This is a genomic window from Paenibacillus xylanexedens, from assembly GCF_017874615.1.
Taxonomy (GTDB): Bacteria; Bacillota; Bacilli; order Paenibacillales; family Paenibacillaceae; genus Paenibacillus; species Paenibacillus xylanexedens.
The window spans coordinates 1-57671 of the sequence record NZ_JAGIKV010000032.1 but is presented as its reverse complement, the minus strand read 5'-3'; the positions used below and the strand labels follow the sequence as shown (position 1 = coordinate 57671).

The 57671-nt window shown below is 47.6% G+C and carries 56 protein-coding genes and 1 riboswitch (1 of these 57 running past the window's edge); of the genes, 2 read left to right on the top strand and 54 right to left on the bottom strand.

The annotated features are described in order from the left end of the window. The 30 genes from folP to pth form a co-directional block, all read right to left on the bottom strand. A protein-coding gene (folP, locus tag J2Z28_RS28070; RefSeq protein WP_211085381.1) for a dihydropteroate synthase crosses the window boundary here: on the bottom strand, positions 1-348 show its beginning. Its footprint begins 516 nt before the window's first position; 348 of the gene's 864 nt are visible here — the first part of the coding sequence; its start codon is at positions 346-348; its stop codon lies off the left edge, out of view. Continuing rightward, a complete protein-coding gene (locus tag J2Z28_RS28065) occupies positions 345-1229 on the bottom strand; it encodes an aminotransferase class IV (protein WP_211085380.1) in 885 nt (294 codons plus the stop codon). Before J2Z28_RS28065 ends, folP begins: the two co-directional genes overlap by 4 nt. A gap of 1 nt (position 1230) precedes the next feature. Further along, on the bottom strand, positions 1231-1806 hold the full coding sequence (pabA, locus tag J2Z28_RS28060; protein WP_211085379.1) for an aminodeoxychorismate/anthranilate synthase component II: 576 nt from the start codon (positions 1804-1806) through the stop codon (positions 1231-1233). Between the two features lie 60 nt (positions 1807-1866). Then, positions 1867-3480, bottom strand: a complete 1614-nt coding sequence (locus tag J2Z28_RS28055; RefSeq protein ID WP_211085378.1) for an anthranilate synthase component I family protein — start codon at positions 3478-3480, stop codon at positions 1867-1869. 140 nt (positions 3481-3620) lie between these two features. After that, complete coding sequence (gene cysK, locus J2Z28_RS28050) at positions 3621-4559, bottom strand: cysteine synthase A (RefSeq protein WP_211085377.1); 939 nt, start codon at positions 4557-4559, stop codon at positions 3621-3623. A 344-nt stretch (positions 4560-4903) separates the two neighbouring features. After that, the gene (locus tag J2Z28_RS28045; RefSeq protein ID WP_211085376.1) at positions 4904-5854 is read right to left on the bottom strand and encodes a peptidyl-prolyl cis-trans isomerase; all 951 of its coding nucleotides are present in this window, start codon (positions 5852-5854) and stop codon (positions 4904-4906) included. A 23-nt stretch (positions 5855-5877) separates the two neighbouring features. Next, a complete protein-coding gene (hslO, locus tag J2Z28_RS28040) occupies positions 5878-6798 on the bottom strand; it encodes an Hsp33 family molecular chaperone HslO (protein ID WP_211085375.1) in 921 nt (306 codons plus the stop codon). Positions 6799-6871: 73 nt separating this feature from the next. Beyond that, complete coding sequence (locus J2Z28_RS28035; protein ID WP_026081372.1) at positions 6872-7642, bottom strand: type III pantothenate kinase; 771 nt, start codon at positions 7640-7642, stop codon at positions 6872-6874. A gap of 6 nt (positions 7643-7648) precedes the next feature. After that, positions 7649-8515, bottom strand: a complete 867-nt coding sequence (gene nadC, locus J2Z28_RS28030; RefSeq protein ID WP_211085374.1) for a carboxylating nicotinate-nucleotide diphosphorylase — start codon at positions 8513-8515, stop codon at positions 7649-7651. Continuing rightward, entirely contained in the window at positions 8512-10143 is a 1632-nt protein-coding gene (gene nadB, locus J2Z28_RS28025) for an L-aspartate oxidase (RefSeq protein WP_211085373.1), read from the bottom strand. Before nadB ends, nadC begins: the two co-directional genes overlap by 4 nt. A 35-nt stretch (positions 10144-10178) precedes the next feature. Next, entirely contained in the window at positions 10179-11117 is a 939-nt protein-coding gene (nadA, locus tag J2Z28_RS28020) for a quinolinate synthase NadA (RefSeq protein WP_017691350.1), read from the bottom strand. A gap of 299 nt (positions 11118-11416) precedes the next feature. After that, positions 11417-13462, bottom strand: coding sequence for an ATP-dependent zinc metalloprotease FtsH (gene ftsH / locus J2Z28_RS28015; protein ID WP_100528131.1), 2046 nt, complete (start codon positions 13460-13462; stop codon positions 11417-11419). Between the two features lie 100 nt (positions 13463-13562). Next, the gene (gene hpt, locus J2Z28_RS28010; protein ID WP_017691352.1) at positions 13563-14102 is read right to left on the bottom strand and encodes a hypoxanthine phosphoribosyltransferase; all 540 of its coding nucleotides are present in this window, start codon (positions 14100-14102) and stop codon (positions 13563-13565) included. Positions 14103-14154: 52 nt separating this feature from the next. Next, a complete protein-coding gene (tilS, locus tag J2Z28_RS28005; RefSeq protein ID WP_211085372.1) occupies positions 14155-15594 on the bottom strand; it encodes a tRNA lysidine(34) synthetase TilS in 1440 nt (479 codons plus the stop codon). Between the two features lie 44 nt (positions 15595-15638). Next, entirely contained in the window at positions 15639-16586 is a 948-nt protein-coding gene (locus J2Z28_RS28000) for a serine/threonine protein kinase (protein WP_211085371.1), read from the bottom strand. After that, positions 16570-17322, bottom strand: coding sequence for a VWA domain-containing protein (locus tag J2Z28_RS27995; RefSeq protein ID WP_091018321.1), 753 nt, complete (start codon positions 17320-17322; stop codon positions 16570-16572). The genes J2Z28_RS28000 and J2Z28_RS27995 overlap by 17 nt, the downstream gene beginning before the upstream one ends. A gap of 85 nt (positions 17323-17407) precedes the next feature. Further along, positions 17408-19915, bottom strand: coding sequence for a stage II sporulation protein E (gene spoIIE, locus J2Z28_RS27990; protein ID WP_211085370.1), 2508 nt, complete (start codon positions 19913-19915; stop codon positions 17408-17410). Between the two features lie 474 nt (positions 19916-20389). Continuing rightward, positions 20390-20920, bottom strand: coding sequence for a S1 domain-containing RNA-binding protein (locus J2Z28_RS27985; protein WP_017691357.1), 531 nt, complete (start codon positions 20918-20920; stop codon positions 20390-20392). Positions 20921-21118: 198 nt separating this feature from the next. Further along, positions 21119-21454, bottom strand: coding sequence for an FtsB family cell division protein (locus tag J2Z28_RS27980; RefSeq protein WP_017691358.1), 336 nt, complete (start codon positions 21452-21454; stop codon positions 21119-21121). A gap of 11 nt (positions 21455-21465) precedes the next feature. Continuing rightward, the gene (gene yabQ, locus J2Z28_RS27975) at positions 21466-22035 is read right to left on the bottom strand and encodes a spore cortex biosynthesis protein YabQ (RefSeq protein WP_017691359.1); all 570 of its coding nucleotides are present in this window, start codon (positions 22033-22035) and stop codon (positions 21466-21468) included. After that, positions 22032-22316 (bottom strand): sporulation protein YabP, encoded by a 285-nt coding sequence (gene yabP / locus J2Z28_RS27970; RefSeq protein ID WP_036606119.1) that lies wholly within the window; start codon positions 22314-22316, stop codon positions 22032-22034. Before yabP ends, yabQ begins: the two co-directional genes overlap by 4 nt. 172 nt (positions 22317-22488) lie before the next feature. Further along, positions 22489-22767, bottom strand: a complete 279-nt coding sequence (locus J2Z28_RS27965) for an RNA-binding S4 domain-containing protein (RefSeq protein WP_017691361.1) — start codon at positions 22765-22767, stop codon at positions 22489-22491. Further along, complete coding sequence (locus J2Z28_RS27960; protein ID WP_017691362.1) at positions 22767-23039, bottom strand: HU family DNA-binding protein; 273 nt, start codon at positions 23037-23039, stop codon at positions 22767-22769. The genes J2Z28_RS27965 and J2Z28_RS27960 overlap by 1 nt, the downstream gene beginning before the upstream one ends. A gap of 307 nt (positions 23040-23346) precedes the next feature. Continuing rightward, a complete protein-coding gene (gene yabN, locus J2Z28_RS27955; protein ID WP_211085369.1) occupies positions 23347-24840 on the bottom strand; it encodes a bifunctional methyltransferase/pyrophosphohydrolase YabN in 1494 nt (497 codons plus the stop codon). Positions 24841-24989: 149 nt separating this feature from the next. After that, entirely contained in the window at positions 24990-26738 is a 1749-nt protein-coding gene (locus J2Z28_RS27950; RefSeq protein ID WP_211085368.1) for a putative polysaccharide biosynthesis protein, read from the bottom strand. A gap of 167 nt (positions 26739-26905) precedes the next feature. After that, complete coding sequence (spoVT, locus tag J2Z28_RS27945) at positions 26906-27448, bottom strand: stage V sporulation protein T (RefSeq protein WP_017691365.1); 543 nt, start codon at positions 27446-27448, stop codon at positions 26906-26908. 330 nt (positions 27449-27778) lie between these two features. Continuing rightward, positions 27779-28927: a peptidylprolyl isomerase gene (locus J2Z28_RS27940; RefSeq protein ID WP_211085367.1), complete on the bottom strand. Its 1149-nt coding sequence runs from the start codon at positions 28925-28927 to the stop codon at positions 27779-27781. Continuing rightward, entirely contained in the window at positions 28911-32438 is a 3528-nt protein-coding gene (mfd, locus tag J2Z28_RS27935) for a transcription-repair coupling factor (RefSeq protein WP_211085366.1), read from the bottom strand. Before mfd ends, J2Z28_RS27940 begins: the two co-directional genes overlap by 17 nt. A gap of 272 nt (positions 32439-32710) precedes the next feature. Then, positions 32711-32941, bottom strand: a complete 231-nt coding sequence (gene fin / locus J2Z28_RS27930; protein ID WP_017691368.1) for an anti-sigma-F factor Fin — start codon at positions 32939-32941, stop codon at positions 32711-32713. Positions 32942-33039: 98 nt separating this feature from the next. Then, entirely contained in the window at positions 33040-33600 is a 561-nt protein-coding gene (gene pth, locus J2Z28_RS27925; RefSeq protein WP_036606126.1) for an aminoacyl-tRNA hydrolase, read from the bottom strand. 139 nt (positions 33601-33739) lie between these two features. Here pth and J2Z28_RS27920 point away from each other — a divergent pair, with 139 nt between their 5' ends. Beyond that, entirely contained in the window at positions 33740-33940 is a 201-nt protein-coding gene (locus tag J2Z28_RS27920) for a hypothetical protein (RefSeq protein WP_024633712.1), read from the top strand. 105 nt (positions 33941-34045) lie between these two features. Here the strand turns inward: J2Z28_RS27920 and J2Z28_RS27915 are convergent, their stop codons facing one another. The 13 genes from J2Z28_RS27915 to J2Z28_RS27855 form a co-directional block, all read right to left on the bottom strand. After that, entirely contained in the window at positions 34046-34999 is a 954-nt protein-coding gene (locus J2Z28_RS27915; protein WP_017691370.1) for a ribose-phosphate diphosphokinase, read from the bottom strand. 101 nt (positions 35000-35100) lie between these two features. Beyond that, entirely contained in the window at positions 35101-36492 is a 1392-nt protein-coding gene (glmU, locus tag J2Z28_RS27910; RefSeq protein WP_244988576.1) for a bifunctional UDP-N-acetylglucosamine diphosphorylase/glucosamine-1-phosphate N-acetyltransferase GlmU, read from the bottom strand. Positions 36493-36846: 354 nt separating this feature from the next. Beyond that, complete coding sequence (gene spoVG, locus J2Z28_RS27905; protein WP_017691372.1) at positions 36847-37131, bottom strand: septation regulator SpoVG; 285 nt, start codon at positions 37129-37131, stop codon at positions 36847-36849. Positions 37132-37319: 188 nt separating this feature from the next. Continuing rightward, entirely contained in the window at positions 37320-38147 is an 828-nt protein-coding gene (purR, locus tag J2Z28_RS27900) for a pur operon repressor (protein ID WP_017691373.1), read from the bottom strand. A 97-nt stretch (positions 38148-38244) separates the two neighbouring features. Beyond that, positions 38245-39099, bottom strand: a complete 855-nt coding sequence (gene ispE / locus J2Z28_RS27895; RefSeq protein ID WP_036606140.1) for a 4-(cytidine 5'-diphospho)-2-C-methyl-D-erythritol kinase — start codon at positions 39097-39099, stop codon at positions 38245-38247. A 149-nt stretch (positions 39100-39248) separates the two neighbouring features. Then, a complete protein-coding gene (locus J2Z28_RS27890) occupies positions 39249-39425 on the bottom strand; it encodes a small, acid-soluble spore protein, alpha/beta type (protein ID WP_017691375.1) in 177 nt (58 codons plus the stop codon). 250 nt (positions 39426-39675) lie between these two features. Further along, a complete protein-coding gene (gene veg / locus J2Z28_RS27885) occupies positions 39676-39951 on the bottom strand; it encodes a biofilm formation stimulator Veg (protein WP_017691376.1) in 276 nt (91 codons plus the stop codon). A 153-nt stretch (positions 39952-40104) separates the two neighbouring features. Next, positions 40105-41001, bottom strand: a complete 897-nt coding sequence (gene yabG / locus J2Z28_RS27880; RefSeq protein WP_017691377.1) for a sporulation peptidase YabG — start codon at positions 40999-41001, stop codon at positions 40105-40107. Between the two features lie 59 nt (positions 41002-41060). After that, entirely contained in the window at positions 41061-41963 is a 903-nt protein-coding gene (gene rsmA / locus J2Z28_RS27875; protein ID WP_272907837.1) for a 16S rRNA (adenine(1518)-N(6)/adenine(1519)-N(6))-dimethyltransferase RsmA, read from the bottom strand. Between the two features lie 4 nt (positions 41964-41967). After that, positions 41968-42513 (bottom strand): ribonuclease M5, encoded by a 546-nt coding sequence (gene rnmV / locus J2Z28_RS27870; protein WP_017691379.1) that lies wholly within the window; start codon positions 42511-42513, stop codon positions 41968-41970. Between the two features lie 155 nt (positions 42514-42668). Then, positions 42669-43853: a resuscitation-promoting factor gene (locus J2Z28_RS27865; RefSeq protein WP_076254648.1), complete on the bottom strand. Its 1185-nt coding sequence runs from the start codon at positions 43851-43853 to the stop codon at positions 42669-42671. A 273-nt stretch (positions 43854-44126) separates the two neighbouring features. Beyond that, positions 44127-44380: riboswitch (cyclic di-AMP (ydaO/yuaA leader) on the bottom strand. Between the two features lie 241 nt (positions 44381-44621). Continuing rightward, positions 44622-45392, bottom strand: a complete 771-nt coding sequence (locus J2Z28_RS27860) for a TatD family hydrolase (protein ID WP_211085365.1) — start codon at positions 45390-45392, stop codon at positions 44622-44624. Between the two features lie 333 nt (positions 45393-45725). After that, complete coding sequence (locus J2Z28_RS27855) at positions 45726-47003, bottom strand: HD domain-containing protein (protein WP_036606129.1); 1278 nt, start codon at positions 47001-47003, stop codon at positions 45726-45728. A gap of 317 nt (positions 47004-47320) precedes the next feature. Between J2Z28_RS27855 and J2Z28_RS27850 the strand changes: the two genes are divergently transcribed. Next, on the top strand, positions 47321-47575 hold the full coding sequence (locus J2Z28_RS27850) for an AbrB/MazE/SpoVT family DNA-binding domain-containing protein (RefSeq protein ID WP_017691383.1): 255 nt from the start codon (positions 47321-47323) through the stop codon (positions 47573-47575). Between the two features lie 283 nt (positions 47576-47858). On the opposite strand, the gene rsmI is transcribed toward J2Z28_RS27850, so the two are convergent. The 11 genes from rsmI to J2Z28_RS27795 form a co-directional block, all read right to left on the bottom strand. After that, positions 47859-48743, bottom strand: a complete 885-nt coding sequence (gene rsmI / locus J2Z28_RS27845) for a 16S rRNA (cytidine(1402)-2'-O)-methyltransferase (protein ID WP_036606130.1) — start codon at positions 48741-48743, stop codon at positions 47859-47861. After that, positions 48744-49523 (bottom strand): tRNA1(Val) (adenine(37)-N6)-methyltransferase, encoded by a 780-nt coding sequence (locus J2Z28_RS27840; protein ID WP_211085364.1) that lies wholly within the window; start codon positions 49521-49523, stop codon positions 48744-48746. A 95-nt stretch (positions 49524-49618) separates the two neighbouring features. After that, positions 49619-49987, bottom strand: a complete 369-nt coding sequence (yabA, locus tag J2Z28_RS27835) for a DNA replication initiation control protein YabA (RefSeq protein WP_017691386.1) — start codon at positions 49985-49987, stop codon at positions 49619-49621. Positions 49988-50015: 28 nt separating this feature from the next. Next, entirely contained in the window at positions 50016-50816 is an 801-nt protein-coding gene (locus J2Z28_RS27830) for a PSP1 domain-containing protein (protein WP_017691387.1), read from the bottom strand. A gap of 117 nt (positions 50817-50933) precedes the next feature. After that, positions 50934-51905, bottom strand: coding sequence for a DNA polymerase III subunit delta' (gene holB / locus J2Z28_RS27825; protein WP_036606132.1), 972 nt, complete (start codon positions 51903-51905; stop codon positions 50934-50936). A 9-nt stretch (positions 51906-51914) separates the two neighbouring features. Beyond that, positions 51915-52358 carry a YaaR family protein gene (locus tag J2Z28_RS27820; protein WP_017691389.1) on the bottom strand — a complete coding sequence of 148 codons (444 nt, stop codon included), beginning with the start codon at positions 52356-52358 and terminating at the stop codon, positions 51915-51917. 344 nt (positions 52359-52702) lie between these two features. Next, positions 52703-53032 (bottom strand): cyclic-di-AMP receptor, encoded by a 330-nt coding sequence (locus tag J2Z28_RS27815; RefSeq protein ID WP_017691391.1) that lies wholly within the window; start codon positions 53030-53032, stop codon positions 52703-52705. A 60-nt stretch (positions 53033-53092) separates the two neighbouring features. Continuing rightward, entirely contained in the window at positions 53093-53740 is a 648-nt protein-coding gene (tmk, locus tag J2Z28_RS27810) for a dTMP kinase (protein ID WP_211085363.1), read from the bottom strand. A 217-nt stretch (positions 53741-53957) separates the two neighbouring features. After that, on the bottom strand, positions 53958-54650 hold the full coding sequence (locus J2Z28_RS27805; RefSeq protein WP_083685168.1) for an LrgB family protein: 693 nt from the start codon (positions 54648-54650) through the stop codon (positions 53958-53960). Then, the gene (locus J2Z28_RS27800) at positions 54620-55048 is read right to left on the bottom strand and encodes a CidA/LrgA family protein (protein ID WP_083677614.1); all 429 of its coding nucleotides are present in this window, start codon (positions 55046-55048) and stop codon (positions 54620-54622) included. Before J2Z28_RS27800 ends, J2Z28_RS27805 begins: the two co-directional genes overlap by 31 nt. A 531-nt stretch (positions 55049-55579) precedes the next feature. Continuing rightward, on the bottom strand, positions 55580-57406 hold the full coding sequence (locus J2Z28_RS27795; RefSeq protein ID WP_211085362.1) for an aminotransferase class I/II-fold pyridoxal phosphate-dependent enzyme: 1827 nt from the start codon (positions 57404-57406) through the stop codon (positions 55580-55582). Between the last annotated feature and the right edge of the window lie 265 nt (positions 57407-57671).

Here is a 57671-nt window from a genome sequence, read left to right as displayed (position 1 = left end):
CTGACGTGCAACCTCGGCCTTGTACGTGTCCACCGATATCGGAATGTGCGGGGCTTGCTGATGCAATGCTTCAATAACCGGAATAATCCGGCTAAGCTCTTCATCGGCGCCCACGACATCTGAACCTGGACGGGTGGACTCCCCGCCGATATCAATCAGGTCCGCCCCATCCTCCATCATCTGCTTGGCATGCGCAACCGCCCGCTCCACGTTGGTATAACGTCCACCATCTGAAAATGAGTCAGGCGTGACGTTAAGAATGCCCATAATCTGTGTTCTTGTACCCAGCTTCAACTCAGCTGGCCCCCATGTATAGTTCCGTTCATAGATGACAGGTGTAAGTGTCATGAAGTATACCCCGCTTTCTGCCGGTACATACCCAGAAGGACTGCTGTAACCGGGCCTATATGTCCGTTGCTGATTATCGTTTCGGCTCCGTCCTGATCCCGCAGAGTTGTAACCGGAACCAGTTCGGCCACCGAGCCTGTTAGAAATATTTCATCTGCTTGCAGGAGATCCTCCCAAGCCGCTAGCGTTTCTATGCAGGGGATTCCTTGCTGCGAGGCAATCTCCATTACCACAGCTCTCGTGATACCCGGCAGAATGCCGGTTGAGAGTGCTGGCGTGTAGAGAACATTTTCCCGTACCCAAAACACATTGCTGACGATCCCTTCCGCTATATGACCATCCCGGGTTAATTGTAGCCCTTCTGCACCCTGCACATGCTGCCCGTATCCATTAAGCTCCCGTTTCGCCAGAATGCTGTTCATGTAATGCAGCGACTTGAACCGAACTTCTCCTTCGGGCGTGTTGCGAGGTGTAGACAACCGTTGGAGCATTTTGCCGCTCTCATATAAAGAGGGAGAAGGATCAGGTAATGCTTTTGCCAGTACAATATGATTTGGCTTCGAATAATCACCAGAAGGTAAGCCTAGCGGTGCTTCACCGGCTGATACCGTATAACGCACATACGCATCCCGAAGTCCGTTCGCATCCATCAGATGTTGAATCCAATCAGTCACCTCTGCTGCGGTCGTTGTAAAAGGAATGCCAAGTTCCTTACACCCCGAGGCCATGCGCTCCAGATGCCGTTCCAAAAGATAGGGGACACCTTGATACGTCCGGAACGTCTCAAACAATCCAAGTCCGTACAAAAAACCGTGATCCGTTACAGGAACCACGGCCGCCGCCATATTGACCAACTCTCCGTTTATCGCGGCATATTGCATGTTATACCTTCACTTGTTGGGACAAAAAGTTACGAAGCATCTGATGACCATGGTCTGTAATAATGGATTCCGGGTGGAATTGAACACCTTCAATCGCATATTCTTTGTGGCGCAGACCCATAATCTCACCTTCAGCTGTCTCCGCTGTAATCTCCAGGCAGTCAGGCAAGCTGCTGCGCTCGACAATCAGGGAGTGGTAACGGGTAGCTGTAAATGGAGATGGCAATCCGGAAAAGACCGATGTCCCGTTGTGGTGCATCTCAGATGTTTTGCCGTGCATCATGCGCTCCGCACGAATGACATTGCCACCAAACGCTTGTCCAATGGACTGATGCCCCAGACAAACACCAAAGATCGGAATGCTTCCCTTGAAATGATCAATGACCGCCAAGCTAATGCCTGCTTCATTCGGTGTACACGGGCCCGGAGAGATCAGAATATGATCAGGTGCCAGTGCCTCTATGCCTGCCAGATCAATCTCATCGTTGCGGCGAACTTCCACCGTCTCGCCTAGTTCACCCAGATATTGAACCAGGTTGTACGTGAAGGAATCGTAATTATCGATAACCAGTATCATATGCCTGCTCCTCCTCATCATCCGTCAACACAAGTGACGGTTGCTTCGTTTTATTTTAATTTAATTTAGTTTAACAGCTTCCGTTCGTTTCGCTTGTTCTTGTTCGACAGCTCTGTTCGCTTCCGCTTCCTCGCTGTAATTCACCGCTCTCATCATGGCTCTTGCCTTGTTGCGGCATTCCTTGTATTCCCGATATGGATCGGAATCAATAACAATCCCTGCCCCAGCCTGTACATAACCAATACCGTCCTTAATGGCAAGTGTACGAATGACGATGTTCAATTCCATATTTCCACTGTAATCCATCCACCCGATGGAACCCGTATAAGGCCCACGCCGCACAGGCTCAAGTTCCTCGATAATCTCCATGGTGCGGACTTTCGGGGCTCCTGTAATCGTTCCACCCGGGAATGTCGCAGCGATCACATCAAATACCGATAACCCTTCTGCCAGCCTGCCTTCCACCTGGGAAACGAGATGCATGACATGGGAATACTTCTCGATGGTCATCAATTCAGGTACATGAACTGAACCGTAGGCCGCAATCCGTCCGATATCATTACGTTCCAGATCGACGAGCATAATATGCTCCGCCCGTTCCTTCTCACTGCTGAGCAGTTCATCCGCCATAGCCTTATCTTCTACTGCATCGCGGCCCCTTCTTCGGGTCCCTGCAATGGGACGTGCACTGACTTTGCCATTCTCCACTTTGACCAGAAGTTCGGGAGATCCGCCTACCAGTTGAAAGTCTGGACTACGCAGCATACCCATATACGGTGATGGATTCACAAGGCGCAGCCATTCATAAATATGCTCAGCGCTCGAATGAAGCCGCTTCTCCTGTCTCAAGGACAGATTCACCTGGAACACATCGCCCTGCCTGATATATTCCTGTACCGTATGCACAGCTTGTTCAAAGTCCTCCTGGGGAAAGGAGGTCTCCCACCCTACGGATTCCCTTTCCGCATCTTCAGGCTGCGGTGCGCGATTGACCTGCTTATTGCGCCGTTCCAGTGCCTGTTGTTGTTCTTCGGCCTGTGCAAACCCCATAATATGAAGCCATCTTTGCTGCATCGCTGTCGCTCGTGCTTCGGCCGCTGCATATAGACCACGGATATCCGTTTCGTTCCGGTTAGGCTCTATAGCCAGATGAACCATACAGAAAAGCGCCTGCTGCTCATGGTCATACGCCCATATTTCCTCAAAGCGCATCCACCAATAATCCGGCAGGGACGGATTATCTTCAGCCAAGACTGGAAGCTTCTCCAATGATCTTGCTACATCGTAGCTGAGATAACCTGCGTATCCACCCCCAAAATCTGGAGCCCCATTAACCTTGGGTGCGCTATACGGGGCAGTCCATCTCTTTAATACATCAAGCGGCTTGCCGCTGTCCATCGAGGTGGTCCCTTCTGTCACATCATGAATAAGCGCTTCTTGACCTTTCCCGGAAATTACGGATACGGGGTCTAACCCCAGAAATGTATATCTCCCGCCTTTGCCATTCTCCAGCACAATTGCGTATGGTGACGCCTGCTCCCAGGCTGCCTCCCACGATAACGGTAAACCGCCATGATACGGTCCCTCATCCGACTTTGTGATATAGGGCATCATGGTCCAGCCTTGTTCAGCCCACTCCATCCAGTCGGCGTATGTTGTCATCAGGTGTGTCATTGCGGTGTGCCGCCCTCCATCTATCGCTAGTTCTATTGTCTGATAGTATACTAAAGCGCCGCCCCTTTTAAAAGCATTACGCCAAAAATCCTCCATACCCGTCATACGGGCAAGGAGGATTGGTTTTGTCATTTGTAAGCTTAGCCTTCGAAGTTGTAAAGCGGTGTGCTGAGGTAACGCTCGCCGTTACTTGGCACGATCACGACAACACGTTTGCCTGCACCCAACTGTTTTGCTACCTGAAGACCTGCACGGATCGCTGCACCGGAAGAAATACCGGACAGAATGCCCTCTTCCTTCGCTACTTGGCGAGCGGTCTCAAAGGCATCATCATTCTCAATGTGAATGATCTCATCATAGATTTCCTGATCAAGGATCTCAGGGATAAAGTTGGCACCAATCCCCTGGATCTTATGAGGGCCTGGTTTGCCGCCTGCAAGAATTGGCGAAGCTGCTGGCTCAACTGCAACAATTTTAATACCAGAGAAAGCTTCTTTCAGCACTTCCCCTACACCTGTAATTGTTCCACCTGTACCGATTCCTGCAACGAAAGCATCCAACGTACCGCCTACAGATTGAATTGCTTCAACAATCTCAGGGCCAGTCGTTTCACGGTGGATCTTCACGTTGGCTTTATTTTTAAATTGCTCAGCCATGAAATAGGATGGGTTTTCTTTCAGCAGTTCTTCGGCTTTTTTAACAGCACCATTCATACCTTCAGCTCCAGGTGTAAGCACAAGCTCAGCACCATACGCACGAAGCAAGTTACGACGCTCCAAGCTCATCGTCTCAGGCATTACAATAACGGACTTGTAGCCTTTGGCTGCAGCCACCATCGCGAGTCCAATTCCCGTGTTACCACTTGTTGCTTCGATAATGGTATCACCTGGTTTTAGCTTGCCTTCTTTTTCCGCTTCTTCCACAATGCTAATTGCGATACGGTCTTTCACGCTTGAACCTGGATTCTGGTACTCCAGCTTCACGAATACTTCAGCACTGCCTTCAGGTACGATACGGTTCAGACGAACAAGCGGAGTACCTCCGATGAGTTCTGTTACGTTATTAACTACTTTAGCCATATGAATGCCCTCCTTAGTGGATGAATAAAACTTGAGTCCTGTTAACCTATACTGTGCGGCCGGTAGCCTCTAGCTGTTATAGAAGAACTGCGGAAATCCTGTTGATCCTATCCCTTACTGCCAAGATTTCTAGCAGGGCGGAGGTTTCCGAAAGTTTCTTTGTTCATAAATAAATCTTTTATATCCGAGTAAACGAGTAGGTATTTATTATTTTCATCTTATCAACGTTAACCCTTATTGTCAATATGAGTACTCAAAAAAAATACTCTGCCTTTGGCCCTAAGACCGCAGACAGAGTATTTTTATCAAGATGCAGCAGTACGAGACAATCTTTTCCATTGCATTCAGGAGGCAGGAATCTCGGACAGGATTACGGCTTCATACTTGTTACGCAGCATTTGCTCTACCTGCGGCAACGGATCAGCCTGACTCAGAGCCAGTTCCATTCGAATCTCCTCACGGACTTCTTCGGCAGATTGCACCTGGCGTTCTTCTTTATCATTAAGTCTGATAATAGCATAGCCCTCTTCCACTTGAACTGGACCAGCAATATCGCCTATATCCAGCCCGGCAGCAAGTTGAAGGATTTCTTCTGACTGGAATGGATCATTGCGCTCAATCCATCCCAGCCTGCCACCAGCATCACGAGAGAAGCTGTCTGTCGATTGCTTGCGAGCAGCTTCTTCAAAGTCTTCCCCCTTCTCCAACGCATCCAGTAAGGAATCAGCTTCCTCTTCTTCCTTCACTACGATGATGGACAAGTCATATTTCTCGGGGGAAACGTAATCCTCACGATGTTCAGTCCAGTAATGCTCAATATCTGCATCCTTGATCTGTATGCCGATCGTTGCAATTTTCTCAAGCAGCAGCCTGTAGCCGGCTTCCAACTCAAGCTCCTGTTTCGACAGACCCAATTGGGACTTCATTTCGTCAAAATATGATTTCTCTGAATCGTACCCATCCATCGCGGCGGCAAGTTCTCTTGCAATCTCTTGGGGAGTGACGATCAGCTTGCGTTCAATTGCTTCGGCAAATACTGCTTTACGGTTTAACATCTGGAGTAATAACTCGCTGCCATAGCGTCTTTTCAGCGCATCGGTCCACTCTTTGTCCGTGATGACTTCTCCGTTGATCGTCGCTACGGTGCTTCCTTCTTCCGTATTGGCATCATGAGATGCATCTGCCTCGTCTTTGCCCTGTCTGAGACCATGCATAGCCATCACACTACCCATGACCAGCATACCCAGCGTCAAGACAATTACAGCCGTCCACAACCCTTTTTCCTGTCTTGTCATTCCGCATCCCGTCCCCGCATAGATCAGTTCTTGGCTTGCTCTAGGATGGTCTCAAGTTGTTCTTTGTTAAAGTCATAGGCTTCATTGCAGAATTGGCAGACCACTTCAGCCTGGCCCTCTTCTTCAATTAATTGCTCCATCTCCGTTTGGCCCAGGCTGATTAGTGTCTTCTCTACCCGCTCACGTGAACACTCACAGCTAAAATGAATATCCAATCCTTCCATCACTTGTACATCTGGCAACAATCGGCGAAGCAACTCTTCCAATTCAAGTCCCTGTTCCAGCAACGTCGTCACTGGCGGCAACGTACTAATGGCGTTTTCGATCACCGTGATCTCTGGATCTGTCAATCCCGGCAACAGCTGCATAATGAATCCACCTGAGACAATAACGGAATTATCCGTATCAACGAGCACACCAACGCCTACAGCAGAAGGTGTTTGCTCCGATTGAGCAAAGTAGTACGTGAAGTCTTCGCCCAGTTCTCCTGAAATAATAGGCACACTGCCACGATATGGCTCTTTCAGTCCCAAATCCTTCGTTATGTTGATGAAACCTTCCGTTCCAACCGCGCCTGCAACGTCCAGTTTACCCACACTATTGCTTGGCAAATGTACATGCGGATTAGAAACATATCCTCGTACTTCGCCTTTCGCATTGGCATCAGCTACAATCTGTCCAATGGGCCCATCACCGTTGACTTGTACCGTTAACTTCTCTTCACCTTTGAGCATTGCACCCATAATAGCTGCTGTTGTAACCGTACGCCCCATGGCAGCTGTAGCCGTGGGAAACGTGTCGTGTCTTCTGCGTAGTTCCTCAACCAGTTCCGTAGTCTGGATAGCAAAGGCTCTTACCTTTCCATTCATTGCTGTACCACGAATTAACCGGTCATGCTTGTTGTTGTTTTCCAAGTCATTCAGCCTCCTTTGGCGTATCGCCATAATAGTCGTAACACAGAAAAAACGGCACAACACTTAAGCTGTAATCTCAGCCCGCTGTATGCCGTCACTATGCTCACCTTTCCCGGTTCCGCTCATATATAATACGCAGCCCTTCAAGCGTAAGCAGCGGATCAACTTCCTCTATACTACGGGTTTCTTCTGCGATAAGTGTAGCGAGACCACCCGTCGCGATAACTCGGGGCTTCGCTCCCATCTCCTCGCGAATACGTTCTACAATACCATCTACCTGCCCTGCATAGCCAAATATAATACCCGCTTGCATAGCATGAATAGTATTACGGCCAATGACCTTTTTAGGTTTCTCCAGCTCTATACGAGGCAACTTGGATGCCCGCTCATAGAGCGCTTCAGTGGCAATCTGGATGCCAGGTACAATAGCTCCCCCCAGATAGTGGCCTTTCTCGTCAATACAGTCAAAGGTCGTTGCAGTACCGAAATCGACCACGACGAGAGGGCCGCCATACTTCTCAACGGCTGCCACTGCATTAACAATACGATCTGCACCCACTTCACGAGGGTTCTCGTATCGCAGATTCAAGCCAGTTTTGATACCAGGCCCAACGAGCAAAGCTTTTTTGCCTACATACTTCTCACACATCGCTTCGATTACATTCACCAGTGGCGGAACCACAGATGAGATGATGACACCTTCGATGTCACTTGCCCTGATGCCGGACATATGAAATAAATTATAAATCAATACGCCGTATTCATCCACTGTTGACTGACGTGATGTACTCAGACGAAAGTGGTGCAGCAATTCCCGGCCTTGATATACGCCGAGCACCATATTGCTGTTCCCCACGTCTACAACTAAAATCAAAGAGGTTCACCCCTCTTTCTTTTCATTTAAATCCAGACTAATATCCAGGCTCTCAAAGGAATAGGTTAACCTGCCAACCGAAATTACATCCACACCACTCTCTGCAATACCACGAATGGTCTGAAGAGACACGTTACCGGATGCTTCAACCTTCACATGAGGAGCCTGTTCACGAATAAGTTCAACTGCTTCACGCATCCGCTCTGGATGCATGTTATCCAGCATAATGATATCTGCCCCGGCTTGCAAGGCTTCTCTCACCTGCTCCAGATTTTCAGTCTCCACTTCAATCGTCATCGTATGTGGGATAACGGTTCGCGCACGCTGTACCGCCTCGGTGATTCCGCCTGCACCCTTGATGTGGTTATCCTTAATCATAACGGCATCGTACAGTCCAAATCGATGATTCGCTCCGCCACCCACGCGCACTGCGTATTTCTCAAGTAATCGGTGGCCCGGCGTTGTCTTACGTGTATCCACGAGCCTGGTCTCAAGACCATCCAGCACATCCACGTAGGCACGCGTACGCGTAGCTATTCCGGACATACGTTGCAGCAAGTTAAGTGCCAGTCGTTCCCCCGTAAGCAGAGAATGTGTACTTCCCTCTACCTCGGCCAAAATCGTGCCATGGGTAACCTTGTCTCCGTCTGTTACCTTCGGTGAAAATACAAGATCAGGATCAACGACCTGAAATACAAGTTCAGCTACGGTCATGCCTGCAATAATACCATCGTCTTTGGCGTGTATAATGGCCTTGGATTGGTTGCCTGCTGGAATCGTCACACTTGTTGTAACGTCACCTGCACCAACATCTTCACGAAGCCAGTTTTTGATTGATTCGATAAGCCCTTCATTATATCCATTCAGTATCATGACATCAATTCCTCCACAATCGCTTGTTCTCGCTGCTGCAGACTATGCTTCTGCCACACGATATCATCACGCGCCGGGAAATCCTCACGATAGTGAGCCCCCCGACTCTCCTCGCGGTGTAATGCCCCGCTGGTAACTAACCAGGCACAGGTCAGAAGGTTGGCATACTCCAGCTCTTCCTTATGAGTGAGTGTCAGATCAAAAAATTGCAATTCCTGTTGCAGCTTGTCCATGGCCTTCTGCAGGTCCTTACCATTCCGGCGCAAGCCTACCTGACGAACCATCATTTTCTGTAATCGTAAACGTCTTTCGGATATAGGTTTTTGCTCTTTCATGATCTTGCTATTCATGTTCACAGATGCGGTCGAAGTTCCTCTTACTTGTAATGAACCGAGCGGGGAAAGTGATTGAATGCGATCAACAATTCTCCGGCCAAATACAATCGCTTCTGACAAGGAGTTGCTTGCCAGACGGTTAGCTCCATGCACTCCTGTAGAAGACACCTCACCACAAGCAAATAATCGGGAGATACTGCTCTCTCCACTTAAATCCGTTTTTACTCCACCCATCATGTAATGGGCAGCAGGTGCAACGGGAATCCAGTCCGTTGTCATGTCTAATCCATAACGCATACAAGTCTCATATATGGTAGGGAACCGATGCTTGATCATCTCTGGCTGTTCATGCGTAATGTCCAAATACACAAAGGTACTGTTGGTGGACTCCATCTCACTAACAATCGCTCGTGCCACGATATCGCGAGGGGCCAGTTCAAGCTGGGCATGATAACGATCCATGAAGCGCTCGCCCTTCACATTGCGCAAATATGCCCCTTCGCCGCGTACGGCTTCTGACACAAGGAAACGCGGGGCCCCCGGGTAACAAAGAGAGGTGGGGTGGAATTGGATAAATTCCATGTCACGAACAATAGCCCCAGCCCGATAGGCCATGGCTACACCATCGGCAGTAGCTACATCCGGATTTGTTGTATATCGGTACAGTTGTCCTGCCCCACCAGAGCAAAGAACGGTTGCCTGTGCCTTCACGAACACTTGTGATCCGTCATCCTTCTGAACCAGAGCGCCAATGCATTCCCCTCGATCTCGATCTGTAATCAGGTCAACAACAAAATGCTCATCCCATACTTCAATCCCCGGATGTTCATTCACTTCAACAGCAAGCGCACGTACAATCTCATATCCCGTTGCATCTCCGTTGGCATGCAAAATACGGCGGTGGCTGTGCGCACCTTCCTGCGTCAACGCCAGCTCGCCGTTCTCCAGATCAAATAAAGTACCCAAACGAATCAGTTCCTTCACTCCGTCCGGCCCCTCATTCACCAATACCTCTACCGCTTCGGAGCGGCATAAGCCCGCTCCTGCTACAAGTGTATCCTGCAAATGATAAGCAGGTGAATCATCCTCAGCAATAACCGCAGCGATGCCTCCCTGCGCATATCTGGTGTTACTTTCAAGTAATGACTTCTTCGTAATCATTAATACACGTTGTTGTCCACTTGCCTTAATGGCGGTGAACAGACCAGCAATCCCTGAGCCTATAACCAGTACATCCGTCTCTACCATGGGTAGCGCAGACAGATCAAAATCAACTAAATATTGCGGTATCATGTTATTCACCTGTCTTGGAGCAAGAGTAGCGCATCCTACTTTACCAACAACATGCGCTCTAGTGATTCTCTGGCTTTGTCAGCAACGGCCGGTGGCACGTAGATTTGCGGCTTCATCGTTTCCAGGCATTTCACCAGTTTCTTCAAGTTGTTCACCTTCATGTTGGGACATACGAGGAACTTGGTAGCAAAGTGGAACTGTTTATCCGGACTATCCAGACGAAGCTGATATCCTGTACCATCTTCGGTACCTACGATAAATTCCTTCGCTGATGAATTTTTGCAATACTCCAGAATGGCTGTTGTGCTGCCTACAAAATCACCCATTTCTACAACCTCAGGGCGACACTCTGGATGGACAACGAACTCTGCATTTGGATGCTTGGCTCTCATCTCTACCACATCTTTGACTGTAAGCATATCGTGAGTGTTGCAGTAGCCTTCCCAGATAATCATTTTCTTGTCTGTATGCTGCTGCACATAATGTCCCAGGTTTTTATCCGGTACCCAGATAATTTCGTCGGAATCCACCGATTGAATAACCCGTACCGCATTCGCTGAAGTACAGCAGATGTCAGTCTCTGCTTTGATCTCAGCCGAGGAATTAATATAAGTAACTACCTTGGCATTAGGATGTTGTGCTTTCAATTTGCGTAGTCCATCCACATTCACCATATCTGCCATTGGGCAGCCCGCACGTTCGTCCGGGATAATAACTGTTTTATTTGGCGCCAGAATTTTAGCGCTTTCACCCATAAAATGAACACCACAGAAAACGATCACATCCGCATCTGTTTGTGCTGCCTTCTGGGCTAACAGAAACGAATCTCCACGGAAGTCGGCAACCTCCTGTACTTCGTCACGTTGATAATAATGGGCAAGAATAATGGCATTACGTTCCTTCTTCAACTCCATAAGCCGCTCACGCAGCTCGCGGTTCATCTCAGCCTTGCGCTCTAAAGCCAGAGCTTCCACCTGTGATCCTCTCCTTTATCGGGACAGCGTCATGCGCTGTTTCGTGGGCTAACCTAAGTCGTTATCTTCGCTTGAGAAACGAATCACAAGCGGTTTAACAACTAATTTACACAACGTTCACGACTCTGTCAATAAATGAAAAAGGCCCGGAACAGCGCTGTAATCACCTGTTTGCTAACTAGTTCGCCATCTAACTCCCGTTTATCTTTATCTATCCTTATTTAAAATAATGGATAAAAAAAGAGAGCCCCGAGGGCTCTCTTGATTTCACCTGCTATCATAGCCAGATGTATTGTGCATTAAGACGTTGGCTTCGTTCCGCCATCATCCGGGTTATTGTTATTACCCTTTTCCAGATTCGGAGCTTCGTTTGGAATATCTCCGGCTGGTGGCTCAGGCGTTTCATCTTTACCTTGAATACGAACACGCACATCACCGATGGTGTCGATGATTGGCTCTCCGCCTTCAGTTGGTGTGCCTTCACCATCATTGTCATTCTCTGCTTTTGGAGTCAAAGAACCTGTTTCGATCAATTGCTTGATCTGATCCATTTCCAAAGTCTCAACCTCAAGCAAAGTTTGAGCGATCAGGTGCATCTCTTTTGAATGTTTAACAAGCAAGTCCTTACACTTCTCATAACAGTCATTGATAAAGCGTTGCATTTCCTGATCAATCTCGTAAGCAATGGAATCCGAGTAATTCTGTTCATGACCGATATCCCGACCAAGGAATACCTGTCCTTGTGAACTTCCGAATTGCATAGGTCCCAATTTCTCACTCATACCGTATTCCATAACCATGCTGCGAACAATACCTGTCGCTTGCTGGAAGTCACTGTATGCACCAGTACCAATTTCTCCGATGAACAATTCTTCAGCTACACGACCTCCGAGAAGGCCGGTTACTTTATCAAGCAACTCGTTTTTGGTAACCAGCATACGGTCTTCTTTAGGTAACATGATTACATATCCACCCGCACGTCCGCGCGGAATGATGGTCACTTTATGTACCATATCGGCATGTTCCAGGAAGTATCCTACAATGGTATGACCTGCTTCATGATAAGCAACAATGCGTTTCTCGCGATCACTGATGACACGGCTTTTCTTCTCCGTACCAACAATAACACGGTCAATCGCTTCGTCGACTTCTTTCATGGAAATATCTTTACGGTTACGACGTGCTGCAATCAGCGCCGCTTCGTTCAAGAGATTTTCCAAATCTGCACCGGAGAAGCCTGTTGTACGTTTCGCGATAATATCCATCTTCACATCGTTGGTCAGTGGTTTATTACGGGAATGTACTTTCAGGACAGCTTCACGACCTCTTACATCAGGGCGGTCAACCGTAATTTGACGGTCAAAACGTCCAGGACGCAGCAAGGCAGGGTCCAAAATATCTGCACGGTTCGTTGCGGCTATGATGATAATACCTTCGTTAACTCCGAATCCGTCCATCTCAACGAGCAACTGGTTGAGTGTCTGTTCACGTTCATCGTGACCACCACCGAGACCAGCACCACGCTGACGTCCTACAGCATCAATCTCATCGATAAAGATGATACATGGGGCATTTTTCTTCGCATTTTCAAACAAATCACGTACACGTGATGCACCGACACCGACGAACATTTCAACGAAGTCGGAACCTGAAATCGTGAAGAATGGTACACCCGCTTCACCGGCTACGGCACGAGCGAGCAATGTTTTACCGGTACCTGGAGGGCCTACGAGCAATACGCCCTTAGGAATCCTTGCACCTACTGCTGCGAATTTACGAGGGTCCTTGAGGAAGTCTACAACCTCAACAAGTTCCTGTTTCTCTTCGTCAGCACCCGCAACATCTTCAAATGTAACCCGCTTCTTCTCTTCATTGTAGAGACGAGCACGGCTTTTACCAAAGTTCATTACTTTACCGCCGCCGCCTTGAGCCTGATTAAACAGGAAGAAGAACAGCAGGAACATAATGATCAAAGGAATAAAGGAAGTCAGCAACGTCAACCAGATGCTGTCACCTTTCATTGGCTCCTGATGATATTGGAAATTGTTAGTTTCACTTGCAGCTACAAGCTCACTAATTGCCTCATCCGTAGGAGGAATATACGTTGAGAAATTTTCTGATTTGGCGCCATCAGGTGCCTTCTTGTATTGACCGGTCACGAGATACGTTTGACCGTTGAATTGAACCGTCAATTCAGAGACATTGTTGGCTTTGATCGCTGCACGCAACTGATCATATCTAGGATTATCGGTGGCTTCGCCGCCATTGCTGACGAACTGGACTATCCCCACCACAACTAAAAAAAGAATCAAATAAAAACCAGAATTCCGGATGAACCGATTCATCCCCTACCTCCTCTCGAGACACTTTAATTATTTTAACATAGCCCGACATGGCTTCTCAACAGAAGCCAAGAACAGCTCAAGGCTTGGGTCGGGCAGGATATTAGCTACTATAGACTTCCGGCTTCAAAATCCCGATATAGGGCAGGTTCCGGTACTTCTCCGCAAAATCCAAACCGTAACCAACGATGAACGCGTCAGGAATGTCAAAGCCTGTGTAATGAGCTTCCAACTCAACTTTACGGCCTGAAGGCTTGTCGAACAGCGTAACCACACGCACCGACTCAGCACCGCGGTTTTCTAGCAGTTCAATCAGGTAGCTGAGTGTAAGTCCGCTGTCGATAATATCTTCGACAATCAGAACTTCCCGTCCTTCAACGGATACATCCAGATCCTTAATGATTTTGACAACACCTGATGACTTGGTAGAAGCGCCGTAACTGGATACCGCCATAAAATCCATTTCAACAGGTACCGTTATGTTTTTAACCAAATCAGCCATAAATATAAACGCACCCTTGAGCACACAAATGACCAAAGGATTGCGATTTGCATATTCGGCACTTAGTGTTGCGCCTAATTCCTTGACTTTACTCTGAATTTCTTCTTCACTGATCAATACTTCCTGAATGTCGTTCTGCAACTGTGCGAACCTCCTAAGTTATACTATGAAAGCCTTACCTGAACCATAACCACTACCCCTGAATCGCTGAATCGCCTACAGTCATGTACAGGATTGCGGAAGTGCCCTCCCTGACAGGGGCCACATTGGACCGTCGAACACCCGGTAACCAGATGATATGACCTGCTCCATCACATACCACAGGAATACGTGGACGGACAGATGGGGGGATTTTCTCATCGATGAAAATATTTTTCACCTTTTTGCTTCCGTTTAATCCCATCACTTTCATGGTATCTCCAGGTAACCGTGAACGCACAACCAGCGGCATAAGCAGTTGATCCGCATCAAACGCGGCTTGATCCGCCGATTCCGGTACATGATAGTCCTCGGGACTCACCGTCATCAACCGAATATACCGGTTAATTGGGGTGAGTGAAAGCTCATAAGTTCCACTCCATTGCGCAAGACGATACTCGTAAGATTGATCCTGTACGTCCGTCCGTATGCCAAAAGAAATCAGATTATACTCCCGAGTGCAGGCGAGTGTCTGTCCTATATCCAGGCTCCAGGTCGTCACATGGGTCTCCATGACCTTGTGCCGAATGGTTTCTATACGGGTAAAGTCGACAAAATCACTGTCCAAAGGCAGATAATTCAATATTAGTTTAATCAACCTTCGTTGTAAAGCGACATGTAACTTCAAGAAGGAAGGCACCTCAAAGGTTTGCCTTCCGCCGTTCACCTGCACTAGACACCTGTATGTGTCATATGCACTCTGCTCCATGAAATCGTCTTCATCACCCACAATTTCGGCAAGCCGATTCAATGACGGCGTGAGTTGTCCATTATACTGCCCCAAAAAAGGAAGCACATCCAAGCGAATGGCATTACGCCGATATTTACGCAGGGCGTTGCTCTCATCATTGAAATACATAAAACCCTGGGTATTACAAGCTTCTACAAGGTCTGTCTTGTTTATACGAAGGCATGGACGAATAAGTTCCACATTTTTTTCTCGTCTTTTAAACTTCATTCCTGAGAGTCCCGACAAGCCGGTTCCACGAAGCAAATGAAGCATGACCGTCTCCGCCTGATCATCCGCATGATGTGCCAAAGCAATGCTTGCCGCATTATATTTGGTAGCTACTTCGTGCAGAAAAGCATATCGCTTGTTGCGTGCCGCTTCCTGTGGTCCTTGACCCGTCAGCTCCATATATGAAGGTACATCGGCCTTGGTCCATTCAAATGTAATACCAAGCTGCTGTGCCAGTACCATCATTTTCTCCGCTTCGTCATCAGATTCAGTCCGGAAGCCATGATGTACATGGGCACAGATTAATTCAAGCGGGACATGCCGCATGCTGATCTCGTGCATGATATGCAAAAAAGCTACCGAGTCCGGCCCGCCCGATACTGCGACGACAATCCGATCCCCGGGAACCCATAACCGATGCTCTTCCGCTGCATCCAGCACGTTCTTCACCAGCATGCTCCAGCGTAAAGCCTCCATACCTGTTCCTCATTCCTTGCGTTATGTATATGCACTCTCACAGATCAGAAAAGTAGTGCATAGATGAGCACTCCAATAAGTAATATCACAGATACAGCGAATGCGTTCTTAAGCCAGCGCGGTGTTGTACTTTTGGAACGACGGCGAAGAGGCGTGGGGCGTGCCATCATTTCCTTCCATCCTTGTGCCGCATGGCCTGCATCACGAAACTGACCTCGTAAAGCCTGAATCGTCCAGTTGCGAAAAGGACCCAGTCGTTCACTGCGCTCCACCAGCGCTACGAGCTGATTCACACTTCGCAGTTGCGGTAATCCTTCGGCTGCCAGTGCCTTGAGCGCGTCTGCTTCAAGTACATGAATCAATAATAATGCAAATGCAAATACATCATAGGTACCATCTGCCGTACGACTGCCTGCATTCCAGAAGCCCCGATCATACCATTCGGTGAACTGTTTGACGCTTCGACCAATCGACGTAACTCCGCCGTAGTCGATCAATTCCACCTGCCCATAGTCGGATACTAACACATTCTGAGGTTTGAGATCACCAAACACCCATCCCGCCTGATGCAATTGTGCCAGCTTCTGCAAGAGTCTAAGTCCCACCAGAAGTGTCCAGTCTGTCCCCTGACGCCGAATGAAGTGATGAAGTGCCTCACCTCTAACGTAACGCATCACATAAAAGGGAATATCCCGGCCGCGAACGGCATAATCATCCACATCTTTAAGATAGGAAGGAATGCCGCTCTGCCGAAGGGCCTCATGATTACGCTGTAGTTGAAAAGATTTGAGTACATTGACTTCCGATTGCAGATCAACCGGATCAAATCCCATTTTTAGCGCGTAGTGTTTGCCATTTTCACCCCGTTGGACAAGAAAAACGATGCCATTAGCTCCTTTGCCCAGTAGCTTCCGAATCGTGTAACGACTGCGATTCCATTTCCCTGTAACCACTGTTCCTGGCGGGAAAGAGGCGTCAGACAACGTTGTCACCGAGCATCCCTTCTCTTTCAATGCGATAGTTCCCTTCTATTTCCTGCTGTTTCTCCAGTGTACCATAACGGTAAAAATCAATCACCTTCTGAATTGCAGGACCTGTCGGCGTTGCACCCTTCATCTGCAAACGTCCAAACAGGGACCGAACACGGCCTGGATCTGTTGTCCAGTCAATATCCATTACCGCATCTTCTCCACTGTGCCGTCCCGGAAAATGAAATACGGAAAGCTTGCTCTGACCTATACGCGCCTGCAAACTCAACATTAAATCGCGAATGCCTTCTTCTACCGCAGCCAGTTTGGGCTTCATGCTGGCACTGACGTCTATTAACAATATAACCTGTAAGGCTGTAGTTTCAGCCATATCATCCATCACTTCCACGACCCGGGCGCGTTGTGCAGGCTCCAGATCCGTTACCGTTTTGGGCTCCTTCTCTCCCAAAATTTGTGTTAACTCTCTATTAACCGCCTGCTGAATGGTCTGAACCACCGTTTTCCTTGTCATCATCTGCATGGTATGGGCAAGCTGCCGTGTACCTACAATTTGGCTGATTCCACCTCCGGCTCTGGCAATATCCTCGATCTCCCGGCTGCCCAGCTCACCAATGGTTCCATAATCAATCACACCAACCACATTAACCGTAATCCCCTCTTCCTGCGCTTCGGCCGCTGCCAGCACCGGACTTGGTCCTACATTGGAACAACCGTCGGTGATCAACAAGATTTGCTTCATCCGATATCCCTCCGTTATTCGTTACTCTCCAACTCTATGACTAGCATTGCCAGAATGAAGAGACTTCAAACAGAAGATTATGCAATTAACTGACGGTGCGCGGACGCTCCATCCGGTTGATGCCAGGCACACGCAGTGTGGCCCATTCAGGACGGAAATGCTCTACTTTTCCAACAACGACGGTCATATCATCCAAAATTTCATGTTGCTGATATCTTATGACACTTTCAAGCAGACAATCGGCCAAATCTTGCGGATCATCTGTATCAATCTCTTGAATGAGGCGCTTCATCCAGAGCTCTTTGTTCACCGCATACCCCGGTGCATCATAGATGCCATCCGTCATCATAATGAGAATATCACCTGGTTGCAGCTGTACCGTCACCAGATCCACTTCAATATCCTTAATAATACCGATCGGCAAATTACTGGCTGAAACTTGAATAACCTCCTGTCCTCGTTTGATAAAACTTGGCGTCGATCCGATTTTCATAAACGTTGTCTCTGCCGTATATTCATCGATCAGCGCCATATCCACTGTGGCATACATCTCCTCAGGGGAGCGCAGCATCAGAACGGAGTTCACGGACTTGATCGCCAGTTTCTCGTCCATGCCGGACTGTAGCAACTGTTCCAGTATGTTCAGCGCCGCGCTGCTCTCCATCCGTGCTCGTTCTCCATTGCCCATTCCATCACTGAGCGCCACCGCGAATGTACCGTTGCCTAACTCAACCGTACTGAAGCTGTCGCCTGACATCACATCTCCCCCTTTTGCGGCGGCAGCAACACCCGTGGTAACCTCGAAGGTTTTGGCCGAGCCAAACGTTACAGTCGCGAGTCCCTGACGAGGGTCGGTCATGGTCTCATGCAAGACGGCGATATGCTCGTCCAATACATCCGAGATCAGCGGAGCAATCATTTTCCGGCACTCATCAAATCCCCGTGTATACGCATGTACAATCTCAATCTCCACATGGCCCGCTTCCAGATTGATAATCTCAATGGAATGAATGGACAGGCCCAGTGACTCCAGTGCATCACGAATCTGCTCCTCCTGTTGCACCATCTCCTCACTTTCCCGCTGAATTTCTTTGGCCAGGTCCTCCATGACCTGGGATACACCGGACAATTGCTCGGCAACCAGCTGCCTGCTATCAATAATTTGACGCTTCCATTGCATGTTATGTTGATGCAGTCCATACTGGGCACGCATGACTTCAAGGACCTCTTCCGGTTTCGCACACACCCTGTTCCAGTCCACTGGTATCTGCTTGCCTGAGATCTCCGGGTTTCCTTCAATCGTACTCATTACGTCCGTCATATATTTGTAGGTTTGAATAAACTTTGCATCCCAGCATTGTGTACGCTTGAAGCAGCTTGCACATGTGCTCTCGGCAACCGCATTCATGAAATGGTCCATTCCACCTTCTTTCTGTACTTGTTCGCCCGCCCCTGACATCTGATCGAAACTGCGTGACAGTTGACGGAATACCTGCGAGAACCGGGTTACCCGCTCTGCCGTGACATCTCGTATCCGTTTGGCATACTCATGCTGGGACTTCGTGTGATCCTGCGTACCCGGCACATATTTGGATATCGCCGTCAACATGCCCTTAGGTGTCAACATGAACAGAACGATAGCTGCACATGTCTCCCATAATGAGTTCATCACATCGCCCGGTCCGCCCAGGTATATCGAAAGAATGGATGACCCAAGCAGCATACCCAGTGCGACTGCCGCACGTTTGCCCTCTCGAAGCATACCCGCCAGCATCCCGGCAAAAGCAAGCAGGCTCATCTGATACACCGCTGACATGTCAGCCAGACTAAGAATCAAGCCGGTAATGACCCCAACTGAGGCTCCGAGGGGGGCTCCGCCCACCAGCGCAAAGATTAATATGAGATAACGGGAGAGCATATGCTCGACGGATAAAGACTGAATGGTCCACCCTACTGCTCCCGTCATAACTGAAGCGAGCAATATGATCAGGCAGAGGATCTCCTCGTTCTTTAGGCTGAACTTTTTTTTGCGATAGGTGAAGATCGGTATGGCTTGTATAAAAACAAGGGTGAGCACGAAGCTTAATATCGAATCCATCGTGAGCATCAGCATGGCGTACCAGCTGAAGGATGGTCCAATCACGACCGCGAATAATTTGACCATAAATGTAGTGGTAAACACCATCGTCGGTGCATAAGATAATTCAGCACGATCATATGACTCCAGACCGCGGAAGAGCAGATAAAAGATGGCGATCTCCGATGCAACAATGAGTGGTACTGGAAACGGTGCAAAGAGACTACCTGCGAGTAGCGCGGCGCCTACTGGAATGATGTAATCCCTGCGCATGAAAGCAATTACGGCGAAGTAAGCAATGGCAAAGGGAGATAACTCATTCAGGATCATCGCCTTTCCGAGCAGAAATCCCATAAACGTGAGCAGCAGTACCCATTTTCGGGAAGCAACCATCTGGACAGCCTTGCGGGAGCCAAGCCATTGTTTCAGACGTACCGACAGCTCCTCCCGAGCTTCCGTACCTCCTTTACCTGCTTTCATTCCCGGAAATTGAATGACATTCCACTTTTCCATCATCCTCAAGGCACCCCATTCGATTAATTTGAATTTTCGTGTTTCGTTCTCGATGGTTCTGATTATAGATAGATTAGAAGACGTAGTTTGTCAGAATAGGTGAGCAGGGTCCAAAAAGTTTACGACAAAAGAAACAAGCTTGGCGCGGTGGAGCGAAACCCCCGGCCTTATTGTGGTTTCATTCATTCTCCTACTTGATTCCGACAATCGGAATGTCTGATTTTGAACCGGAGATGGTTTGGTCTCGCCATCATTTGAGCAGGATAACTGTGGAATGCCACGGAAACCTGTCGGTAAAAAATGGTAGACGACAAATGTTCTTATGGTTCCATTTTGCCGTGCAGAAAAACTGGGGATATGGAGCTTCACCTTACAAAAAAAGCTATTCACCTGCTCATATGTGAAAGAAACGCAAAAAAAACCGTTAGCCCATGGGCTAACGGCTTTACTTATATGTTTAGATCAGGTTGTGACAGATTACACACGCTTGGCTCCACGGCCTCCGCGTTTGCCTTCTGTGTTCTTCTTAAGCGAAGAGATCCGCTCTTCACTATCTTTCAGGAAGCGTGACATTTTATCCTCAAATGAAGGTTTGCCTGCTGCGGGCTTGAAAGAACGGCCTCCGCGGTCACCACGGTTAAATCCACCGCCGCCGCCACCACGACCTTGGCCACCACTAGGGCCTCCGCCGCTGAATCGTTCGCGATCTCCTCCACTGCGTTCCGGTCTAGGAGCTCTCGGGGGTCTGGATTGTGTTTGTTGCTCAACCGGTTTGTCAACAGCTTGCTTAATGGAAAGTCCGATCTTGCCATCCTTGTCAACGTTGATAACCTTCACTGTAACGAGGTCATTCAGCTTCAGGTGGTCGTTGACATCTTTGACGTAATTGTCGGCGATTTCCGAGATGTGAACGAGACCCGTGACACCTCCTGACAGATCCACAAATGCTCCAAAATGCGTGATTCCTGTCACCTTGCCCTCTAACTTGGTGCCCACTTCAATTGCCATAGAATAAAATGATCCTCCCTTAAAAATATACAACCCGATTTTTTGAATGCCAAAATCAATGCTGCGCTAATGTAATTATACATTATGCCGTAAACCAAGGTCAACTGAACACTACCCCATCAGAGAGCCTATTTTTTCCGGTTTAACGACTTCAGACACACGGATAACAAATCTAGCTCGGTAATGGACCGAATTCCATCAGTTCCCTGACTCTTCAACCTGGATCGGCGTTTCCTCAGGAAGATAATATCCTTTTTTCCGTGCCAGCTGTCCTATGTATTCAGGGTCATTCAACCGGCTGACCTCGTACTTCAACTGTTCCAGCTTCTTCAACGTATCTTCCTTTGAAGCTTGCTGAGTGGCCAGATGAGAACTCTTGTCCGAAATTTGTGCAGTCTGCACAAGGAATGTATATCCTGCCCATATTACAAATACAATCATAAACGTCATCCAAAGCATGAGGCGCCTTTTTGCACCGGCAGATTTTCCTTGGTTAGTTGGAGCCTTTGATCTGCCCACAGGTGTTTTACCCATTACGGACCTCCTTAAAACCAGCGTTTCCACATCGCTGCAATTCTTGTACCCACACGGATCATGAAGCGTGGCGTTACCCAATGTTTCAGGAGAGGCCTAAACATCCAGCGGAACAACTTGCCGAAAGGTACCAAACATTGCAGCACCAGCCTGCCCAGGAATAATAGTATCGCAATTACAAAACCGAATAATACGCGAATTAACTTATAAATTCCTTTAGCCGGCATAACGATCAGGATGTTAAGGATATGTCCACACCAATGAATCAGCGTTCTTGCGAGTTTAATTAACATTACCACAAAACGCTGGGTAGTAACACTTAAAAGCCAAAAATAGAAGCAAACCCCTATAATCAGCCCCAAAAAGACATAAAACCGCAACTGTCCGTGGTTTCCGGCGTATAGCATCCGAAAAACGAACAGCGCGGAAGCAACCCAGTACAACAGATCGAGTGTGTGAATACTCCACCTCGGAAACCGCAGCTGTCCGGACAGTACCCGGTAACTGTCGTAGGCCATCCCCATCACGACCCCCGAAGTAAGCATCCACATCAATGTGATCCATTGAGTATCCGGACTCATCGGAACATCTTGCCAAACAGGCCTTTACCGTTTTTGGACTGGGAACCGGGGTCCAGATATTGGAGCGAACTGACTGTGCCTTCAATGGATAACAGACCTTCCTCCAGGCTCAGGTTTTTGATATGTAAATTGTGCCCCCGGATGGTCAGATGCCCAAGTTCAGTCTGCAGCAAAAATTCCTCACTGTCGAAGCTCTCCACGTTGGAGACACCCGTCAGATCCAGCAGTTTCCGATTCTGCATGCTCAGATGATGCTGTTTGGCCTTACCGTGCTCAACCATGGCATGTACCCCTCCTTCTTACACCTAGCTTATGGATGTGGAGGTTGGAATAGAACCAGCGTTGTTGAACAAATAACCCGGCATCCAGTAAAAACAAAAACGCCCTTCCCTGTTACAGGAGGACGTTTCGATTCAACTTGCATTGAATGAATATTCAATACCAGATGTACTGTTACCAGTTCATCCCGTTATCCTTGGCGATCGGCTCTTCCTTCACCAAGGTGTAGAGGCTGCTCGCCTCATCCTTCTTGGTACTCTCGGCAATTCGTTCCACCCTCACGGTGACCAGTTTCTGACCGAACTGAACCGTCAGCTCATCGCCCACTTTGACAGCGGCGCTGGGCTTTGCTTCACGTCCGTTCACCAGAACACGTCCCTGTTCAGAGACGTCCTTGGCCACAGTGCGGCGTTTGATTAGCCGGGAGACCTTCAGGAATTTATCAAGACGCATTATTTTACGGCTTCTTTAAGTTTGTTGCCTGCTTTGAATGCAGGAACAGTGGACTCAGGAATCACGATTTCATTCCCTGTTTGTGGGTTACGTCCGGTACGACCGGAACGTTTGCGGGTCTCAAAAGTGCCAAAGCCGATCAATTGTACTTTGTCTCCGCTGGCAAGTGCATCTGTAATTTCTCCCAAAAAGCCGTTCAATACGGACTCAACGTCTTTTTTAGTCAAACCACTTTTGGTTGAAATGTTGTTAATCAGATCTGTTTTGTTCATTTTTAAAAGCCTCCCAAATTGAAAAAAAAGTATCTGCGATCCCTGACAATACATCGATTGTCGCTGGTTCGCGTTAGGTCACTACACATGTATTCTGGCTTGGCATCTGAAATCCTGCCTTGGTCCGCGACTTTTTTTAGCTTTTTGTCGATGGTCCGCAGGGAACAGTCTAAGACCAGTACCCGAAACCATCCGTCGTTAAACACCAACCCCAGTCAATACAGCTGAACACATGTTCGTATATCATAACATACTGCATATCATGATGGAATAAGGTTTATCGGTATTTTCCAGAAAATTGAACCCGTTATAATCCTGCCTTCTTCGCATCCTGCCAGAATTGCTCCATCTCTTCTACATTGCTATCTGCTGGTGTTCTTCCCTGTTCACGTAAACGCTCCTCGATGTACTGGAACCGCCCGACGAACTTGCGGTTGGTCGCAGCAAGCGCCTCTTCCGGGTCCGTATCGATGAATCTTGCAACGTTCGCGGCTGCGAATAATAAATCACCCAGTTCGAGCTTCCGTTCTTCCGCAGACTGGCCTTGTTGCACCGCTTCTTTCAACTCCGCCAGTTCTTCCTCGATCTTGGCAAACACACCCTCAACATCATCCCAGTCAAAGCCTACTTTGGCTGCTTTCTTCTGTAACTTGTATCCCTTCATCAACGCAGGCAAGTCACGCGGTATACCATCCAGCACGGAAACCTTCTGCTGGTCCTGGCCTTTGCGCTTCTTCTCCTCTGCTTTCATCTGTTCCCAGTTCTGAAGAGCTTCATTCGCATCTTCTGCCTGATTATCGCCAAAAACGTGTGGATGGCGGAAGATCAGCTTATCATTCAAACCTTCGATGACATCATACACATTAAATGTGCCCACTTCTTCTTCCATCTGGGAGTGCAATAAAATCTGCAGCAGCAAATCACCCAGCTCTTCTTTCATATGGTCGGGGTCATCCTCATCGATCGTCTCAATGACCTCATAGGTCTCTTCAATCAGGTTTTTGCGAATGGTTTGATGTGTCTGCTCCTGATCCCATGGACAGCCGCCCGGACTACGAAGAATATTGACGATCTCATGCAAACGCGCAAAGGATCTGCGACGCAGGGCATCATCAGTGTTCTTCGGCACATAGATCAGTGACAGATTGCCGTACCCTTCGATCCGGTCCAGTTCGTGCAATGGAATCTTGTGAATAACCTCCTGGCCCTGTACACCCAACGCGTGACCCACAAATACCGGATAATCATCCGGGTATACCTCCATCAGGCATAGCTTCACATCCGAAGCAGTGAACACATCGTAGACTTGTCCGATCAACGTATGTAGCTGTGGTTGTACCAGTTCTGTGTTCAGGCTGCTGGCATCCAGGAGTTGAAAACCTTCAATTGGGTCGAATCCAAGCCGGATAAAGGCTTCGTCCAGGAAGCTCTCTCCGCCCATAACACGCAGTGAAATGCCCATCTGCGGACAACGTTCTTTGAGCAGGCGTACACTTGCTTCTGCCACCATCGGATGACCGGGTACAGCATACACAATCTCGGTTCCGGCCTCACCCTTGCGAGCGGCTTCTATCAGTTGATTCGCGATCTCATCATATACTTCGGGGAAGGAGGACTTCGCCTCATAGATAGCATCAAATGATGTCATCTCCAGCCCCTCTTGTTGCAGATCATTCAATACGGGATGATCCAGGGTACGTACATACAGCGTAGCTGCATGTTTCATTTTTTTGATAATACCTACGGTCAGTTGGTCTGCATCTCCAGATCCAAGACCCACTACGGTTAAAGCTGCACTCATTACGTAAACCTCCATCCGGACTATCCTGTCCAGGCTCAATGATTCATCGTGCCTGAACAGGACTAATTACACGTATTATACCAGAATCATTCGATATCCTATAATTGCATATTAGCTGTGCTGGGTGTAGGAGCACCGTGAGCATGAAGCTAGCGCAGCACACGCAGTCTGCGCAGCAGCTTGGCAAGGCGATGCCCCAACTTGGGCACAGCCGCCAGCTCCGCGGCGGTCAGTAGCCCTGTCCGGGCCGCCGCCAGCAAGAACACGGCCGAGCCTGCGGCAATGCCCAGCAGGCTCACGCCCATCGCGGCCAGCCTGCGGTCGGCCGCGATACCCATGCCGCCGAGCACCGCTTCGGCGGCCCAGGCCGTGCCTACCGCCGCCAGACTCATGGCGGCGATCACCAGCGCCGGCTTCGCCAGGACGGCGCCAGGGGCAGGGCGCAGGGCGACAAGTCGCGCCAGCAGCGCCACATTCAGGCCAGCCGCCAGCATGTAGGCGACTGCGCCTGCCAGGGCCGCGCCGCTGATGCCCAGCGCCGGCACAAGCATGACGTTCAGCAGCGCCTTGACGCCTGCGGCGGCCAGCATGCTGAACGCGGGTGCGCGCACGGCGCCGAGGCCTTGCAGCAGCGCCGCCGCAATAATGCTGACGGTGCTGCCCGCAGCCGTCAGCGCCATGTACCGCAGTGCTTCGGTGCCTGCGGCATCTCCGTACAGCATGCGGTTAATCGGCTCCGCCAGCACCGCGAGACCCGCGGATGCCGCCAGGCCGATCAACCAGAACCAGCGCAGCGCGAGGCCTGCTTGCTGCCGGACGGCTTCTGGCCCGCCCTTTAACCGGGCTTCCGCCATCGCCGGAATAAAGAGCACAGACAGTGACGTGGCAAGCATCGTCACCAGTTGAACCAACGGCAATCCACGGTTGTAGATGCCGAAGGAAACCATCGACTGAACCTCATCCAGCCCTTCTCCCCGCAGCAATCGGGGCACGGTGAAGGTATCCACCAGATTCATCAGTGGCACAGCCAGCGACCCGAGACAGACGGGAATGGCGTACATGAGTAGCGTCTTGATCCACTCCCCATTGGATCGTGATCTTTCTGCCAGAGCCGGGTTAATAGCACTCACCGTTTTCTTCAGCGGCGTAACCGGTGTATTCTCCTGACGCCCATGACGATCTGATCCAACCTCTCCGCTGATACTGCTCCATTCCGAATTCAACTGTTCGGTGACTGCTTCCCTGTCTTTCCGCCGATGACGGACCATGTACCCTAACATGGTTAACAGCCCAACCATTCCACCAGCAACGGAGCCCATCATGGCACCAGCAGCAATAGTCTCAAGCGAAGCATCCCGTCTCATCAACCACAGAAGCAAAACAATCATGATGGTGACACGTATCGTCTGCTCCACCACTTGTGATACCGCTGTTGGAACCATCTGTTGTAATCCCTGAAAATATCCACGCAGCCCTGTCATCACCGGTACGAACAATAACGCCCATGAAGCTGCACGAATCGATGGAACCACATGGCGGTTGCCAATCATGTCAGCGATCAGCGGCGCACCTGCATACATCAAGAGCGCCATTATAATTCCAATTCCCCCGAGCAGCACAGAAGATAATCGGATAATCCTTCTGCTCTCGTCCGGTCTTCCAAGTGCATTCTGCTCTGCTACGAATTTGGATACGGCCAGCGGCAGTCCTGCAGCAGCAAGCGTAACAATGAGCATATATAACGGATACACCGTATTGTAGATGCCAAATACACCGTCTCCCCCCAGATTCTGCAGCGGAATCTTCTGAAAAGCACCAATGATTTTAGAGATAATGGCGGCAAGCCCAAGTATAAATGCACCCTGTAGCAGCCTTGAGCCTGTAGACGGCTGTTTCATAAGTCCCTCCTGCGTAATTCCTTTTAAGCATACCTTGCTATTATAACTGCCTGAAGGCACACAGACTAACCCTCCCCCATCACAATCATCCGGATTAACTTCGTTGTCCCTTAAAATGCAAAAACTCCCGTATGCCCAAGACAGGGCACCAGGAGTTGATCTGCGGTCTATTGTTCCATTTGCTTGCCAAGGAAACCAGCAGCCGTCTCAGACATCTTCACTTCCATCTGAGACATCTTCACCGATTCATCCTTATTGAACAGGATAACCGTTCCGATGGGGTCACCACCTGAAATAATCGGCGCAATAACAAAAGAGGATAACGTCTCGTCATGATCTTTGCTAAGTTCATAAGAACCATTGTTTGTTTCCAGAATGGTCTTTCTGTTTTCCATACAACTCTCCAACAGTTGACCTACCTGCTTGTCCAGATACTCTTTCTTCGAGCCTCCTGCCACCGTGATAATGGTATCCCGGTCGGAGATCATCGTTACGTGACCTGTACTCTCATACAGCGATTCTCCATATTCTTTGGCAAAATCACCAAGCTCGCTGATAGGCGAATATTTTTTTAGGATAACTTCTCCATCACGGTCCACGAAAATCTCCAGTGGATCGCCTTCACGAATACGTAACGTACGACGAATTTCTTTTGGAATGACCACACGACCAAGGTCATCTATACGGCGGACAATACCAGTAGCTTTCATTTCACATGTTGCCCCACTTTCTCGAGAAGATTTTTCAACTACTGTTCCTTAATGGGTAGAGGAAAGTCCCAGAACGTTTAGTGTGATATCTTGACCATAGTATTCATCTGTTCCCATTTCCTTATACATGCTTCGGAGAATATAGTTGTGTAACTTTCGAAGAAGGCGACCATGTACCCATACGACTTGAATATATAAAAGAAGAAGCAAGAAGGAGGTCCTAAGTCCTCCCCTTGCTTCTCTGTATGGTTGTCCATATTTACGTAGTACAAGGCATTCATTCGGGCGAATTTAACCCTTAACGTATGCTAACACAGCAATTTTACCAGCTTACTTGCTGCTTGTACCTTCATCTGTAGTTGCATCTTTGTCTGTTCCAGTCGTACCTTGGTCAGTCTTGGTATCCGTACCTGTGGAGTCATCCGTTTTTGGTTCGGTTGTTTTCTCTCCTTCAGTTCCTGTACCCGTAGTACCTTCAGTCGTACCTTCTTCAGCTTTTTCTGTTTTTGGCAGTTTAACTTCTTTTACGATTTTGTCCAATTCATTTTGCATGAACGTATCGATCTCAGCAGCTGCCAATTGGCTCTTCAGGCTTTCTTTTTGCTCAGCTGTCAATTTGGTGAAGTCCGCTTCAGTACGAGCTTCCACTTTCATGATGTGGTAACCGTACTCCGTCTCAACCGGATCACTGATTTTGTTCAGTGGCAACGTTTTTGCAGCTTCCTTGAATGCATCTACCCAAGTGGATACCGGTGTATTTTCATACAGTCCACCCTTTTCAGCAGAACCTGGATCTTCTGAATATTTTTTTGCAATTTCAGCAAAATCAGCTCCGCCATCCAACTTGGTTTTTACTTCTTTTGCAATTTTAAGTGCATCTTCTTTCTTACGCTCTTTTTGCGTTTTTGGATCTGTGAAGTTAATCAGCACGTGACGAACGGAAGCCGTTGTGAACTGATCTTTGTTTTTCTCAAACTCAGCCTTGATTGCATCGTCCGTAACGCCTGTTTCTTTATCTTTGATTACTGTCATGATCCGAGTCATATAATCCTTGATGTTCTGATCAGTCAGATTCTGAGCTTTGAGCATTTCTGTCCATTGATCTGCCTGAACAGAAGCTTTCATTTTATCGAATTGCTCAGTTGCTGCTTTGGTACCTGCTGTTTTGGCTTCTTCAGTTGCTTTGCCACTCAGATATTCATAAGCAACTTCCTGTTTCACCAAATACTCCTTGAAATCGTCCATATCCATCATTTGTGCATACTCCGGATAGAGGAATTTCATGACACGTTGCTCCATGTCGAATTCATTGGCTGTAATAGTACCACCATCATACGTAGCGACTACAGCACTTGTATCCGTCGATTCAGGTGTTTTTGCTTCTTCCTTTTTGCCACAAGCAGCAAGCAGTGATAAGGATAGTACTGCAACCATGCTCACAGACAGTACTTTTCCTACTTTTTTATACTTTGGTAACATCCTTTAGTTCCCCCTTTGATTTAAAAGCAGTTTTCATGGACTCCAGAATTTTCTCTACCAGCTCCATCAGTTGCTTATCCCCAAGCCCCTTGCCTTTAGCGTGAATCAGCATATGGGGTCCTTGTTCAAATTGTACACGTCTTTCGAACTGATTTCCAATGTGCGCGATTTTCGAGAGTTCAAAGGCATGTTCACGCCCTTCATAGAACTTCACGGTAATGTCCTCACCACGTTGGGAAATGGACTCAATGCCGTAGATTTTGCCGTATACTTTCATCCGCGCAACAGCCAGCAAGTTAATGACGGCTTCCGGAAGATCACCGAATCGGTCAACCAATTCGTCTTCCAACTCCATCGCATCGTCGAAGGATGCAATAACCGCCACTTTTTTGTAGATCTCAATCTTCTGAATACTGTCATAGATATAATCGGACGGCAAGTAGGCATCGATACTGAGATCCAGCGTTGTGTTCCACTGGTCTGAAGGTACCGGCTCCTCGCCAAGCATCGTAACTTTGCGTTTGTTAATCTCCTCCGCAAGCATCTGGGAATACAGATCAAACCCGACGGAAGCGATGAAACCATGCTGCTCCGCTCCTAGCAGATTTCCCGCACCACGAATCGACAAGTCACGCATGGCGATTTTGAATCCCGAACCCAGTTCGGTGAATTCTTTGATTGATTGCAGACGTTTCTCAGCAACTTCAGTAAGCACTTTATCCCGTTGGTACGTAAAATAGGCATACGCAATACGGTTGGAACGACCCACACGTCCGCGCAGCTGATACAGCTGGGAGAGTCCCATTTTATCCGCATCATGTACGATCAGTGTATTTACGTTCGGAATATCTACCCCGGTCTCGATGATACTTGTGCTCACAAGCACGTCATATTCACCATCCAGGAAGTCCAGAATCGTCTTCTCCAGCTCTGTTTCCGACATCTGACCATGTCCCACACCAACCTTGGCTTCAGGTACAAGCTCAGAAATTTCGGCTGCCATCTCCTGAATTCCCTGAACACGGTTGTAGAGGTAATACACCTGACCGCCACGGGCAAGCTCACGCTCAATGGCTTCACGAACAAGCGCCTGGCTGTGTTCAACCACATAGGTCTGCACCGGGAAACGATTCTCTGGTGGAGTCTCGATAACGGACAGATCACGCACACCCAGCATGGACATATGAAGCGTACGCGGAATTGGCGTTGCCGTCAGCGTCAGCACGTCCACATTGGTTTTCAGCTTCTTCAGTTTTTCCTTATGGGTTACACCGAAGCGCTGTTCTTCATCAACAATGAGCAGTCCCAGGTCCTTGAACACCAGGTCCTGCGACAGCAATCGATGCGTCCCGATGACAATATCCACTGTGCCTGCCTTGATGCCTTTGGCTGTTTCATTCTGCTCTTTACGGGAGCGGAACCGGCTAAGCACATGAATGTTGAACGGATAACCGGAGAAGCGCTCACGGAACGTCTCAAAATGCTGCTGTGCCAAAATGGTTGTTGGCACGAGTACAGCCACCTGTTTGCCTTCAATAGCTGCTTTAAATGCAGCCCGAATAGCCACCTCGGTTTTGCCGTAACCAACATCCCCACACAATAAACGATCCATTGGACGGTTTTGTTCCATGTCCTTTTTGATTTCTTCAATCGCACGCACCTGATCACGTGTCTCATCGTAAGGGAACATGTCCTCAAACTCCTGCTGCTCCGCAGAATCCTTGTCGAATCCAAACCCTTTGGAGGTCTGACGCTCTGCATACAGCTTAATCAGATCATCAGCAATATCCTGTACAGATGTGCGGACTTTATTTTTAACCCGTGTCCACTCATTGCCGCCCAGCTTGTATATTTTCGGTTCTTTCTCTTCGGAACCAACATATTTCTGAATCAGATCGATCTGCTCAATAGGTACAGACAGTTTGTCTCCACCCGCATAGAGAATATGCATGTAGTCCTTATGAATACCGCCAACCTCGAGGGTGCCGATCCCCAGGTACTTACCAATCCCGTGGTTCTGGTGAACGACATAATCGCCCACTTTTAGCTCGCTATAGGATTTGATCCGTTCAGCATTATCTACATTCCGAATCGGTTTGCGTACTTTACGCTGTTTTTGCGAGAACATCTCGCCCTCGGTCACGACAGCCAAATGAATGGACGGCATTTCAAATCCCGTTTGCAAATTACCGATCATCATCTCTGGCTCTGGAATATCATAGTCCATCAGTACCCGGCGCATCCGCTCGAGTCGCTCCTCACCGTTCGCCAGCATGAGCACTTGGACTCCGGCCTTATGCCAACGCTCCATCTCTGCCTTCAGTACGTTCATCTGTCCATGGAAATCCTGCATGCCACGACTGATGAAGTTCAGAATGTTTTGTGGTTGAGTGTGTGGAACTTGGCGCAAAAAGATCGACATAAACAGCGTCTGGAATGGACGCTCATACAAGAGTTCATCACCGTCTGCGGATAATGGAAGATCCGGAAGTGTTTTTCCGTTTTGCATCAAATGCAGGTTCCACTCCGATTCATCACGGTCCAGCTGTTTCGATGTCTCCGATAGTCTGGCAGGCTCATCAAGAACCAGCAGGGTATCTTCTGGCATATAGTCGTAGATCGTTTTGTTCTCCGGATAGAGCGGAGAAATATATTTATACATTTCGGAGAAATACACGTGTTCCCGCAAAAGCTCGATCTCCCGGTGAATTTCTTCACGAAGACGCAGCTTCGCCTGCCGGTCCGTCATTTTCTCCAGCTGTTGCTCCAGCAAAAGAGCAGCCGCATCAGCAGCCTTTTCCATACGTTCACGATCTGCAATTAACTCCTTGCATGGCAGAACCGTAATTTCTTCAATCCGTTCAATCGAACGCTGATCCGCTGGATCAAATGTCCGAATGGAGTCGATCTCATCATCAAATAACTCCACCCGATATGCGATCGATGAAGTAACCGGATAGAAGTCGATGATACCTCCGCGTACACTCATCTCTCCACGAGATTCCACGCGTTCCACACGCTCATATCCGAGCTTTACCATCTCCATCAGGAAGGAGTCCAGTTGAAGTGTGTTGCCCTGTTTAATCAAAATTCGAGCATTGGCCATCACTTCCGGAAGCGGAACATAACGTCTTACCCCGGAAAAAGGAATAACAACAACGCCCCTGAATCCCTGGGCGCAGCGGACCAACACATCAATACGCTGACCCAATGTTTCCGGGCTGGAAACAGCAGCTTCCGCAGCGACAAGCTCGTTGGCAGGATAGATCAACACCTGATCAGGTGAAAGCGCTTCCTGTAAATCTTCTGCAATTTTTTGAGCTGAAAACATATTATGTGTTACTACGAGCAATGGTCGGTTCATTTCCTGATGCAAGGCAGCCAGCATAATCTGACGCGCCGAGCCGGATAGACCCGAAACCAATTGTTCCTTCATGCCGGACTTGATTCCGGCTGTAATGGACCCGAAGTCCGGATCTTTGGAAAAAGCCTGTATAAGTGCTTGTAACAAAAGGGGCACCTCTCTTATAACTTACTTGATTATCTCACGCATACGCGTAGCATCACTATTAAAATGGATACAAATTCCTTTTTCTCCTGTTTCATCATATCGGATTACTCGCAACATTGCCACATCTGTTGATGCGGCTGAGCCTGATTTCGAGATAGCGATGGCTTTCATGCCAACTGAAAAGAAGCCTCAGCAGGCTGCCAAGGCTATAAAAGGTGGAGCGTTATTACGCAACCGCCCTCAACTGTCATTCGATCCTGTACAGGCGATGTCTACTGAAGCGGACTCGCGAGCAGGCTAAGCTCCGGATTGTGCTCCAGGGCTTCCTTACAGTAATCACATGTAATCCGAACGGTAATGTCACCACCGGAATTATACGCTATTATATCCCTCCGCTCGTCGGGGGTCAAGAAATGAAAGCCGAGCTCTACTTCCGTTATCCGGGCAGAATCGATTCGTCCAATAAAGGTACGGCAATGCCTACATACGTAATTCACTGACATGTTTATGCCTCCTGAACATGGTTTATACATCCAGTATGTCCAGTATGGCTGAATCGAACCCGTCTTTTATAATCATTTTACCAGTATGTCTTACAAAATTAACCGTTAAACTTCGCCATTGTTTGTTCGAACGTATGAGTCAAGCTATGCTCCAGGGCATCACACGTTTGCTCAATGGTCTGATCCAGTGCTTCTTTTTCTTTCTTCATAAATGTCGACAGTACATAATCAACAATGGCATGTCCTGGTTCAGGTCGGGATATTCCCATGCGTACGCGGTTAAACTGCTGTGTACCGGTATGCTGAATAATGGACTTGATTCCATTATGTCCGCCTGCACTGCCTTGGTAACGCAATCTGACTTTGCCAATCTCTGTATCCATGTCGTCGTACACAACAATCAGATCTTCAAGACTAACTTTATAAAAATCCATATATGCTCGAACCGATTCACCAGACAAGTTCATATAGGTCATTGGTTTGATCAGTACGGTTTTCACACCGCCAATATTGCCTTCTCCAATCAGCGCTTTACATTTATTCTGTGTAATGGAGATATTATGACGATCAGCCAACCGATCCAGTGCCATAAAACCGATATTATGACGGGTTTTGGCATAGTTCGAGCCTGGATTTCCAAGTCCGACAATCCACTTCATCTTGTTCCCTCCTTCGGATTAGCCTGAGGTGAGGCATAGACTTCGAATCTTATATTTCATATAATATCAAGAAAGTAAAGATCGATTTACTGTAGTGTTCACAGTTAATATTTTATCGACCCAGGAAGGTGAGCGGGTTTTGCGCGAAGACAATGGACAACTGACTCAACATAGCGATTTTATCTATCATCTCGAATATCACGTACCTGTACAGGTATACGACCGCGACACCCATATTGAGATTGGTCTAATCACACGTTTCGATAATCAATTCGTCGAAATTGCCGACACGCTTTTTCATCGGCGTCGTTTCCGATTTATCTCCCGCCCGGGGTATTAGCTGACCAGCGTCTGTTTCACTTTTAATAAAACGGCACGCCGACAGGGGTTACATTTTCCATTGAACCGGAAAACGTAACCCCTCTACTACTTTATGCAGACATCCTTATTCAATTTCAAACAGCTTGCTGATTGACAATTCCTCATGAACCCGGATAATCGCTTCTCCGAGCAAAGGGGCTACAGACAACACTTTGAGTTTGCTTGTCGGATTAGCATGCGTAATTGGAATGGTATCCGTTACGATGACTTCCTTCAATGGTGCATTCTCCAAACGTTCCATCGCAGGTCCGGACAATACCGGGTGAGTACAGCACGCGTATACTTCTTTTACGCCGCCTTCCATCAGAGCATTCGCTCCCAGTACAATCGTTCCCGCCGTGTCAATAATGTCATCGATCAGGATGGCTGTTTTACCCTCGATGTTACCGATGATGTTCATCACTTCGCTCACATTCGGCTCAGGACGACGTTTGTCGATAATTGCAAGAGGTGCATTCAGGAAATCAGCCAGTTTACGTGCGCGGACTACGCCACCGTGGTCAGGCGACACAACAACCGGATTTTCGATCTGTTTCGACCGGAAATATTGAGCCAGAATTGGCACGCCAAGCAAATGGTCGACTGGAATGTCGAAGAATCCCTGAATCTGCATTGCATGCAAGTCCATCGCGATAACACGGGTTGCACCCGCTTTTTCGATCAGGTTGGCAACCAGTTTCGCAGTAATTGGGTCACGTGAACGTGCCTTGCGATCCTGTCTTGCATAGCCATAGTAAGGAATAACGACGTTAATCGTCTTGGCAGATGCCCGTTTGAGTGCATCAATCATAACGAGCATTTCCATCAGGTTATCATTAACCGGCAAGCAAGTGGACTGCACGATATAAACGTGACAACCCCGAACACTCTCGGAGAGTTTCACTTGAATCTCGCCATCACTAAAGCTGGTTGTGTGAGATTCACCCATAGGGATCCCGATATAATCAGCAATTTGATGGGCAAGCTTGGGGTTAGAATTGCAAGTAAATATTTTTAATTTCGAATCAAAATAAGTCATAAAATAAAAACCCTCCGTGCTGGTTCATTGGAATCAATAAGCGTCTGCGACATGTCGGCACCTCCCCGATCTTCGGGAGGCAATCTTGTTATCAAAACCCCTTATTGGGGTTTGGCATTTTGTTTCTTGGCTTTGGCACGTCCGCGAATCTTCTCCGCATAACCAGGTTTATTCTCCTGACGTGGACGAGCAATGGCCAGATCATTCTCGGGAACGGAATGGGTAACGGTGGAGCCAGCAACCACATAAGCGCCTTTTCCTACCGTAATCGGTGCAATCAGATTGACGTTGCTGCCAACAAAAGCATCATCTTCAATCGTTGTCACAGCTTTATTATAACCATCATAATTGACAGTTATTGCCCCGCATCCAACATTTACGTTTTTCCCTACTTTGGCATCCCCAATATAGCTGAGATGAGATACTTTGGAACCTTCATCAATTGTAGCATTTTTCACTTCAACAAAGTCACCAATTTTTACGTTGCGACCCAGTTTAGTACCTGGACGCAAATTAGCAAATGGACCTACCGTTGCATCAGAACCAACCTCGGCATTGGATACTACCGAATGTTTAATCGTAACTCCGTCCTGAATAACGCTGTCTTCCACATCTGCCTGAGGACCAATATGACATGCTTCACCAATGGAAGTTGTGCCTTTGAGGATCGTCCCCGGGTACAATACTGTATCTGCTCCAATCGTAACATCCGCTCCGATATATGTCGATGACGGATCAATGATTGTCACACCGTTCAACATATGGCGTACGGCAAGACGTTCACGCATGAAGGCTTCGGCTTGCGAAAGTGCGAGTCGGTCATTAACCCCGATGGATTCTGCGATGTCATCCGACATGTAAGCTTCAACCACTTCTCCATCATTGCGGAAAATGCCAACGACGTCTGTGAGATAATACTCTCCCTGAGCATTCTGGTTCGTCACTTTTTCCAGGGCAGCGAACAATTTTGCATTATCGAAACAGTATGTGCCTGTGTTAATCTCATTCACAGCATCTTCCTGCTCCGTGCAATCCTTTTGTTCCACAATCCGTTGTACAGATCCATCTTCTCCACGAATAACGCGGCCATAACCTTTGGGATTGTCCAGCTGAGCCGTAAGAACTGTCGCTGCTGCTCCGCTACTCTCATGGAGCTTCATCAGACCTTCCAACGTCTCACTGGTCACAAGCGGTGTGTCTCCACAGACCACAATTGTAGAACCTGTCTCTCCGCCAAGCAAAGATTTAACCTGCTTCACTGCATGACCTGTACCCAATTGTTCTGCTTGGAGTGCATACTCCGCTCTGGAACCCAAAAATGACTGCACCGCTTCGGCACCATGACCGACTACAACCACACTGCGTTCAACGCCTGCGCTGAGTGCTGCATCCAGCACATGTCCAACCATAGGTTTACCGCATACGGGATGCAGTACTTTGTACAATTTTGATTTCATTCGTTTTCCTTGCCCTGCGGCAAGAACGATTGCCATTCGTTTCAAAATTAACGACCTCCTGTTCTGAAAATCCCATTGAAATGCATTGCTGATCTATATCCAATGAGTATCGTTCAGCCGGCTTCAAGCCGGTCCTGTTCATCGCCTGCTGTCTCTGTAATCACACGTAACAACGCGGACACCAACGAATCGTGACCTATATGTATACGCCGTGTACCTGCGAGCTTAACCGAATCCCAATGATTCCTAAGATGCCGCCCTGCCACCAAGCGCACGATGCGCTTTTGTTCTCTGCTAATAAACTCAATACTGAATATATCTTATTCCGGTCAAAAAGAAAAGAGAGCCATAAGACATGGCTCTCTTTTCCTTCGAACCCCAATAATGTTCTCAGGCACCTTCTTCAATGACTTCTTCCTCAGTTGCCGCACGATCGTATTCAGTCAAAACTGCTGCCTGAATCTTCTCACGCGTACCGGAAGAGATCGGGTGGGCGATATCACGGAACTCTCCATCAGGAGTACGTTTGCTCGGCATAGCAACAAACATTCCGTTGTTACCATCAATGACACGAATGTCATGAACGACGAATTCGTTATCGATGGTAATGGATGCGATAGCCTTCATTCTCCCCTCCGAGTTAACACGGCGGAGTCTGACATCCGTAATTTGCATGTGTGTGTTCACCACCTTTTTCCATCAGAACTTGGTGTATAATTCCACACAGCATATACGAACTCCTTCTTTTTATAACCACAAAAATTTCCTAATTTCAGGAATTTTTTTATTTAATACACAATTCGACAACGTTCATGCCAGGTCGATGGAAAAGACCTTTTAACGACATAACATTCGTCATCTTTCTACAGGTCAAAATAGTTACCAGGCTTGACGGAAATCTGTCTGCTCTTGGCATCAACCGCTGTCAGTTTCGCCAGAGATACGTAATCTGTTAGCAAGCGTTCTTCTGAATCTACAGAACCAGATTCCACGAGTACCCCTACCCCGGCAACTGTAGCATTAAACTCGGCCAAAAGATCGATCATTCCTTGCACCGTACCCCCGGCCTTCATGAAGTCATCCACAATAAGTACTCTGGAATGCTCGCGCATGGCCCTACGAGAGAGGGACATGGTATGCAGACTTTTATGGGACCCGGATACATAATTGATACTTACGGCCGATCCTTCTGTAGCCTGATGGTCCCTGCGTACGAGCACGACAGGCAGGTTGAGCTGGGCTCCGGTCGCATAAGCCAATGGAATTCCTTTGGTTTCTACCGTCATAACCACATCAATATTCATATTGCCAAAGGCCGTTGCAAAAATCTTGCCGGCTTCATTCATCAATGCGGGCTGACCAAGCAAGTCGGACATATACAGGTATTCTCCAGGCAAGATCCGATCAGGTTGCGCGAGCTGGGTCGAGAGCCGCTCCGCAAATGCCAGTGCCAGTTCTCGGGATACCTTCGGAATCCATCTTACTCCCCCGGCTGCTCCAGCCAGTGTATGCAGTTCTCCTGACCCACCTTCTTCGAACACTTCTTTGATAATCGCCAAATCTTCACTAATTGAAGACTTGGCGGCTCCATAACGTTCGGCAAATGTGGTCAACGGAATAACCGTATGCGGTCTGGACAATAAGTATTGCGTCATTTCAACCAGCCTTGCGCTTCGTTTTAACTTCTTCACAGAGATCCATCCTCACGATCACGGAAACATCCAAATCCGAATAATTATTTAAGAATATAACACCTTTATACGTGTTTGTACATTATAAAAGCGAATTTTACGTTAACATACGTACAGCGTACACTTCTTTACAGAACCCACGCAGACCATTGTATATCCGGGCAACCTTGGATTCTTTGGAAACCAGACCAAATACCGTTGGACCGCTACCGGACATTAACACGCCGTCTGCACCCAATCTAATCATGGCATCCTTCAGATGCTGAACTTCCGGATACAGCTTCAACGTTACATCTTCAAGCACATTGCCCATCTGATTACAGACTTCCGTAAATGATTGATTGCGAATAGCCTGCTCCATTTTAGCTGCACTCGGATGACGAACAATCTTGTCACTGCGGAACCTTCCGTACACATCGGCTGTAGACACATTAATCGGAGGCTTGGCCAGAATTACCCAGCATTGCGGCGGATTAGGAATGGGAGTTAACTTCTCACCACGGCCTGTAGCGAGTGCAGTCCCTCCTGTGATACAGAATGGAACATCAGACCCAAGTTCAGCTCCAAGCTCCTGCAGTTCGTGATCCGGTATATTCAACCGCCACAGACGGTTCAATCCACGCAGCGCTGCTGCTGCATCACTGCTGCCGCCGGCAAGTCCGGCTGCAACTGGAATCTTTTTATCCAGATGAATATGGACACCCGTACGCACGTTATAGCGCTCCTTAATGAGTCTGGCTGCCTGGAAAGCCAGATTCTTCTCGTCGAGCGGGATATAACCTGCCTGACTGGAGATGAAAATAGTATCTCGCGGCAGCTCCGACATTTCCAGTCGATCAGCCAGATCGACCATGGTCATGATCATTTCAACTTCATGGAATCCATCGCTTCTTTTATGTAAAACGTCCAGCATCAAATTAATTTTAGCAGGCGCTTTTTCGTAAATTTTCAAGGCGTTCACCCGTCCTCACCTTTTCCCTAAGACAACTTAACATATTATATCAAAATGGGGCTGTCAAGTCATTTGTATTCCGCATCTAAGGGGAAAAAGCGGGGTTGTTCCGGACGGATTTCCCCGCTTTTCAGTCTGCTTGAAACAGATTAAGATTTGCGCGCAGCCTGTTCAGCAAGTTGAATTGCACGTTTTACCATGTTTCCTGCATCCTTGGCTTTAATTCCGCCCCAGCCTTCCTGTTGCACAGTATCATAGAAGCCCAGATCTTTTGCGAGCTCATTCTTCAGATCCTCTGACATAACACTTCTTCTTCTGCGACTCATGAACCATCCTCCTCCAAAGTATCCTTCATAATGTGATGAGTTCGTTCACGTTTTAGACATCTTGTCATCAGGCCTTATTCAGTTTCCTGCATTGCTCAAGAAACTGACCCTTCACCTGTCCATATAGTATGCCGCGACCATTCCTCGCTCATTCCTGAGTATGTATGGGTTACGTTAGAGGGGGAATTGGTGTTTAAAAAAAACAAAAAAGCGATCCGCCTTGTGGGGCGAATCGCCTGTAAATCGATACTTACGTCTCCATATAGGAGCTATGCGTCTGGCTGCCCGGGTCATAAACCATGACTTCCACCGACTCCGTAAGTATATCCGCATAACTATAAGATACTCGCTTGAAGGTTTCTTGCTCCTCATCAAGCTTAACAATAAAAACAGAAGGGTACGTTTCTTCCAATACACCCGTACGCTCAATGGTCTTACGGCGGCCACCATTAGCCCGCAACATAATTTTCTGACCAATATGTGCATCGAGATTGCGTTTGATATCCAACAGCGTGTTTTTAGCCATTGTCGACGACCACCTCTTTTCTTGTCCATTATACCGGATTTTACAGTCATTGTCAAATCAAAACTAATTATTATATCAGCATCAAAAAGTTGTTGTCAATAATTTTTTTTGCAAACAAAAAAAGCCCCAAATTGGGACTTTAAATGGCCTACATCAGACTGCCGACGGGTTCACTTTTAGCGTAGATAAATCATTCAGCCCAGGCAGACCTACCCGGTAACTCCCCCGTGTCTCGACACCACCCACACCCTGGCTACCACTGATGGTATTGTGCAGAACATCACTCATGTTGACCGTATCGCGCACAGAGGTAAAGGAGGCCTTGGCTGCCACATAGACCGGATCAAGTGCATGAATGAGAATTCTGCCTGGAGAACTGGCAAAGTTCGCTCCAGCGCGCAGCAGTGCCTCAAAATGGGACTGACAGGCCCCTGCCACAATAGTGAGTGCGTCCAGATGGCGTTCATATTGTCTGGCCACCTGAATGGCCGACACAAAATTTTGCGAGTTCTTGTAGCTACCAAGACTATATAAGTCATAGGGCTGACGTGTCTTTAGCACCCCATCATGACCCGTAATAACTACGATATCCGGACGTACTTTGGGTAATAAGCGGTATAAGGTATCTGCCATTGCCGATTCATGGACATACTGTCCCTCTGCGGGCACACGAAGTTGCTCATAGAGATCCATACTTTTTTTTAAATAGTTCGGATCTCCATCCAAATGAAGCACCTTTCCAGGCATTTCAAAATAAGCCGGTTCCTGCTGGGCAGACCAATCCTGTACCAGACCTTCACGATTCCGCTCAGCCTGTTCCATACGATTCTGCTGCAGACGGGACAGGGTCTGATGTGCTTTAATATGCGCCTGTCTGGTCTTGGCGCTTTGTGGTTCGTAGGGAACCTGTATCAAATCGTCCACCGGGGAATCGGCAATCAGCCGGAACTCAGTCCCTTTAATGACCGCAGCATCCAACTGGAGGCCTTCCACCCGAAAAGTCACATCGCCGCCGTATGACTTCCGAACGACCAAGTCTCCGATATTCATCAACGTAATCACCTCTACCCCATCGTATGGGCAAAGACCCGGTTTGGTTCATTCAAATTTTACAGCGCTGCACGTACCCCTGCTTCCCACATTACGGTGCTGAGTGTGGCATACTCTTGCAGACTCAACGTCTCTCCACGTCGGGACGGTTGAATACCTGCCTGCTCCAGCAGAATGTCTGCCTGTTCCCGATTCTCCTTTGTGAAGAAGCGCGCCTTCAAGTTGTTTGAGATTGTTTTTCTCCGCTGGGCAAAAGAAGCCTGTACCACTTCGAAGTAGTGTGCTTCATCCGGAATCTCCACTGGCGGCTGCTCACGCACTTTCAGCTTAATGACAGCTGATTCCACATTAGGTTGCGGAATGAAGACTGTAGGAGGCACAATACACACAAGCTCCGGCATACTGTAGTACTGAACTGCGATGCTCAGACTACCGTAGTCTTTTGATCCCGGTGCAGCAGCCATGCGTTCAGCCACTTCTTTTTGGATCATGACAACAATGCTGTCTACCGGCAGCTTCTCTTCCAGCAGTTTCATCATGATTGGAGTCGTTACATAATAAGGCAGGTTAGCCACGACACTGACTTTGTCCACGGATGCAAAATCCGTATTAAACAACTCAGCCAGATCAAGCTTCAACACATCCCCATGATGAACACGTACATTTGAATAAGGCTGCATCACTTCTCCCAGGATTGGGATTAAGCGCTGGTCAATCTCTACGGCTGTGACGGGACCGGCTACCCGAGCCAGTCGCTCCGTGAGGGCTCCAATACCCGGCCCGATCTCCAGTGCGCCCTTGGACTCGTCCAAATCGGCTGCATTAACGATTTTGTTCAGTATATTTTGATCGATCAGAAAGTTCTGACCCAGACTTTTCTTAAATGAGAATCCGTGTCTTTGAATAATCTCTTTCGTTCGCTTGGGCGTTGCAATTTCTATCGTCTCTTCCATGTCCTTCATATGCTCACAATCCTTCACGTTCAATTTGCGCTAATGCTGTAGAGAATTCTTCCCGTGTAATCTGAAATACACTGAGACGTTTGTGGAACTGCTTACCGTTACAATATCCGATGCCCAGCAGATTACCCATTTCCATGCGACGTGCAGCAGCCTGCGGATGCACGATAAGTCCTGCCGCGATCAGGTCCTCCCAATCGATCAGGCTCGGAGCACCTTCGTATGAAGTATGGACGCGCGCCAGAGCATGACGGATCGCCTCTGGTGAGGCATTCTCCACCCCAATGTCCCCTTTGCGCGTTGCATCGGCTTCCGGAATGAAGGCATGCTTGCAGCCAGGCACCTTGTTCGCAATAATTTTACGAATGCGTTCGCCAGCATGATCCGGATCTGTCAGTACAATGACTCCCCGTCTCTCCTGAGCAAGCGCAATCCGCTTCAGAATGCGTTGGTTGATTGCTGATCCACCTGTTTCTATGGTATCGGCTTCAACGGCCCGACGGATAGCTACCGTATCGTCACGGCCTTCCACCACAATGACTTCTTTTATCATGTTCCATTTCTTCCTTTCTAACGCAAAAAGAAGAGGAATATCCTCTTCTCTGCTAAACGGCGGGGAAGACTGAATTCAGACTCCTCCGCCGCATATTCCGCATGAATCATTCATGCAACTATTTTATAGCATTCCCATTTCAAAGTAAAACGATTTTAGTTCGCTTCCGGCTTCACCGGACCGATCACGTAGACCGTCTTGCCTTTCTTACGTCCAAAATTCAGGGCATGCTTCACACTGTCATAATACACATCAATTTTGTTGCCTTTAATGGCACCGCCTGTATCTTCCGCACGACGGAATCCCAGACCTTCGATATATACCCACCAGCCAATTGGAATGACTTTGGGATCAACCGCAATGGTGCGTCCTTCTGTTACACGAGTACCAGAAGCCGTTTTAGTACCAATGCCAGGCTCTTCGGAAGAGTAGGCAGTCATGGATACATTTTTAAGTACTTTGGAGTATTTAAAAGAAGTCCCGGATACGGTAATCACTTTGCTGCCCGAGGCAGATGTTTTCTTCGAGTTCGTTGTTGTAGCCTTTTTGGTTGTTGACGTTTGAGCCGATACGGTCTGAATCTCAGGTTCTTTCACGACCGGTTTTGCTTTGGTGCCGACAGCGATCACTTTATCTACACGATTATTCGCGACAGATTTGCCGACCATTTTTTTGGAGACCAATTCTCCATCCTGAAATACCTTTTCGATATGCTGTACAATTGTGCCTTCTTTGCCGTTCACAACGACTCGGTTATCCCCTTTGTACAAGCTAGGGTCAGCCGTTTTAATGACTTTGTAAGCGATCGGTTGCTCTACTTCCACTGTACGCTTTGTTACGCGCACTACACGGATCTTCATCTCCGCTTTGATCGCAGTTCCAAGCGCCGGATACACTTTATCATTACTTTCAACTTGAATACCTGATTTTTGAATTGCATCTTCTACCGATGAATCGGTTGTATACAGAGTCTTGGTGTCTCCGTCTGCCGTAATGTTAACTGGAACGGCCCGCTCAATAACGATTCGGTCTCCATCTGTTAACGCCCCATTCATGGACATGGATACCTTATCGTGAGGGCTGACTGTGATCGACTGCTCCTCCAGCATTTCCTGAAGCATTCCTGTACGAGTCTCTACCACCTGAGCTTTGCCATCAATAACCAGTGAAATTTGTTTCCCGGCCTGACCGTAAACGACTAACAAGATCATGATTGTAAGCGCAATTGAGAAAATCGCGATCAATGCCATTTGACGCATGTTCTCATGCTTCCACCGCAACGCGAAAGACTTACTGGATGATCGTGACTCATGGGTCTCTTCTGGTTGGAATGTGCCCACTTCTCCGTCCTCCTTCATAGCCTCGCCGTCTAAAGTAATGCATGATGTCTTTGACGTGACTATACCAAATTTTCTACAGAACACAGATTGGACCAACATAATCCGGTTCTGCACCATGAATCAATCTTCGCAACATGATGTCATCCTCCTGAATACCTACCGTATGATGACAATATTTCTTTTATTCAAAAACAAAAAAGCCAAAGAAAGAGTGTAAGAGGAACTCTTTCGTGGCTTCCGAATGATTTTGAATATCGGAAATTCATGCACGAGGTTGCCTCTCTTTTTCCGCTTGCGAGGTTAGCTGTCGGGTTCGGGCGAAAGAGAGCCGCCCTATCTTGAGTCACCCGCTCATGGCGGACGCCCTTGAATTCACCCCGAGACCCAAAGAAGAAATCAAATACGGCTTCGCAGTTCCCTTCGCTGCTTTTGGGTCAGCGAACGTTGCGCATCGGCCAAATACACCGATGTTTAAGCCCTATTGGTTCCCCCGCTCTCCGATAACGGAGACTCAGCGAGACTGATTCATGAAAGTAATGTTGTTTCATCGGAAAGTGTCCCTTTGTTCATCCCCCGAACATCTGTCCAATTTTCCGCACAACAATTCACTGAAAAGATGATATCCTGTTTTGATGCATGTTGTAAAGCGTTGATCAAGTACGTTTTTCTGAATATTTGGTTAAAATATTGTAATATTCTTGATTTATTTGGATCAAAGGGCAAATTACCTCCGCTTACCTGCCTTTTTCACCTCATTTGCTCGTTTTTTTAACGAATCCCAAATCGTTCCATGGCATTTTTGGTTGTTATTGCAGCAATTTCCTCCACCGAAATGCCTTTAATTTCCGCAGCTGCCTCTGCAACCAGACGTACATGCGCTGTCTCATTTCGCTTCCCACGATAAGGGTGAGGTGTCAAATATGGAGCATCTGTTTCAATGAAAAACCGGTCCATAGGAACCTTCTCCAACACCTCTTTAGGCTGCTTTGCATTTTTGAATGTGATCGGTCCTCCGAAGGAGAGATGGAAGCCCATATCGAGGCAACTTTTTGCTGTTTCCCAGCTGCCCGAGAACGAGTGCATCACACCACCAACTTCGCCCGCCTTCTCTTCACGCAAAATTCTTATGATATCCTCATGTGCATCCCGATTATGGATGACAATTGGCATGTTCACTTCACGCGCCAAAGCAATTTGTTGTCGTAATACGCGATGCTGTATCTCTTTTGGTGAAGTATCCCAGTGATAATCTAATCCAATCTCACCGATCGCAACCACTTTTTCATGCTTGCATAAAGATGCAATCCACTCCAAATCGCCCTCCTGCATTGTGATCGCATCTACGGGATGCCACCCTACAGCTGCATATATAAAGTCATACGTTTCGGCGAGTTTCATTGTGGTTGAAATCGTCTCCCGGTTAAAGCCAATGTTGATCATGCGACCAACTCCTGCATCCACAGCACGCTGAATCATGTCCTCGCGGTCCTCGTCGAATTGTGGTGCATCCAGATGTGTATGTGTGTCGAACAGCATCATGTCTGTATCTCCCTTCATGTCGAAATAACGACTATCTTCTTTTTCAAAATTCAATTTGTAAAATTCAATAATTCAATGACTCATACATAAAACATTTTGGGTAACCTGTGTATTACATCATTACGTTTGTTTCTTCACAACTACAATATATAGAAGATATACGGATATTTTGATCTATATATTGTTGATTGTACTCATTCTGCCTGCTTTCATTTACAAAATTATGTCGATCTACATATACTCCCCATTAAAGCAGATTACTGTATCATGGAAAATAGCTCTTTTAGAAAGTGTTTTGATATCGAAATTCTTCATCGGATTATACCCACACGATTACAAGAAATAGGGGCGTATATGTGACGGTAATTCGTGAATAATCGCATCCACCTTGTTTTGAGGGTAATACAAATGATGTTTCCCTCGGTGAAGCCCACTGATGGAACGGACAATGTCAGATACTTCTGACAACTCACGTAAATTGTCCTGTCGATCCAGAAGAAGAATCTGCTTATCTGTGGATTCATCCGGACGAAACACATCATACGGATTATCCGAAGGAAAATCAATTTCAAGATCATATTCGGGATCGAGGCCAGCCTGTACAAAAGCTTCCCGAATCTCTTCCATCATTGTCAAGTCGACCTGTTCAAGCTCTACATACTTATATAACTTGCGATCCATAAAACGTTCGCATAACTCACTTAGAACAGTATCGTCCTCCTTGCGCCACTGCGTAAATGCCGTCTGAATTAATGCTTCATCCAACTGCAAATATTCATCCACGGATAATTCTCCTTCAAATAATTGAGGGAGTGGATCAATCATGAAGCGGAATTGAAAACCATGTTGTAGGAGTGTTTTCGCTCGCTTGAATATTTGCCGCAATATAATTTCAGAACTACGAGTTACCGGATGGAAGTAAATCTGCCAATACATCTGATACCGAGACATTAGGTAATCCTCCACAGCATGCATGCCTGACTCCTTGACTACAATCCGCCCATGATAAGGACGCAGCATCCGAAGGATACGATCAAGGTCAATCGTGCCGTAATTTACACCTGTAAAATAGGCATCCCTGAGCAAATAATCCATTCGGTCTGCATCAAGCGGACTGGTCACCAAGTTCACCACAATCGGCTTTTCATACGTTTTTTGAATGACAGACGCTACTTTCTCAGGAAAATCAGGAGCATACCGTCTTAAGATCGCCCCTACTTCGGTATCACCTGTAATAATGCGACAAGTCCAATCTTCGTGATTCATGTCAAAGGCTTCCTCGATGGAGTGAGAGAATGGCCCATGCCCGAGATCGTGAAGCAGAGCTGCACACAGAGCTACAATCTTTTCTTCCTTCGGCCAATCCGAATAATGACTTCTTTCAAATTGAGAGATGATCTTGCGTGTGATCTCATAAACACCTAGTGAGTGTGAGAACCGACTATGCTCTGCTCCGTGAAAGGTGAGGTAAGAAGTACCCAGCTGACGAATCCGGCGTAAACGCTGAAATTCCGGGGTGTTAATTAACTGCCATATAACCGGATCTTGCACGTGGATATAATTATGTACCGGATCTTTGAATACTTTCTCTTCCGTTAAACGTTGTTCCATGTCGACTCACTCCTTTAATTTCTTTTATATTAACGCTTTGAGCTCTGCGATTTACCTAAGATTCGACACCATATGACGAACTTTGTCGAATGAAGTAGTTTTGTCGTTTTCCAAATCGACAAAGCTGACATTGAGGTTTAAATGCGAAAAACGGCTTCCAATCCCTTACCACCAGTAACCTTGTGAAAAACAGCCTTAATTTTAAGCTAATTTTAAGGTTGACTGATTTGGGAATCGTTGGTATGATGAGTATCATAAAACATAAAATAATGTCGAATAATGACAAAGATAGTTAGCTGAGAGGAGCACTGATTATAATGATGAAATCAACAGGTATTGTAAGAAAAGTGGACGAACTGGGACGGGTAGTTATTCCAATTGAATTGCGCCGTACGCTCGGTATTGGTGAAAAAGATGCTCTGGAAATCTATGTTGACGGCGAGCGCATCATGTTGAAGAAATACGAGCCTGCTTGTATCTTCTGTGGTAATGCAGAGAACGTTACTTACTTCAAAGGTAAAATTGTTTGTAACGAATGTATTTCCGAAATCCCCGCACCTGTAGCAAAATAAAAAAATACAGGTATACTGGACTTATCTAAATTGTTATCTCTAACCTTTTTAATATTCCTTAATGACCTTCCCGGTGTGAATCCCACCGCGGAAGGTATTTTTTTGCCTTGTTATGGGTTCCATTACCCAAAATAATTCTGTCAAACGCGAACCGGAAGAGAGCGATGACATTTGTTCGGAATTTTTTTTAGCCACTCAGCTTTTTTTTAATATTCCACTAAGGTTGGATATAAGCTTCTTTTCAGGTTATGTTCCCCACAACAGAAGATATTTGGTTAGATTACTACTCGATTAATGCATTATATACATCCCGCTTCGCCAGACCGCGATCGGTAGCCGTTTTTTTCATTGCATCTTTGCGGTTATGTCCTTCACCCTCATAATGGCTGACATGATCGGCGAGTGACATGAGCTGCCACCATGCTTCGCGCTCAGCCTTACGCTCCTCTTCCTTAATGCCTTCTACCAGCAAGCAGTACTCGCCAAGAGGCGGATGTTCTTCAAGCCAGTCTATGCATTCCCTCACAGTGCCCCTTGCGAATTCCTCATGACGCTTGGTTAGTTCACGAGCCAGGACAATCGAGCGATCACCCAGAATTTCTTCGAGATGGACTAATGTTTTCCGAATACGGTGAGGCGATTCATAAAATAACAAAGTCCCGTTGGATTCGTCAAAAGCCTCCAGCACTTTTCGCATGTCCTTTTTCTCCCGCGGCAAAAAACCGCCGAATGTAAAACGCTCCGTCGGTAATCCGGACACGATCAGAGCAGACAACGCAGCGTTGGGCCCAGGGATGGGAATGACCGTTATTCCGGCTTCCAGTGCAAGCTGTACAAGGTCAGAACCTGGGTCCGAAATGGCTGGCAAACCGGCATCGCTGACGAGTGCCAAATTTTTTCCTTCTATTATATAGCGTATCAGTTCAGGTCCACTCGCCCCCTTATTATGCTCATGATAACTAAACAGCATCGAAGGTGTAATTTCAAAATGGGTAAGCAGCTTTCGGGTCTGGCGTGTATCTTCTGCTGCAATGATGTCACAACTCTGCAATGTCTTGATGGCACGGAAAGTCATATCCTCCAGATTACCAATGGGTGTTCCAACCAAATATAGCTTGCCTGATCCTTCAGGCTGCTCCGCATAGCTTTTTTGAATATGCAAAGTCATCTAAAGCCCTCCTTTCGTAGTACACTCAGCATGTTGCTGACCATAGTAAATATCCATAATCTCTTCGCAGTATTTCCCCTCTTCATTGTAGACAATGAGTGGAGGAAGCATCCTTACTTCGGGTTTACCATCTTTCATTCCTTCAATTAACACCATGTTGGCTTCCAAATGAGCACGGGGATGTACCATCCGAATCCGTTTTGGTTCCAGCTTATATTCGCGCATGAGCGAGATAATCTCTGCAAGGCGCTGCGGACGATGTACCATCGATACTTTACCGCCATTACGTACAAGTCGACTGCAAGCCTGAATCACTTCTTCCAGGGTACATCCGATCTCATGACGTGCCATGGCCTGATGTGTGTTCATCTTGAGATCACTGCCATTCAGAGGCATGTATGGAGGATTAACCGTTATTGCATCGTATACAGCATGTCCTGTTTCTTTCACCAATTCTCGCAAATCACCTTCACGAATCATAATCAACTCATCCAACGCATTTAATTGCACACTGCGACGCGCCATATCAGCCAAACGTGGCTGAATCTCGATCCCTTCCAGACTAGCCTGCGTACGCGTTGTAAGCAAAATGGGAACCACCCCGTTACCCGTACACAAATCAAGTACACGACCCCGTTTAGGTACGGAAGCAAACCGGGCTAATAATACGGCATCCATCGAAAAACTAAACACTTCATCACTTTGAATGATTCTCAGATCATGAGAGAGCAGATCATCAATCCGCTCTGACTCATGTAACACAACTTCATTTGCTTTCATATGTTACGCTCATCCTCCGGTACTCTATATCTCATGTTCGTTTAGTTTAGGTTTATAACCTTGAAAAAAAACCGTAGGGGATCCCTACGGTCACTTCATTTATTCAAAAAAGACAGGCAGAACAGACAATCGCCTTCCGTCCGCAAATGTCCATAATAGACGTTGCAGATATGGAAGCCTTCGTGATACAACCTGGCCAGATTATCATACCCTTCACCCACAACATCCTCGCCTGTAGCCGGACCTGCTGGTCTTGCTACAGGAGCGAGTGCTGAGGAGATCGGCAGATCTGCCGGAGCCTCACGTTTGAGCAGTTTGCGTAACTGCTCATTCTCGATGGTAAGCCGCTGATTATCCTCAAGCAGCTCCTTCACAATCATTTTTAACTCTCCTAAATCACCGTGCAACTGACCCAGTTGGGTTTCCATTTCATGAATGTGCGTAAACAGATTTTTCTTTTCCAAGTTTCCACCCCGAAGCAACCTTTATGGTTTACTTGATAACGACGTCATCCAGCGGAAGTTCTTTGACTTTACTGATGTCGAACAGTTGAACATGGACTGTGCGGCTACCGGCATTAATTCCGACAACTTTTCCTTCACCCAATGAGGTGACGACCAATTTGCCTACAGCTGGCAGTTCTTCTCTCACACTTTCATAGTTATCATGCTCAAATTTCAGACAGCACATGAGTCTTCCGCACAACCCTGAAATTTTCGTCGGATTCAGTGACAGGCTCTGATCTTTAGCCATCTTGATTGATACCGGCTCAAAGTCTCCCAGCCAGGAAGAACAACACAACACACGGCCGCAAGGTCCGATTCCGCCAAGCATCTTCGCTTCATCACGTACACCAATCTGTCTCAGCTCGATTCGTGTACGGAATATGCTTGCCAGATCCTTGACCAGCTCCCGGAAATCAACTCTTCCTTCAGCTGTAAAATAAAATATAATTTTATTGCGATCAAACGTAAATTCCACATCGACCAGCTTCATTTTGAGGCCATGGTCTTTGATTTTATTTAAACAAGTACCGAATGCTTCTTTGGCTGCACGTTTGTTCTCATCAACCACACGGGCATCTGTATCGCCCGCAACGCGGATGACTTTCTTCAGCGGCAACACCACATCGGACTCGCCCACTTCCTTCTTACCTACGACAACCTTACCGTACTCAACCCCCCGCGCTGTCTCCACGATAACGCAGTTTTCTTTCTCAATGGGAAGGTCCAGGGGATCGAAGTAATAAATTTTGCCCGCTTTTTTGAAACGGACACCCACTACACTATACAAAAAATTAACCCCCTTGTAAGCCAACCCCACTTCGTCTGAAGCCCCGTCTTCTTAGGGAACCGGCCGAAGTTATAACCGTTTGCATATGATTGGAGCTAACTTTGCCCTCTCCCAGTCTTATGCCAAACCGATCAAAAATTGCTCCAGACAAAGCTGGCCATTGACGTTGAAACGCAATTTTTTTCTGCATGCTGCGGCCATATCCATATAGGAGACCCACTGCTCTGTGCTGCGGGTATGTGCCAACTGAGATAACATGTCTAACTGATCTATAAAAACGATATGTTCATGCCTATCGTACTGAACATACAGCATGTCCCTAAACCATAGATGGAACAAACTGAGCAGCATGTCCAGGTGTTCAGAGAGTCCGGTTTTAAAAAGCTTCTGCTGTGCAGAGATCAATGATGTACTTCCTCTACCCAGGGACTCCTTCCCTAATTGTAACATTACGTTTCTAATTTCTGCAAACCAATTCTGCTGGAGAATTTCTCTACATGCTTCCAATCCTGACGCTAAATGGACGGCAGAGCGAGCCAGATTGGCAGGGTGCCCTTCCTCAATTAGTGATTGCAGCATCTCTTCCGGATTCAGTGCGCTAAACGGTACCAATTGGGAGCGTGAGCGGATCGTTGGCAACATGGCCTGTCCATTATCTGTAATCAGGATGCCGACTGCTGGTACCTGCGGTTCCTCCAGAAATTTGAGCAAACTGTTTGCTGCCTGCACCGTCATTTTCTCGGCTTGTTCTATAATATATACTTTGGGATGGCCTGCCTCTGATCGGTATGAAAAGATACGCTGCAGATCCCGGATTTGATCTATTTTAATGTTGTTTCCATCTGGTGCAAGCATGGTTAGATCCGGATGGTTACCATGATCTACCTTACGACATTCAAGACACTGCCCACAAGCGTCATCTTCAAGCTCTGTACAGAATATTGCCTTGGCAAAGGTAATTGCCGTCTTCCGTTGCCCGCTACCAGCTGGACCGCTAAACAAATACGCATGGCTTATTGCCTTACGTCTCAAACTGCTTTGTAACATTTTCTTGGCCGCTTGTTGACCCATAATCTGTTGAAAGGACATACTTCCTCCTCAGAAGCTTAAATTAATAAGCATCCCCCGAATTTCGCCTACTTGTTGTAATAGAGAGATTTTTCCTTCTTCTGTATCCAGCAATTCATCAGCCATGGATAACAGAGCGGAGTCAATTTCATCAATCAGCTTATACCGCTTACCTCTGCCACGACGATCCCAACCCCTTGTCTCTTTCATGGATACACCGCGACGAACGGTCTCTTCCAGGAACCTTTTAACAAGTTGCTTATACGCCTTCAGTTCACGAATCGTCATGGAACGTGCCAAGCGATCTCCCTGAAGCTGGATTTCACTAAACCGGCGATTCAGTTCAGCTTGTGAGGCCCGTTCCCCCTGGTGATTCATCATATCAGAGAAATTTTTGGATTGAACCGGTTTGGAACCTGAATCAGTAGAACTGATCCCGCTCTGAATCGGTCTGAATCCAGGATTGATTTTCATGGATACGCCTGCTTTCTATCATAGTTAGCTAATCGCCCATCAGCACAGTGCGCGTTGCGCCTGTGCGTGAGAATGAGGCTTTTATATATGCTGATCACACTCTATATATAATGGTAGATACACATCACCATCAAGGACTAGTTCTTTGTAGTCAACCTCTTTCCGAAATGAACCATTCCCCCAGCTGGGAAATGCTCATCCGGAAAGAGTATGCTGATTTTTCTCGTCAAAAAAGGCGTTCCGTAAGTGGCACGCACGAACTCTGTTAACTCTTCTTGCATCCATCGTTTCCAACATGCTATCGATCATGAAGGACCCTCACGAGATCCATGCAATAGGTTTAATTAGAAATGTTCGAAGCGATCTACCGGGAGAACAAATACAGTAGCTCCGCCTACTTGAACTTCAACAGGTAGCGGCAGGTAAGAGTCGGTTGTTCCACTCATCGGTGTGACCGGAGTCACGAGCTGTTCACGAACCTTACAGCTGCTGCGAATGACGTTCATTACGGATTCGACTTGACCATCATCGACACCGATCATAAACGTCGTGTTGCCTGCCTTCAAAAATCCGCCCGTACTGGCAAGCTTCGTTGCCCGAAAGTTTGCTTTGACCAATGCGCTGGATAATCGGTTGCTGTCTTTATCCTGTATAATCGCAACAATCAGTTTCATCCTGCATACCTCCTTTAGAATAAGCACCTTTATCAAATGCCCTGTCTATATATTAGACAATTACTCGTCAAAATCCTTCAAAATCCCTGTCTCCAGCGACAAAATCATTGCTGCCAAGACATCCTCCTGCTTCATGGAAGCATCGATAACTCTGATCCGTTCCGGGAACTGCTCTTTTAATAGGAAGTAACCCTCTCGCACTTTACGGTGAAACTCCAGATTTTCCAGATCCAGACGGTTCACTTCGCGGCCATCATGAGCGTCGATCCGGGCAAGCCCCACTTCAGGCTCAATGTCCAGATATAAGGTCACATCCGGCATGAGATCACCAATCGCAAAACGATTAATGGCCCATACATTCTCTATCCCGAGTCCACGGGCGTATCCTTGATAGACCAGACTACTATCGACAAATCGGTCACAGATGACTGCTTTTCCAGCTCTCAGCGCAGGCTCTACTTTCTCCGCCAGATGCTGGCTGCGTGCAGCTGCATACAATAGCGCTTCGGTTCGAGCATCCATTGCCGTATGAAGAGGGTCCAGAATAATTGAACGTATTTTCTCCGCAATCTCAATTCCACCAGGCTCTCGCGTAACTACGTAGGGTATACCCCGTTCTTCAAAATAAGAACCTAATCTACCGATCATCGTTGTTTTACCGGAACCCTCTCCCCCTTCCAGCGTAATGAATTTACCTCTGCCCTGCATATGCTTCCCTGCTTTCTATGTCGATAATTGCATCTATTGCTACTGTAATTGAATATGCTTAGACCCTCTTGCTATAAGATATGATATCCCCCGCCCAGAGGTGTATAGCTACAGCTATATCGGTACGTATTAATAACACCAAGATCATACAAGCTTGTTTCTTTCTATCATACTATAGGTCAGCGGTTACTCCAACATGAACAACAAAGTAAAGCGTTCAACCGTAGATAATCCATACCCATAATGGAAGCATAATTGATCCGGCAATAGCACTGACAATCATGGAAACTGAACTGAGGGCTACCGCATTCTCTCCATATTCAAAAGACCTTGCCATGCCGAGGGCATGAGATGCTGAACCCAGTCCAATTCCATAGGCATGTTTACTGCGGACCTTGGCCCATTTCAAGAGCATCGGCCCCAATAATATCCCTGAGAATCCTGCAATCATCACAAACAGCGATGTGAATGAGGCATTCCCCCCAACCTGATTAGCGAGTTGAATAGCCACAGGAGTTGTCACTGATTTTGGCAATAAAGCGATGACCATCTCTTGCGGATAGCCGAGCAGAATGGCGATTAAAGCGCCTGTAGCGATACCTGTAATACTGCCTCCGATTGTTCCACCCACAATTGGAATGATATTTTGCTTCAGCACATGCAGATGTCTGGACAAGGGAAAGGCGAGAGATACAACTGCTGGGCCCAAAAGCTCCTGTATCCATTTGCCACCCAGCATGTACGTATCCAGCTTTATACCGGAGATCACCAAAATCAGGATCAGTATGGCAGTCGTTGTGAGTACAGGCATAAGGATCGGCCATTTCAGCCTTTTATATAGACGAGTGGCTGGAATATATACAGCGATGGTTAGCGCGATCATTCCAATTCCGAGGATGAATGCTGACAAGTGATCGCCTCCTTTTTGCCTGAATGAGACGATCTCCATGTCATAAGCCACTCACTTAATTTGGCAGATATCAGACATGTGATTAATGTGCTAACGATCAAACCCAGAACCAATAACAATGTGTTGGCTCTAAAAAAATCAAAGTGATTAATAATGCCCACAGTTGGCGGGATGAACAACAATTGCAGATGAGATTGAAGCCACGTCGACCCTTCTTCTCCCCAGCTCATTTTGATCCATCCCAGTTGAATGGTGACAAACAATACCAGCATGCCCACAATACTGCCTGTTAACGGCAGATGTAATACAGCTTGAATCAAGTTTCCGATCCAATAAAAACCGTACATCAACAAAACTTGCAGGACTATTCCTGTATATTTTTTTAGCGGAATACCCAAAGTGTTCCCTTCTTTCTTATGTCTATCTCTATAAGTTGAACTAGAGCGTGTCTTCATACCTGCCGAAAGCCGGAACGTAACTGAACGTGTCTGGAGCAGAGCATGGAGCGGGAGCGCTAACGACCCTGTGACGTCTTATTCAGCGATTTGAAGCGCCCGCAGCAATCTAAGGAATCTGAAACACGCTATATTGGAATAACCAGCCGTTTACAGCGTGTTTGTTAGGTGAATTTGGCTAATAACGTGTCTCAGGTTCCTTACAAAATAAAAGGAGGACTCGAAGGCTAAATAAGACGTCCTCGGTTCCTTAGAAAATCGTCTGGACAATTCGCCAGGATCAGCGAGCCTAGACTTCAAGATGTTGGACCCTGACATCCTTCAACGTATTGCAGCCCTGAGTTTGAAGACACACCCTAGCAAGTGGATTAATGACCAAGAGACCCTCACATGTGTAGGGTCCGGTATCGCAATTCGTATTGGTCATATTGCCTACCTATTGGTGAATGCAATTCAGATCTTCATGTGTTCCCTTCATTCCTTCATGACCCTCAATGACTGTAGAGATGCATCGGATACCCCATGAAACTTTGCACCCTCATCCCGCAGCAGTTGTATACGTGCCACCATCGTTGGACTAATACGTTCACCCGGATATACAAGCGGAATCCCTGGAGGGTATGGAATAACCATCTCGGCTGATCGACAACCCGCGCTTTCTTCTATCGGGACATTGATCGTATCCGTCTCCACAATCGGTTGCAGTGTGAAGGAGATTGGTTCCGAGTAGCGATTTTTTTCTTGTAAATTGTTCCACGTGGAAATATAATGTGCAGAAACTTTCGCAATCTGTTGCGATGGCTCTGCATTTGATTGGTTCAGCTCATGTCCATCCGCAGAGCTGATATGGTGTAAAGCCTGCAACAGGTGCTGAGCATCTTGCACCGTTGAGCCCAAGCTGAAGAGCAAGACGACGTACCGTTCGTCGCTCATCTCAGGCACACAGCCGCATGCTTCCAGCTGCTGCTGTAGCCCATAACCGCTCAGCACCCCTGCGCCGTCATAGATGACGGCCTTGAATGGGTCCTGAGCGGTATACCCCGCGGCAGATGGCATCGCCGCCGCGGTCAAGCCCTTCCGTGTCTGCTGCGCAGCGGACACGGACATGCCAGCCGGCTTCGCTGTTCCGGCTGGCGGTTCTTGCTGCAGCGGCTGTGCAGGCTGCAGCAACTGAAAGCGCGGCAGCTCCGCGAGGCCGCGCTTAAAGGCATTCACGGCGGCGAGCCCCGCCGTGAACGTGTTCGCGCCCTGCACATGCAGCAGCCGGCGCGCCAGATCAAGCGAAGCCATCACAGGGTATGATGGGCTTGAGCTCTGCACCATGGCCAGGCGCTGCCTTAACAGGGACCGGTTTAACCGTGGTCCCTGAATGTGCAGCATGGCACCCATGGTGAAAGCCGTCAGCATCTTATGTGTCGACTGCACGACACCGTCTGCTCCGCATGACAGTGCAGAGACAGGCAGATCCGGATGCTGCCCATAATGCGCGCCATGCGCTTCATCCACGAGCAATGGCATGCCAGCGGCGTGGCATACCTCGGCTATGGGCGTCAGATCTGCGCCCATGCCGTAATAATTGGGCAAAGTGACCAATACGCCCTTTGCCTCAGGATAGGACTGGACAGCAGCCTGAACCGTCTCTACCCACGGCATGACCGCAAGTCCACTCGCAGGATCAACCCACGGCTCCAGAAATACAGCTCTTGCGCCCGCCAGCATCAACCCGTGAATAACAGATTTGTGCACATTCCGTTGCACCAGGACAATACTGTTTGGCTCGTCACACACGGTGAGCAATAGGGACAGATTACCTGCTGTACTGCCTCCCACAAGGAAGAAACTCTCCTCAGCGCCAAAACAATCTGCCGCAAGCTCCTGCGCTTCCTGGATTACACCTTCTGGATGATGTAAATCATCGGTGCCCGTGATCTCCGTAACATCCATCTCCATCATCTCCAGAAATGAACGATCTGGTACCAATCCTACTTTCGAATGAGTCCCTTCATCGCTAAGTCGTTCCCCACTCCCCATATCAGTCCCATGTTTCTCCACTGAACTGAATCGCTCTATCTTTCGGTTAACTTCCCCTCCTGCATCACTCTGAATCTCACCGTTATGCTGGTGTTCCTCATTAACGATATCCTTAGCTGGAGGTTGCACTGCTTCTGCTTGTTCTACCAAATGTCGATAAGCTTGTCCATTCTTATGCCCAGGCACATGAAAAGAACGCTGCTTCGAATCACGATACGCAAGCAACGCTTCATATAAAGGGGCACTACTTGATTTATTTTTATGATCCATGAAATAACCATCCTGTACATATATAATGTGCGCTCTATGCGCTTCAAAATGCTTCCTAATCCAAGGAATGCCCTTCTTCCCCATCTCCACATGCTCTACTGCAAATGATCTATACCATTATATCAGCATACCCCTTCCCAAGATGGCAAACAAGACAATCTCTCCTCTTAAGTAGAGTAAGAGGCTGGGTAATCCCAGCCCCTCCTCATCAAACCGTACGTGAGGTTTTCCCTCATACGGCTTTCCGATGTTCTTCTTCCTGCGG

What these genes read in the sequence shown, in the direction of transcription:
- J2Z28_RS28065 (WP_211085380.1), bottom strand. Translation starts at nt 1,229, where the DNA reads ATGCAATATGCCGCGATAAACGGAGAGTTGGTCAATATGGCGGCGGCC.
- pabA (WP_211085379.1), bottom strand. Translation starts at nt 1,806, where the DNA reads ATGATACTGGTTATCGATAATTACGATTCCTTCACGTACAACCTGGTT.
- J2Z28_RS28055 (WP_211085378.1), bottom strand. Translation starts at nt 3,480, where the DNA reads ATGACACACCTGATGACAACATACGCCGACTGGATGGAGTGGGCTGAA.
- cysK (WP_211085377.1), bottom strand. Translation starts at nt 4,559, where the DNA reads ATGGCTAAAGTAGTTAATAACGTAACAGAACTCATCGGAGGTACTCCG.
- J2Z28_RS28045 (WP_211085376.1), bottom strand. Translation starts at nt 5,854, where the DNA reads ATGACAAGACAGGAAAAAGGGTTGTGGACGGCTGTAATTGTCTTGACG.
- hslO (WP_211085375.1), bottom strand. Translation starts at nt 6,798, where the DNA reads ATGGCGATACGCCAAAGGAGGCTGAATGACTTGGAAAACAACAACAAG.
- nadC (WP_211085374.1), bottom strand. Translation starts at nt 8,515, where the DNA reads ATGATACTGAATGGATATAATGAAGGGCTTATCGAATCAATCAAAAAC.
- nadB (WP_211085373.1), bottom strand. Translation starts at nt 10,143, where the DNA reads ATGATACCGCAATATTTAGTTGATTTTGATCTGTCTGCGCTACCCATG.
- ftsH (WP_100528131.1), bottom strand. Translation starts at nt 13,462, where the DNA reads ATGAATCGGTTCATCCGGAATTCTGGTTTTTATTTGATTCTTTTTTTA.
- tilS (WP_211085372.1), bottom strand. Translation starts at nt 15,594, where the DNA reads ATGGAGGCTTTACGCTGGAGCATGCTGGTGAAGAACGTGCTGGATGCA.
- J2Z28_RS27995 (WP_091018321.1), bottom strand. Translation starts at nt 17,322, where the DNA reads ATGAAGCAAATCTTGTTGATCACCGACGGTTGTTCCAATGTAGGACCA.
- spoIIE (WP_211085370.1), bottom strand. Translation starts at nt 19,915, where the DNA reads ATGATGGAAAAGTGGAATGTCATTCAATTTCCGGGAATGAAAGCAGGT.
- J2Z28_RS27985 (WP_017691357.1), bottom strand. Translation starts at nt 20,920, where the DNA reads ATGGCAATTGAAGTGGGCACCAAGTTAGAGGGCAAGGTGACAGGAATC.
- J2Z28_RS27980 (WP_017691358.1), bottom strand. Translation starts at nt 21,454, where the DNA reads ATGGGTAAAACACCTGTGGGCAGATCAAAGGCTCCAACTAACCAAGGA.
- yabQ (WP_017691359.1), bottom strand. Translation starts at nt 22,035, where the DNA reads ATGAGTCCGGATACTCAATGGATCACATTGATGTGGATGCTTACTTCG.
- yabP (WP_036606119.1), bottom strand. Translation starts at nt 22,316, where the DNA reads ATGGTTGAGCACGGTAAGGCCAAACAGCATCATCTGAGCATGCAGAAT.
- J2Z28_RS27965 (WP_017691361.1), bottom strand. Translation starts at nt 22,767, where the DNA reads ATGCGTCTTGATAAATTCCTGAAGGTCTCCCGGCTAATCAAACGCCGC.
- J2Z28_RS27960 (WP_017691362.1), bottom strand. Translation starts at nt 23,039, where the DNA reads ATGAACAAAACAGATCTGATTAACAACATTTCAACCAAAAGTGGTTTG.
- yabN (WP_211085369.1), bottom strand. Translation starts at nt 24,840, where the DNA reads ATGAGTGCAGCTTTAACCGTAGTGGGTCTTGGATCTGGAGATGCAGAC.
- J2Z28_RS27950 (WP_211085368.1), bottom strand. Translation starts at nt 26,738, where the DNA reads ATGAAACAGCCGTCTACAGGCTCAAGGCTGCTACAGGGTGCATTTATA.
- spoVT (WP_017691365.1), bottom strand. Translation starts at nt 27,448, where the DNA reads ATGAAAGCTACTGGTATTGTCCGCCGTATAGATGACCTTGGTCGTGTG.
- J2Z28_RS27940 (WP_211085367.1), bottom strand. Translation starts at nt 28,927, where the DNA reads ATGTTACCAAAGTATAAAAAAGTAGGAAAAGTACTGTCTGTGAGCATG.
- fin (WP_017691368.1), bottom strand. Translation starts at nt 32,941, where the DNA reads ATGTCAGTGAATTACGTATGTAGGCATTGCCGTACCTTTATTGGACGA.
- pth (WP_036606126.1), bottom strand. Translation starts at nt 33,600, where the DNA reads ATGAAGTGGATTGTCGGACTTGGAAATCCAGGCTCGAACTATGCCAAA.
- J2Z28_RS27915 (WP_017691370.1), bottom strand. Translation starts at nt 34,999, where the DNA reads ATGACTTATTTTGATTCGAAATTAAAAATATTTACTTGCAATTCTAAC.
- glmU (WP_244988576.1), bottom strand. Translation starts at nt 36,492, where the DNA reads ATGGCAATCGTTCTTGCCGCAGGGCAAGGAAAACGAATGAAATCAAAA.
- spoVG (WP_017691372.1), bottom strand. Translation starts at nt 37,131, where the DNA reads ATGCAAATTACGGATGTCAGACTCCGCCGTGTTAACTCGGAGGGGAGA.
- J2Z28_RS27890 (WP_017691375.1), bottom strand. Translation starts at nt 39,425, where the DNA reads ATGAGTCGCAGAAGAAGAAGTGTTATGTCAGAGGATCTGAAGAATGAG.
- veg (WP_017691376.1), bottom strand. Translation starts at nt 39,951, where the DNA reads ATGGCTAAAAACACGCTGTTGGATATCAAACGCAATCTCGATGCACAT.
- yabG (WP_017691377.1), bottom strand. Translation starts at nt 41,001, where the DNA reads ATGAATATCGGAGACTTGGTCGTTCGGAAGTCATACGGCGGCGATGTG.
- rsmA (WP_272907837.1), bottom strand. Translation starts at nt 41,963, where the DNA reads ATGAAGGACATGGAAGAGACGATAGAAATTGCAACGCCCAAGCGAACG.
- rnmV (WP_017691379.1), bottom strand. Translation starts at nt 42,513, where the DNA reads ATGATAAAAGAAGTCATTGTGGTGGAAGGCCGTGACGATACGGTAGCT.
- J2Z28_RS27860 (WP_211085365.1), bottom strand. Translation starts at nt 45,392, where the DNA reads ATGATGCTGTTCGACACACATACACATCTGGATGCACCACAATTCGAC.
- J2Z28_RS27855 (WP_036606129.1), bottom strand. Translation starts at nt 47,003, where the DNA reads ATGGAACAACGTTTAACGGAAGAGAAAGTATTCAAAGATCCGGTACAT.
- J2Z28_RS27850 (WP_017691383.1), top strand. Translation starts at nt 47,321, where the DNA reads ATGATGAAATCAACAGGTATTGTAAGAAAAGTGGACGAACTGGGACGG.
- rsmI (WP_036606130.1), bottom strand. Translation starts at nt 48,743, where the DNA reads ATGACTTTGCATATTCAAAAAAGCTATGCGGAGCAGCCTGAAGGATCA.
- J2Z28_RS27840 (WP_211085364.1), bottom strand. Translation starts at nt 49,523, where the DNA reads ATGAAAGCAAATGAAGTTGTGTTACATGAGTCAGAGCGGATTGATGAT.
- holB (WP_036606132.1), bottom strand. Translation starts at nt 51,905, where the DNA reads ATGTCCTTTCAACAGATTATGGGTCAACAAGCGGCCAAGAAAATGTTA.
- J2Z28_RS27820 (WP_017691389.1), bottom strand. Translation starts at nt 52,358, where the DNA reads ATGAAAATCAATCCTGGATTCAGACCGATTCAGAGCGGGATCAGTTCT.
- J2Z28_RS27815 (WP_017691391.1), bottom strand. Translation starts at nt 53,032, where the DNA reads ATGAAACTGATTGTTGCGATTATACAGGATAAAGACAGCAACCGATTA.
- tmk (WP_211085363.1), bottom strand. Translation starts at nt 53,740, where the DNA reads ATGCAGGGCAGAGGTAAATTCATTACGCTGGAAGGGGGAGAGGGTTCC.
- J2Z28_RS27795 (WP_211085362.1), bottom strand. Translation starts at nt 57,406, where the DNA reads ATGGATCATAAAAATAAATCAAGTAGTGCCCCTTTATATGAAGCGTTG.